Source organism: Cupriavidus gilardii (genome assembly GCF_017598945.1).
Taxonomy (GTDB): domain Bacteria; phylum Pseudomonadota; class Gammaproteobacteria; order Burkholderiales; family Burkholderiaceae; genus Cupriavidus; species Cupriavidus gilardii_E.
Window position 1 is genome coordinate 1 of the sequence record NZ_JAGFTW010000050.1, and the last position, 55,315, is coordinate 55,315.

Below are 55,315 nucleotides of genomic sequence, written 5' to 3' on the forward strand. Positions count from 1 at the left end.
AAATTCTTCCCTCTGCTGCTTCACGGTGGTTTGGCTCCAGGGCAACTTCTTCCTCCCGCTGACTAGGCGGGAAAAGTGTTACCCATGTCCTGGCACACCTGTTACCCATGTCCCCGGTCCATACAGCTTGCGGGAGAGGGGAAAAAAACTGGCTCCGGCAACGTCCTCCGCGCAGCCACCGCGCAGCCACCAACCTTTACACATTGCCTCTTTCGAATCGCGCGGGCATGTCGCTATAATTGCGAATGAGTCGCATTTGCGTTAGCATGTCCGTCGGTTTCTTCTGGGAGGGGGCACGAAATGACCGAGCAACCGATCAACGAGGTCCGGACGCCTGTCGAGGCGCACCAGCCGCGCCATATGAATCAGGAACTGTTCGGTACCTTTCTCAGCTATCGCCGGGCCCTGATCGATGCCGCGGCGCGCATCCTGGGTTGTCGTGCCGGCGCCGAAGACGTCGTGCAGGACACCTTCCTGAAGCTGATGGACCAGGAGAGCGCCATCGTGGTCCGGCAACCCGTCGGCTACCTGTTCCAGACGGTGCGCAATCTCGCCATCGACCGGCACCGGCGCGCGGCGCTCGAACAACGGCACGCCGCCTGCGAGGAAGATGGGCTGCTGGTCGCCAGCGATGCCTTGTCGCCGGAATCCATCACGCTGGGCCGCGAAGCGCTCGGCACGGTCGCCGGTGCGCTCGCCGAACTCCCGGAGCGTACCCAGAAAGCCTTTGAGATGTATCGGATTCGCGGGATGACGCAGAAGGAGATCGCGGTCATCCTCGGCGTCTCTCCGACCCTGGTCAATTTCATGATCCGCGATGCCATGACCCATTGCCGCGACGCGCTGTTCGGCGCCGCGTAGTCGCGACCATCGCATCGCTGCAACGACAGCGGCAAGCCTTCGATCGCCCATCTTCCCGGAATGCAATTTGCGTCCTGCCGTGACATTGCGGTCCGGCGGGTCGGACCGCGTCAACCCAGTCTTGCGGAGTTGCGCGATGAAAGCTGTCGTATTCCACGGAGTCGGCGATATACGCCTGGACGATGTGTCCGATCCGGTGCTGCAGGCGCCGACCGACGCATTGATCGAACTGACCGCCAGCGCCATATGCGGCACCGACCTGCATATGGTTCGCGGCACCATGCCCGGCATGCGGCCGGGCACCATTCTCGGCCACGAGGGCGTCGGCGTGGTCACCGAGGTCGGACAGGACGTCAACAATCTGCGGCCGGGCGACCGCGTCGTGATTCCTTCGACGATCGCCTGCGGCTACTGCAGCTACTGCCGCAGCGGCTATCACGCGCAGTGCGATAACGCCAATCCCAATGGCATGCGCGCGGGCACGGCGTTCTTCGGCGGACCGCAGAGTACCGGTCCTTTCCATGGCCTGCAGGCCGAGTACGCACGCATTCCCTTTGCCAATATCGGCGCGATCAAGCTGCCCGACGAAATCAGCGACGATCAGGCCATTCTGATGTCCGACATTTTTCCGACCGGCTATTTCGGCGCGCAGCTCGCGGAGATCCGGCGCGGCGATACGGTCGTCGTGTTCGGCTGCGGACCGGTCGGACAGTTCGCGATCGTGTCGGCGCATCTGCTCGGCGCATCCCGCATTCTCGCGGTCGACCATGTGCCGTCGCGGCTCGAGGCGGCGCAGGCGCAGGGCGCCGAGGCGATCGACTTCAATCGCGAGGACCCGGTGCAGGCGATCCTGCGCCTGACCGGCGGCATCGGCGCCGATCGCGCGATCGATGCGGTCGGCATCGACGCGCAACGCCGGCATGCGGATGGTGATGGGTCTACCGGCCAGCCTTCGTTGTGGCAACCGGGCGATGGTCCGTCGGAGGTACTGATGTGGTCGGTCGAGGCACTCGCCAAGGCCGGCACGCTGTCCATCATCGGCGTCTATCCGGAGACGCACGAGACCTTTCCGATCGGCAAGGCGATGAACAAGAACCTGACGCTGAAGATGGGCAACTGCAACCACCGCGCGATCCTGCCGGAGCTGGTGGACCTGGTGCGTGCCGGCGTGATCGATCCCGCCGAAGTGTTGACCCAGACCGAGCCGCTGACCGGAGCGCTGCAGGCTTACGAGGCGTTCGATCAGCGCCAGCCCGGCTGGATGAAGGTCAAGCTGGAGCCGTAACCAGGGGCAGGGATGCTCCCAGAAAAACCAGCGCAAAAAAAGCCGGCACGCAATGTCCTTGCGTGCCGACCTGCCGGGACATGCGCTCGGTGAGCGCCGGTCTTACTGCTTCGTCGCGGGGCTGGGGGAATCGCCCTTCGGCGCCGACGGCGAGTCCGGCGTTACCGCGTCGGGCATGCCCTGCTGGCGCGGCTTCTTGCTGCGATGCGTGGTCCCGCTCTTCTTCTTGTCGCGGGTCTCGCCGCCGGTCATGGCCGAGCCGGTCGAGCTGGTGGACCCGCCTTGCATCGTGGTGTCGCTGCTGCCGCTCATGCTGCCGCCGGTCGCCGACGGCGTCGTGCTGCGGCTCGCGGGCGGATTGCCTTCGGTCGGCGGCGCGCTGGGGTTCGGCGCGTTATTGCTTGGGGGCGCCTGCTGGGCGACCGCTGGCAGGCTCAGCGCCGCGCAGAGCGCAAGCGCGGTAGTGGTGACGATTCGCTTCATCGTTGGCTCCATCCATTGAACGTGAGAACGGGCAGGCCCGTCCGGACAGACACCGGTTGGTGGCACACGATGCCCGTTACCTAACGATACGTGCGGCGCCATGCCCGCTCACGAAGGCGAGGCCTGAATCGCCTGTAGGAATTGGACGACGCCTGCCGGCGCGGTACTGCAATCCTTACGAGCCGATGTAGAAATTCCGGGCCGGCAACGGAAGGCATGCGCCATCCGGCCATCCGCATGCCTCGCGGCGTACACCGCGGCGGCCCCGGCATGCTCGGCACGGAAGTTGCGCAACGGCCCTTGTCACTGATCTGGCTGACGGAGGCCCATCTTGAAACCCATGCAATGGATTCGTCCCGCGCTGTTCGTCGCCGCCGCGGCTTCGATGAACCTGGCGTTTGCCGAGGTCGGCAAGACCGACACCAACTTCATGAAGAAGGCCGCCGAGAGCGGCATGCTGGAAATCGAGGCCAGCACGCTGGCCGAAAGCAAGGCATCGAGCGACACGGTGAAGTCGTTTGCTTCGCAGATGCTGAAGGACCACAAGGCCGCGGACAGCGAGCTGAAGGCGCTGGCTTCGAACAAGGGCGTCGAACTGCCGACCGAACTGCCCTCGGCCGACAAGAAGCGCCTCGAGGCGCTCGGTGCGCTCGAAGGGCCGACCTTCGACCGCGAGTATGCAAAGGAGGTCGGCGTCAAGGCGCACAACAAGGCCGTGGCCCTGTTCCGCGACGCCTCCACCAAGTCGCGCGATCCGGACGTCAAGGCATTCGCCGGCAAGACGCTGCCGACGCTGCAACATCATCTCGAGATGGCCAACAAGATGGCCAACGAGGTGGGAAAGTCCCCGGCCAAGTCGGCGCGCCGTTAGATGAGCTGGATCGGCTCGATCGCCCGGATCGCGCCGATCGCCCCGATCTCATCGATCGCGATGCGCGGTCCGCACCCGCGCCTGCGACAACACAGGAGACAGAGATGAAACGTTTCGCAACCTTTGCCATGCTGGCGCTGATGTCGGGCGCCGTGATGTCGCAACCGACGGCGACGCCCGCCACCGGAACGCCGCCCGGCGCCGACAAGGCGCCCGGCACGGCCGCCTCGGATGTCTCGCCCACTCGGCCGGTGCAGGGGCCCAGCGGCGGCTCGACGACGGACCATGGCGCGCACGGCGGCTCCCGTCAGCACGACGCCACCAAGGGCACCGGCACCAGCAAGCGCGGCGAGGCCAGCAAATCGAATCGCGGCAACGGCCGCAGCGCCTCGGCGGCGGAGAGCTACGGTTATCCCGCTTCGCCGGCGCAGGCGCGGTAAGCGGTAACGGGCCGCTGCCCGACGACATCGTCCGATCGTCCCTTTCCTTGTCAGTTGACGGCGCCCCATGCGGGCGCCGCGTTTTTTGCTGCGTCCGCAATTAGCCGCATGGAGGGAAATGTTGGCTCGCGCACATAGGCAAACAATTTTTTATTTGCGAGCGCAGCAAACGCTAGCTAGATTGCCTTCGTGGGTTTGTCAACGCTGACATGCTGGCCGTCTTTGCATGTCGCCGCCGCGACAACTCCACCGTGGCGGTACACCGGCATGCCAAGGCAATCGCGTCTGAGCCGTGGGGGAGGGCGGACGCGAGGCAACGCCAGTCCACGGGGTCTGGGGCTGGCCCGCCGAAGCATGATGGCGGCCGGTCACGTCGATGTCATATCCAGGAGGTCAGGCAAACCGTCCGGCACGCACCGGGCGGGTCCGGCCTGCCGATACGCAGCGCTTTGGAACGGAACGGCATCGCGCCGGTGACGGCGTGCGGCTGGTCGGCCCTTTGCGTCTTTCGCCTGGTGTCGGCCGTGGTCGCGGCCGCGCCGGCGCTTCTACCCCGGGATCCAACATGAACGACGCCCTGCTCTCCGACCCATGCATACCCACGCGCGCCGAGCCACCCGATCCACCGGTCCAGCGGCGCGATAGCGAACGACCCGATGGCACCCCGGCCACGCAGACTCAGGACTGTCGAGAGGGCAGCTATCTGGAGCGATTGCAGCCATATCTGAAGCCCGGGGCCGTGGTTCGCGGCGGGGCCTTTCCCGAGGCACGCATCGATGCCTTCACCACCGGCATGCGCGCCAACGCGCATTACTTCAGCCATCCGAAATGGATGGACGACTGGCTGGCCTGTGTGCATCGCTATCCGGAGTTGCGAGAGCGGTGGCTCGCGGTGGTCGGGTCGCTCGACGGCAAGGTGCTGGTCGATGTCGGCTGCGGTCCGGGCAATCTGCTGGCCGCGCTCGGTGGCAAGCCGCGCGTGGCGATCGGCGTCGACATCGCGCCGGGCAGCCTGGAGAGAGCGGCCGGCGTGGGCTATCTGCCGTTGCGTGCCGATGCTCACGATATGCCGTTGCGCTCGGGCATCGCCGATCTGGTCGCCATCAATGGGTCGCTGCATCATCTGGACGATATGCGCCGCGCGCTGGTCGAGGCCTCGCGGCTGGTCCGTCCCGGTGGCCTGCTGATCCTCGACCATGACCCGCAGCGCTCGGCCTGGAATTTCCGCGGCGTGGCCTTGCTGCTCTGGCGCATGCGCTTGCCGATCTATCGCTGGCTTCGACGCGGCGGCCATACCGCGGCCGACGACGAACAGATCTGGGCACTGGCCACCGAACTCCATCACCGGCCCGGCGATGGGCTCACCCGCGAGCTGGTCCACACGACGCTGCGGCCGCTGGGCTTCGACATCGCGATCTATCCGCACAGTCACTATGTCGGCAAGGACGTGCTGGATGGCGCGATGGGCCGGCCGCCGTTGAAGATCCGGTTGGCGCAGCGGCTGTCCGGCATCGATCCGAGGTCGGCGGAAGCTGCGCTGAGCCTGTTCGTCGTCGCGCGCCGACGCACGTTGTAGTTCACCTTCCACCTTTAGCGATCTCCCCGATCGCCTAGCGCCGCCGCCGTGCAGGTGGCGGCGTCGTTGCCGCTCCCGCGTTCGATCCCTTCCCTTTAGTCCTTCGATCCCGCTCTTTGCCGGTTGGCCGAACGCGTGGCCATGTCCGCGCGGGAACGCTATTTGCGTGATTGACGATACGGCTCGCCCCGGCCTGCCCATGTGCGCCAGCCGCGCGGCAGGCATGACTGTGGCGCCTGAGGGCGCCGCGGTCCCGCGCGTCCCGCAGCCCGATCCAGACCAGAAAACGGCATGAGAAAGGGCGCCTCTCCACCGGGGACGGGAGAGGCGCCAAGCGCGGGCGAGCGGTCAGTCTATCCCGCGTTGCGACAGGCTATCCGCCGCCACCTGGCGCGAAAGTCGCCTAGCACACACAGCCTTCGGCGACGGAATGGAAATTGCGTCACCGACGTATCACCACCGATACCAGCCGGGCCGGCCACGTGGTTCGCGCCGGTCCGTCGCCACCGCATTTGCAACTCTTACCAACGGAGGCAGAGATGAACGAACGCAGCACCAGCCGCCGCGTATGGGATTACCGCCAGCCGTATAGCGCCGAAGACCGGCTCGACCAGCGCGGCTCGCGCCAGGGCGGCCGTCATGCCGAATACGCCGAGGACGAAATCCGTCAGGGACGGGGCGTCGGGCGGCCCGGCATGCCGAGATACGGTGGCGGCCGCGACGATCCCTTCGCGGAGCCGCGCCATGCCGACCAGGGCTATGGCGCAGGCCGCTTCGGCGAGGGGCGATACGGCCGCGGCTACGAAGAGCCCGTTGGCGACAATCCGTACGGCACCTATCCGTCGACCGGCGAGGTGATGCGCGGCGACCGCGGGCTGTCTGGCCGCGGGGAGCGGCGCCGCGGCGATCTGACCGATGACCGGCTCTCGCGCGGGCAGCGCGGCGGCCCATGGCCCGACGAATCGCGCACGCCCTGGCGCGACCGCTACGAGCCCGACGACCCGCGGACTCGCGCCAATCTTGCCCAGGCCTATGGCATCTCGGATGCGGACCGGCTCGATGCGCCGTCGTGGCCCGACGAGGGCGGCGGCAATGCGGGCCGGCGGCAGGCCAGCGCGCGCTGGATGGACGAAGGCGGGCGCTTCCCGGAAAGCGAGCGCCCGGGACGCGGCGGCCGCCCCTCGGGCTGGCCCGGCGACGACTGGAGCGCGGGCGGCCAACGGCAATCGCACGGCCGCGACGAAGCCTACGAGCGTTTCAGCGGCGCGCCGCAGCGCGTGAATTGGGGGCAGGGCTCGGGCAGTGGCAGCGGTCCCGGACGCCGGGTCTCGCCCAAGGGCTATCAGCGCAGCGACGAACGGATTCGCGAGGATCTGTGCGAGCGCCTCGCACACGATGACCGGCTCGAAGTGCAGGACGTCGAGGTGCAGGTCAGCGAAGGCGTGGTCACGCTGACCGGCGCAGTGCGCGACCGCCGCCAGAAATACTGCATCGAGGACATCGCCGACGACATCTTCGGCGTGCGCGAGGTCCACAACCAGATTCGCGTGCAGCGCGAAGGCGGCCAGGTCGAACAGCGTTCCGGCGGCTCCGGCTCGGAGGACCGGCGTGTCAGCGGCATCAGCGCATCGGGCACCGCCACCGGCAGCACCGCAAGCAGCTATCTCGGCGGCATGGAAGTCGGCGCCGGCGAAGTGCCCAAAGGCACCGATCCGTACGGCGGCACCACGACGCCGGGCAAGCACGCGACTTGACAGGAGAGGACGATGAACCGGAACACCGATGGCAAGCGCGGCGACCAGGATCTCGATCGCGACAAGCTGCGCGCCCGCGACGATGGCGGCAACGACAACGCAACGTCGAGCGCCGAAGCGCAGCGCGAACAGGAGGTCAGGGAAGAAGCGCGCGCGATTCCAAGCTCGCTCGATCCCGATACGGACATCGAGCCGATCGACTCGGATATGAACCTGGAGGGCCTGCCCGAACAGGAACAGGACTATCCGCACGACAATCGGACCGAGGCGTTGTTGCCCGAGGAGCAGATCGGCGAGCGCATCGAGGATGCCGCAGAGGGCATTGCCCCGGATACGCCGGCCGATCGCGCCGACCAGACCGACCGGCGGGAAGAGCGCCCGCCGCGGCGCGACACCGAGTAGGGCGTAGTCTCACCGCCGTCGTCCCCGCGCACGCGGGGACGACGAACGTCCAGACCTTCAATCGAACTGATACGACCAGCTCGCGTTGATGCGCGGCGAGCGGCGATCCGCATTGATCGGCTTGTCGCCGACCGGTTGGGCCAGCGACAGGTCCAGCGTGTAATAGCGCCGATCCGAGAAGCGCACGCCGAGCGCCACCGACGACAGCGAGCGGTGCGTCAGCGAGTAGCTGTTCGAATAGACCCGCGCGACGTCCGCCATCACATACGGCTGCAGCGTCTTCAGATAGGTCATGTCCATGCCGAACAGCCGGCTGATCTCGGCCGATGCGGCCCAGCCCTTGTCGCCCGCCACTTCACCGGCGGGATAACCCAGCCCGAAGAAGCGCCCGCCAAAACTGATCTGCTCGCTCGAGGCCAGCCGGTCGCTGCTGTATTGGCCCGCCGCGGACACCGCCATGCCGAAGCCGAACGGCAGGTCGGCGGCCTGTGACAGCAGCAGCCGCGTGCGCAGGAAGCTCAGATCGTTGGCATTGTTCTCGCGGCGTGCGCCGAGCGCGTCCACACCCTTGTACAGGCCAAGCGTGGCGCTGCGCGAGACGCCTTCCTTGCGCTGGACATAGGCCAGCTCCGCATTGACGACCCGCACATTGGTGCCGATCGCTACCGAGCGATCGGTGCCGGCCTGCGTATAGCGCTCGAACTGGTCGGTACCGTAGAGGCCGCCGCTCAGGGTCAGCGAGTGCCGTGCGCTGAGCAACAGCGGATAGCTCAGGCTCGCGCCGAGCCGCTTGCTGTCGTTGACGTAGCGGCGGTTGAAGCCGATCTGCTCGAGCGTGGCGTTCTGCGGCACGCCGCGATAGTGCGATGCGTTGACGCGGGCGATCAGCCCTTCGGTGCCGATCGGCTGCGCGTAGCCGAGCGCGTAGTATTCCTCGTCGTCGCGTCCCTTCGGGAACAGCGCCGAGACGGTCAGCTGCTCGCCCAGCGGTGTCAGGCCGCTGGCAGTTGCCGTTGCAATCGCCCGCACGCCTGGCGACATGTAGTCGACGCCGGTGCCGAAGGCGATCGGCTTGCGCTTGACGTCGAGCACCATTTCGCTGGCACCGTCGGTGGTGGTCGGCGGCTGCACCGTCGCGCCGACCTGCACGCCGGGCTGCAATCCCAGCACGCTGGAATAGCGGTCGAAGCTGGCGCGCGTCAGCGGCCGTTCTTCCTTCAGCCGTTCGGCGATCGCGCGCAGCCGGTTCTCCAGCGGTCCCGGATTGCCGCGAATGGTCACGCGGGCGACATAGCCTTCGACCACGGTGATCAGCACATTGCCGTTCTCGAAGGACTGCGCGGGCACGAAGGCGAACGACAGCGGATAGCCGTGCTGCTGGTACATCTCGGTGACCGCGTTGGCGGCCTGCAGCAGTTCGGCGACGGTGATTTCCTTGCCGGCCAGCGGCTTGAACTTGCCGGCGATCTGGTCGAAGGGCAGCGTCTTGACGCCCTCGATCTGGAAGCGCGTCGGCGTCAGCTTCGCCGACAGCAGGTTCTGCATGGCCGGGTCCGGACGTTCGACCTGGACCTTGACTTCCCCGGTGGGCTTGGGCGGCGCAATCTTGGGTAGCGTTTGCGTCGGGTCTCCCTGGACCGGGCTGCGCGGATCGGCGGCCAGAACTGGATGCATGCCGCCATGCCAGGCACCGAGGCCGAGCAGCAGCATGGCGACGCGAGTGTGCGTGCGCGACATGGTCAATCCCCTTTCACAATCAAACTAAGTGCGGCTGTGGAAGCCGGATCTCCACCGGCGCGCAGGCTGCCGCTGCCTGCGCGCTTGTCGAATGCCGAAGTGGAGACCAGCTGTACTGCGCGGCTGTACTGCGAAGTGGAACTACGCGATGCGCGACAGCTGCCGCGATCGTGGGAAGCGGTGTGTCAACGGCGACCGCCGAGCAGACCGCCGACCGTGCCCAGCACACCGCCGACGATGCCGCCGACCGCGCCGGTCACCGGGCCGGTGGTCGCGCCGCCGCCCGTGCCGCCCGGAGCAGGCGCCGGAGCCGGGGCAGGGGCCGGTGCCGGTGCCGTGCCGCCACCGGTCAATCCACCGGTAACACCCGCGACCACACCGCCGACCAGATTGGTCACCGGTGCCAGCGGACCGCTGCCGGTGCCGCCGTTGTTGCCGCCGGTCAGGCCACCAGTGAGGCCGCCAACCAGATTGGTCACAGGAGCGAGCGGACCGCTGCCGGTACCGCCGTTGTTGCCGCCGGTGAGTCCACCGGTGAGGCCCCCGACCAGATTGGTCACCGGGGCCAGCGGGCCGCCGCCGTTGCCGCCGTTATTGCCGCCTGCCAGACCGCCGGTCAGGCCGCTGACCAGGTTGGTCACCGGCGCGAGCGGACCCGTGCCGCCGTTGCCGCCGTTGCCGCCGCCGGCGAGGCCACCGGTCAGACCGCTGACCAGATTGCCGACCGGCGCCAGCGGACCGCTCGGCGCCGCGCCCGGCGCATGGACCGCGCCGCCCAGCGCTGCGACGGTGTTGCCGGCACCGGTCACCACGCCACCGACCCCGCTGACGACCGGCGTATTGGTCTGTTGCAGCTTGCCGCCGAGTTGCGCCACCGTGCCGCCAACCACGGTCAGCAGGTTGTTCACGGGCTGGCCCAGACCGGTGGCCGCGCCCAGCGATTGCGTGGTGCTGGTCAGTTGCGAGGTCAGCGGCACGATCGCGCGGCTGACGCCGCTGGTCAGCTGCTCGACGGGGCCGGTCGACAGCACCGTGCCCACCGTGCCGCCAAGCGTCTGCACGCCGGTGCCGACCTTGTCGACCAGCGCGCCGACCGGCGAGGTCACCGCGCCGAGCGGCGACAGCGGGCCGGTACCCACGCCGCTGATCGCGCTGCCGACCTGGCTGACCGCGGTGCCGACATGGGTCACGACGTTGCCGGTGCTGGCCACGGTGGTGCCGATCGGATTGACGGCGTTCGGGATATTGCCCAGGCCATCCTTCAGTCCGGTGCCCAGCGAGTCCACCGCGTTGCCGACCGACACGATCGCGCCGCCGACACCGTTCTGCGTCTGGTCGGAGACCACCGGCAGGTTGATACCGCTCTGAAGTTGTTCGCCGATGCCGCCGATGAGGTCGCCCGTCTTGCTGACCAGGTCGCCGGTCTTGTTGACGATCTCTCCGGTCGGGGTGCGTACCGGCGTGCTGCCACCGCCGCCACCACCATCGCCACCCCCGCCGTTGTTGCCACCACCGCCGCCACCATCGCCACCACCGCCGGTACCACCGCCGCCGTCGCCACCACCACCAGTACCGCCGCCAGTACCGCCGCCCCCGGTACCGCCGCCGCCGGTGCCACCACCGCCGCCACCGTCAGTACCACCGCCACCGCTTCCGCCACCACCGGTTCCACCTCCGTTCGGGCTGCCGGTGCCGCCATTGGTGTCACCGACCGTGCCGCCTCCCTTGCTGCCCGTGCCCATCGAGGTCGAGCCGCTGCCGCTCGCGCAGCCGCCGAGCAGCAGCAATGCGCTGATCAGCGCCGTGGCAGTCAAGGTTGTCTTGGTCTTTTTCATCATGGATCCCCTGGTCAACAAGTGTTCTCGTGTTTGACGTTCCCGAGTTGAAAGGCACTGGACGCGTTGCGCCGCCGTGCTGGTGTCTTAAGCGCAAGCGGTGTGCCACTGGTGGCTGGGCCCTGCGCAACGCGCATGAGGAAGTTCGTTGGCTTGCCGCAAAGCCTTGCGTGGCAAGGGTTTCCGGGCCATGGGGAATGCTGTCGGAAGAGCGCGCAAGGCCATGCGCGGCGCGTGTGGCGGCGTTACGCGTTACGTAACGCGCTACGGCATCGGCGGAACATCGACGGGCGCGTACCAAGGGCTTGGACGCGCGCCGACGCGATGTCCGCCGGGGGCGGCGTGTGGCGATGGGTCCCGTAACACGTTACGTAGCACGTAACGCCGCGAAGCCCGGCAAAGCCTGCTCGCATCGTCTCGCATCGATGCGCCGGTCTCGGTCGTAAGTCTGCGCCACGCAAGGCTTTGCAGGCGATGCGCGGGACGGCGCAGTCGGCGTGATCGGCATCGTTTCTCCTCATGGCACGCGCTTTGCGGACCAAGGCGTCGAGTCCCCGCTGCACGGGGACCGCCGGTACCACGGGACAGGTCAGCGTCCCGCACCGGTCCGATCCACAAGGAGAAACACAATGAAGCGGACGAATTCGACGCGACGCGCGCCGGTGATGATGGCGCTGGCGTGCGCATGCGTACTGGGGATGATGGCGGGCTGCTCGTCGAGCGGCTCGGGTAGCGGCACGCGGCCGCCTGCGACGACGCCTCCCCCGGGTGGTGGCGGTGGCGGCGGCGGCGGTGGCGACGATGGCGGTGGCGGTACGCCGCCGCCGACCACGTCGAAGCCGACTACGCCGACGGGTCAGGTCGCCGAAGGCGCCGGCAATACGGTGACGGCGGCCGGCAATGCCATCTCGAACATCGGCAAGCAGATCCAGGATGCCAACCTGCCGATCGTCAGCGACGCGACGGGCAATGCCACCGGCCAGGTCGTGGTCGATGCCGGCAACGCGGTCGCCGCCCTGGGCGCCGGTGTGCGCGATGGTCTGGGCAAGATGGGCGCGGTCGACAACCCGGTCGGCGTGACCGTCGCCAGCACCGGCAATGTCGTTACGCAAGCCGGCCATACGTTGTCGAGCACGGGCGATCTGGTGAACTCGCTGGGCAAGGATCAACTGAAGGTGCTGTCGCCTGTCACCACGCCGGTGGGCGCGGTGGTCAATCACGTTGCCGGCGGCGTGCAGCAATTGGGCGAGAAGCTGGGCGACAAGCTGTCGACCGGCCCGGTAGCCCAGCTGACCGGCCACACCAGCAAGGTGATCGTGCCGTTGACCAGCAAGCTGACCGATACCACGCAGGCGCTCGGCGCCACGACACGCCTGGGCGCGCCGGTCGACAACCTGTTGACCAAGGTCGGCGGTGTGGTCGCGCATACCGGCACGCATCTGAGCGCCACCAAGGCGCCGGTGATTGGTCCGGTGGGCGGTGTCGTGACGGAAGTGGGCAAGACCGTGGCTGCGGCCGGTGGGCTGGTCCACGGTGAAGGGAATGCGGGCAACGGTGCGGGCAATCCGCTCGGCGGCCTGCTTGGCGGTCTGCCTCTCACCCAATCGGGTGGTCAGGCAGGCGGCGGTTCTGACAAGGGTGCCGGCAGCGGCAAGACCGGCGGTGTATTGGCACCGGTCGGTGGGCTACTGGCACCCGTGACCGGCCTGGTCGGCTCGCTGGGAGCGCTTGGGCGCTAAGGCGATGCGGACCGCTGCCATGGCACCAGTCCGGGGGCCATGCCAGGCAGCTTGACGGTGCGCAGCCGGACGATCCCCGCGGCTGCGCATCCTTTTTTATTCCGGGGGTACGCCGACTGCTCGATATCGGTAGTAATCCTGATGGACGATCGGACAATAAGGGCTATGTCAATCGGGCAACTTAAAACTTTTGTCAAGACTGCAAACGGATGTAGCTGAAATTAAAAAATTCCTTTATAAAAAGAACACGGATGCTGCTGCACGAGGTCAGCCAAGCCATTAGAGCCAGGCGATCGCGCGGATCGACGCGGTATCCAGAGTGTTGGGATAACGAGCAATAAAAGTAGGAGCGGTCATCATGAAACAGGGGTTCTCGCGTTTCATTCGGGACGAACGGGGGGCGACGGCCATTGAATATGGCTTGATCGCAGGACTCATCGCGCTGGGGATCTTCGTAGGGGCGCAGTCGCTGGGCAACAATCTCAGCAGCACCTTCCAGGCAATCGGCTCCAGGGTACTGGCCCTGGTCACCCCAGCGGGCGGCTGACGACAAGTACAGCGACACGCCGCTATCGACCGCCATCCATGGTTTTGATCGTCGCGCTGCTCTGCGCGACGACCCTTTGGACTGATCTTCATTACCGCAAAGTACCGAACCTCGCATTGGCGCTTGCGCTGATTGCGGGGGCTCTCGTGTCGGCGCTCGGCTACGACGATGCTTCGTTGCCGCTGGCTGCGCGCGTGCTCGGATTCGCGTTGGGCTTTGCCATCATGCTGCCGGCTTATCTGTTCGGCCGCATGGCGGCGGGCGACGTGAAGTTCTTCGCCGTGGTGGGGCTGTTCATCGGGCCGTCGGGCCTGCTGCCGGTCTGGCTGACCGGGACGCTGCTGGCATTCGTTCATGCCTGTCTCGTTCTTGCCTTTCGCCATGCCGAGGCACGTGGCGGCGTCATCGCCGCGGTGGGCCAATGGCCACGGCGCATGCGCTGGTTTGCTGCCATGACCGACCAGTCGCGCGGCATTCCTTATGCCGCTTATCTCGCCGTGGGTGTGCTGCTATGGATATCGGTCGGTCAGGGCCATTCCTGAAGAGCGGAATGCGCCACCGGTTGGCGCAAAGATAAAGCAACCGGATTTGTCTATGAAACTGGGGCGAAGGGGGATCGTTCACCGGCATGGCCGCGAGCGGGGAATGGCTGCGCTCGAGTTTGCGGTGGTATTGCCGGTGCTGCTCGCTCTGCTGCTTGGGATCGTCTATTACGGCATGATCCTGGCGCTCGAGCAGATGCTGACGCTTGCCGCGGCCGAAGGCGCGCGGGCGGCGTTGCGCTATCCCAGCGGCGCGCCCGATGGCAGCCTTGCCGCGACCCGGGACCTGCGCGTCGCAGCGGCGGCCAATACCGCGCTGGCCACGTTGCCTGCGACCATCCAGTCGAAGCTCGCCTCCCGTGGCGACATCGCGTCCGCCACCGACTGTGCCGCGCCGGCCAACGCCGTCTGCGTCAGCGTGACGCTGCGCCTGCCTGCCACCAATATCCTGCCGCGCGTGCCGTTCGTGCCGATGCCCGACACGCTGATGGGCACCGCCGTCGCGCAGCTGGCGCCGGACATCTGAGCCGCGCCATGCCCCGGCCCCTGCCTCTGCCTCTGCCTCTGATATCGACCGCCACGGACGCGCCGCGCAACAGGACTGCATGATGACCAGCAAACAAATCCGAATCGTCGCCATCGTGCTGCTGGCCCTGGCCGCGCTGCTGGCGCTGCTGGCCTGGCAGGTCGGCCGCAGGACCGCCAGGCCGCCGGCGCAGCCGTCCTCGTCCCCTGCCGCGATGCACGCGGTCGTGGTCACGACCAAGGCGGTCGAAGCCGGCAAGCCCCTGAGCGCCGATGCGCTGAAGGTCGAGATGCTGCCGATCGATCCGGCGGGCGGCTATGACACCGTCGACGCGGTGGTGGGCCAGATTCCGCAGGTCGCGCTGGGGGCCAACGTGCCCGTGCTGGAGAGCCAGCTGGCCGGCGGCCTTGCCTCGCAGGTGCCCGAAGGCGAGCGGGCGGTCGCGATCGCCGTCGACGAAGTGATCGGCGTGGGCCATCGCGTACGCCCCGGCGATCTGGTCGATGTCTTCCTCGTGCTTCGGCGCGACAACCAGGAGATCGACGGCAGCCAGGCGCGTCTGCTGCTGTCCAGGCTGCGCGTATTGGCCTATGGCGCGCAGGCGGTCAACGACACGCGTGCGGCCGCCCCCGATCAGATGATGAACCGGCGCGAGGGCGCCAAGACCGCGGTGCTGACGGTGCCGCTGGCGCAGGTCAGCAAGCTGACGATGGCGCAGCAGGCGGGCCGTCTGGTGCTGGCGCTGCGCAATCCGCACGATGGCGGCATGCCGAGCGAGACGCTGTTCACGGAACCTGCGCCTGCCGTGGCCACGCGGGGCGGCGGCCTGGCCAGCGCCGATGCGCTCGAGCCGGCCGACCGCGCCGCGGCCGGCGTTGCGCTGGCAGGACTGGCCGGCGGCGCCGCCAGGCCGCGCGCGCCCGCCGCCCGCCCGGAGCCGCAACCGCAGATGGCGCAGGCCAGGCCCGCTGCGGTCGCTGCGCCTGCCGGCGTCGAAGTGATCCGCGCCGGCAAGCGCGTCATCGAATAGGGACACGACGATGACCTTCCTGCTGCCGACGGCGCGTCGATCCCGATTCCTCGCCACTCCCGATCTGCCTGCTCACATGAAGTCTTTTCACCGGCTGCGCCAGCCGCGCGCGCTGACCGCGCTGCTGCTGACGACTAGCCTGCTCTGCGCCGCGCCGCTGGCCGCGCAGCCGTCGGTATCGCGGGACCAGACCCGCGAGCAGGCCGAGCCGCTGGCACAACGACCGGCGCAACGCGTGACGCTCGCCGTCGGTGCGCAGCGCGAAATCCGTATCGGCCGCCAGCTGGAACGCATCGCCATCGGCAACCCCGACGTCGCCGACGCGCTGCTGCTCAAATCGCGCGGCGCCAGCACCGCCGTGCTGCTGGTCGCGCGCAAGCCCGGCAACACCGATCTGATGGTGTGGCCGTCCGGCGAAGCGCCGATCCGCTACACGGTGCAGGTCGACGCGATGGCCTCCGACGGCGACGGCGCGCGGATCGACGTCGCAGGGCAGGGCGCCATCATCCGCGGCCAGTCCGCCGATGCGGCGGCTGCAGCCGGCGCGCAGCAGGCGGCGCGCGCGGCGGTGGGCAACGGGCCGGTGCTCGACCGTTCCACCGTACCGGTCACCGGCACCGTGCAGGTCGACGTGCGCGTGGTCGAGATCAGCAAGAACGTGCTGAAGCAGGCGGGCTTCAATTTCTATCGGAACCGTTCGGGCTTCGCGTTCGGCAGCTTCTCGCCCTCGACGCTGACCCGGGCCACCTTCACGCCGCGCCCCGGCGGCAGCAACACCGGCGGCGGTCTTGCCACCGAATCGACCGCGCCGATCAGCAGCGCCTTCAACCTGGTCGCGGCATCGATGAGCCACGGCATCTTCGCCAACCTGAGCCTGCTGGAAGGCAACGGCATGGCGCGCATCCTGGCCGAGCCGAGCCTGGTGGCGCTGTCCGGGCAGAGCGCCAGCTTCCTCGCCGGCGGCGAGATTCCGATTCCGGTACCGCAGGCGCTGGGCACCACCACGATCCACTACAAGCAGTTCGGTATCGGGCTGACCGTCACGCCCACCGTGCTGTCGCCCGACCGCATCGCGCTGAAGGTCGCGCCCGAAGCCAGCGATCTCGACCCTTCGCGCGGCATCGTGATGAACGGCGCGACGATCCCGGCCATCGTCACGCGCCGCGCCGATACCACGGTCGAACTGGGCGATGGCGAGAGCTTCGTGATCGGCGGCCTGGTCAGCCGCAATACGGTCAGCAATATCGACAAGGTGCCCGTGCTCGGCGACCTGCCGCTGATCGGCGCCTTCTTCAAGAATCTGAACTTCCACCAGGAAGACCGCGAGCTGGTGATCATCGTCACGCCGCATCTGGTGCGGCCGCTGGCGAAGGGATCCAGTGCGGCGGCAGGGGTGGGGGCCGATGGCCGCACCTCCGCCAATCCGCCGGTCTGGGGCAAGTTCCTCGGCGGCCAGTTCGTCGATCCGGCCCTGCCGGGCTTTTCGAGGTAGAGGAAGGCATGGACATGACGTTGCCCCCCATCGATGCGGCCCCCGTGGCCAGCAATGCGACCTTCCTGTTGAACACCACGGGCGAGGCGCCCCGGCGCTGGCTCGAACGCGCGCTGGCGCCGCTCGGCCAGGTGCATGCGGTCGACGGCATCGATCCGTCGCGCGACGGCATCGTCGAGCGAATCGGCACCGCCAACCCGGGCATCGTGTTCCTGCATTTCAGCGCGGAGCATGCCCAGGCGTCGACCCGCCTCGGCCAGCAATTGGCCCGGCTGTTTCCCAACCTGCCGCTGGTGGGCCTTGGCGAAGCGCAGGAGCCCGAGCTGATGCTGGCGGCGTTGCGTGCGGGCGTGAAGGATTTCGTCGACATGCGCTCGCCCGCTGCCAATGCGATCGCCACGGTGCAGCGCCTGCTTGCCACGCGCGAGGTGGTGCAGCCGGCGCGCCGCGGCAAGGTGCTCGCGGTGCTGGGCGCGCGGCCCGGCGTCGGGGCCACCACGCTGGCGACCAATCTCGCGGTGGCGGCGCGGCGCCGGCAGAACGGCGAGGTGCTGCTGCTCGACCTGGGCCTGCCGGCGCGCGATGGCGCGCTGTACACCAATGTCGCGCCGGGCTTTCACTTTGTCGAGGCGGTGCGCAATCTGCGCCGGTTCGATCAGGTGTTCGTGCAGACCGCGCTGACCCGGCATGCCGGTGGCGTTGCGGTGTTGCCGCTGCCGCAGACGCTGGCCGAGCTGCGCGACATCTCGTTCTCCGAAGCGCTGACGCTGCTCGGCACGCTGCGCAGCCACTTCGATCTGCAGGTGATCGACCTGGGCGGATTCAGCAATCTCGACTTCATGGCGCAGCTGGTCAAGGTCGCCGACGAGGTACTGGTGGTGGCCGAGCAGAGCGTCGCGGCGATCGTATCCGCGGCCGAGCTGCTGGAAGAACTGGGCCGCCGGGAAGCGGGGCGCGAGTCGATGCGGCTGGTGGTATCGCGCTATCAGGCGCGGCTCGGCCTGGAAGCGGAGCAGATCGCGCAGCGGCTGGACCTGCCGCTGGCCGGCACGCTGCCCGATTGCCGCGAGACGCTGCTTGCCGCGATGAACAGCGGCGCGGTGCTGGCAGACCGGCAGCCTGCCGTCCCCTATGTCCGTGCGCTGGCACCGCTGCTGGAGCGCCTCGGCTATCGCTGCGAAACGCGTTCGGCCGGTGCGGGATGGCTCGAACCGATCGCGCAGGTCATGCACCGGCTGCGCGCGGGCCACGCAGCGGACAAGAACAAGGCAGACCATTGAGATGACGCAACCGATCGAATTCTCCGACAACGCCGCCGCGCCGTTTCCGACCTCGCAGGAATTCCACACGATCAAGGAGGCGGCGCACGAGCACCTGTTGACGCGCATCGAGGAGCTCGGTGCCGAGTTCGGGCGCTGGTCGCGCACGGCCATCCAGCGCTTCGTCGATCTCGAACTGGAGAGCTTCACGCGGCTGCGCCGGATTCCGATCAACGAGGCCGAGCTGCACCAGATCGCCGAGGCGCTGACCAAGGAGCTGGCCGGCTTCGGTCCGATCGAGGATCTGCTGAACGATCCCGCGGTCGAGGACATCCTGGTCAATGGCCATCTGGACGTCTACGTGTCGCGCCACGGCATGCTGGAACGCATTCCGGTGCGTTTTGCCGACGCCGGACATCTGCTGCGCATCGTGCGCCGGATTCTGGCGCCGATCGGCCGGCGGCTCGACGAATCGAATCCGATGGTCGATGCGCGGCTGCCCGACGGCGGCCGCATCAACGTCGTGATCCCGCCGCTGGCGCTGCAGGGCCCGGTGGTGTCGATCCGCAAGTTCCGCAAGGACCCGCTGACGCCGGAGGCGCTGCTGGGCCTCGGCACCATGAACCAGGAGATCGCCGATCTGCTGGAGGCCGCGGTCAAGGCACGCTGCAATATCCTGGTCAGCGGCGGCACCAGCTCGGGCAAGACTTCGTTGCTCAATGCACTGGCGATCTTCGTGCCGGACAGCGAGCGCGTGATCACCATCGAGGACACCGCCGAACTGGCGCTGAACCACCCGCACGTGGTGCGTCTGGAAAGCCGGCCCGGCGGATTCGAGGGAACCGGCGTGGTGTCGATCCGCGATCTGCTGCGCAACAGCCTGCGGATGCGGCCGGACCGGATCATCGTCGGCGAAGTGCGCGGCGGCGAGGTGCTGGAGATGCTGCAGGCGATGAGCACGGGCCACGACGGCTCGATGGGCACGATCCACGCGAGCAGCCCGCGCGAATGCCTGTACCGGCTGGAAATGCTGGCGGGTTTCGCCGGCTTTCAGGGCAGCGAGGTCAGCCTGCGCCGGCAGATCGCCAATGCGATCGACTTCATCGTGCAGATCGGCCGGCTGTCGAACGGCAAGCGCCGCATTCTGTCGATCACCGAAGTGACCGGCATGGGCGACAACATCGTGACCACGCAGGAGCTGTATCGCCACGATCCGTATATCGGGCCGGACGGTGTCGAGGTCGATCGCTGGCAATCGCTCGGCATCCTGCCGCATTCGCCGAAGCTGGCGCGCCTGCGTCAGGCCAGCTTCGGCATCGACGATTCCCTGGGCCGCTTCGATGTCTAGCGCCGGCCTGGTCCTCGCCGCCATCGCCTTGCTGCTGCTCGGCGCCGGTCTGCTGCTGCTGGCGCAGGCCGCGACGCGCGCCGAGCGCGAGGCGGCGCGGGCCTTCGTGCAGGCGCAGACCGAACAGGTGCGATCGCGCTATGCGAGCGCGTCGGAACTGCCGCCCGTCACCGGCGCCCGCGACCTGAAGCGGCGCTGGGCCGATCTGCTGCGCCGCGCGGACCTCGAGCCGACGCGCCGAACCTATCTGCTGTGGGGCGTGCCACCGCTGCTGCTGTGCGTGGCGGCGTTGATCGGCGGCGGCGCCGTCGCGGCCGGCGCAATGGCCGTGGTCTGCCTGGCGATCGGCGCCTGCCTGCTGTGGCGTCGGACGACGCGCTTTCATCGGCGCATGTGCGAGCAGTTGCCGGGATTTCTCGATGGCGTGGTGCGGCTGATGACGATCGGCAGCGCAGTGCCGGCGGCGTTCCAGCATGCGATCGGCAATACCGAACTGCCGCTGCGCCAGTGCCTGGTGCAGGCGGTGCATCTGCAGCGCGCCGGCAAGGAACTGGACCAGGCGGTGATGCAGGTCGCGCGCAGCTATCGCTTCGATGAGCTGATCCTGCTCGCTTCGGTGCTCCGGCTTGCCACGCGTTACGGCGGCCGTGCCGACATCGTGATGGAGCGCACCGCCGCCTATATGCGCGATCGCGAGCAGGCGCAGCGCGAACTGTCGGCGTTGTCGGCGGAAACGCGGATGTCCGCGTGGATCCTGGGTTTGCTGCCGGTGGTCGTGGCGGGCTTGATGTTCGTTTTCAACGCCAGCTATCTGCTGATGATGTGGAACGATCCGTCGGGCCGCCTGATGCTGCTGGCGGCGTTCGGACTGGAGATCGCCGGGGCGCTGCTGCTGTATCGGCTGGCGCGTTCGGTATAGGGGCGATGCGATGAACCGTGACAGCTTGATCGCCCTCAGCCTGTTGATCGCCGCGCTCGGTGTGGCGGCGCTGGCCTTGCCGTTGCTGCAACAGTGGTGGCTGCGCTGGCGCACGGCCCGCACGCTGGATGCGGCGCTGGCGCGGCAGGGGGCGAAGGGCGGCGCGGCCGAGTCCGTCTCCGGCGCGTCGGCAGGCGTGGCTCCCGTTGCCGGACGACAGGGCGCCATGCCGGCTGGCGCGAATGCTTCGGCGGCCGCGACCGGGGCCGTCACCGCGAGTTCCGGGCCGGCCGCTGCGGCGGCAGCCGGCCCGAGCGGCGCGCGCGCGCGCGTGGCTGCCCAACTCGGCGGCCGTTTCGACGAGCGCTGGCTCGCCAGTCCGCTGGGCAAGGCAATCGTTGGTCCCGAAGAGATCCGTCTGCTGGAACAGTGCGGCTGGTATGGCCCGAAGGCCCGCGCCATCTTCGGTGGGCTGCGTCTTTGTGTGCCGCTGCTGCTCGCCGTGGTGCTGATGCTGTGGCGGCTGCCGGAATCGCTGCAGGGCGCGGTGTTCACCGCGTTCGGCGGCTTCGCGGTGTCCTTCCTCGCGTTCAAGTCGGCGCTGCGGCGACGCGCCGACAGCCGCATGCGCCAGCTCGACGACGAACTGCCGGTGCTGGTCGACATGCTGCGGCTGCTGCAAGGGGTCGGCATGTCGATCGACCAGAGCCTGCAACTGATCGTCACCGAGTTCGGCACGATGCTGCCCGTGCTGGGCCCCGAGCTGAAGCGCGCCAACGATCAATTTGCGTCGGGCCGCTCGCGCGAGCAGACGCTGCAACGCATCGGCAAGCTGTTCGAGAGCGAGGACCTGCGCAATCTGATCATGCTGCTGAACCAGGTCGACCGCTTCGGCGGCGCGGTGCAGGAGCCGCTGAAGCTGTTCGGCCTGCGTCTGCAGGAGGCGCGCAAGATGCGCCTGAAGGAAAAGGTCGGCCGCCTGACCGTCAAGATGACCGGCGTGATGGTGGTCAGCCTGCTGCCGGTGCTGCTGATCGTGACCGCCGGGCCGGGATTTCTTGGCGTGATCCGGATGCTGGCGCGGTTTGCTGGAGATGTGCAATGAATTCGTTGTGGAAACGCCTATCGGCTCGCATGTCCCCGGTGTCGGCGCGGCGGTCGACGCGGATGGGTGGCGCGATTGGTTTTCTCCCCTCTCCCGCGGGCGGGAGAGGGGCCGGGGGAGAGGGGGGCGTTCTGCGAGCGGCAGGAGCCGTTCGTGCGCGAGCGCTATCGCTTGCCGCCCATTGGCGTCAGGCATTCACCACGATAGCGGTGGCCGGCGCCGCCTGCCTCGCCGCCGGATGCGCCGCCAACGACCCGGCCTCGCTGATGAGCAAGCAGGCCGACGCCCAGATCGCGTTGTCGAAGCTGCAGGACAAGCAGGCACAGGAGCAGTACGACGATCGCGCGGTGTACCGCGGCCTGATCGAGCGGATGCAGCAGCAGGGGCTGTACTACGCCTCGCTTGCGCATCTGGATGCTTATCAGCAACGCTTTGGCGACAGCGCCGACGTGGCGATGCTGCGTGCCGATGCGCTGCGCGAAACCGAGCAGGACGAAGCCGCCGCCGTCGCCTACCGGAACCTGCTGGGCACCAGCTACGCCGCGCGCGCGTATCACGGCCTCGGCCTGCTGGCCGGCCGCAGCGGCGACTTCGGCGAAGCGGTGACGCAGCTCGAAGCGTCGTTGTCGCGCGATCCCACCAATGCCCTGGTGGCAAGCGACCTGGGCTATGCGCTGATGCGGGCGGGGCAGTTGCAGCAGGCGCGCGTGCCGGTGATGCAGGCACTGCAGCTCGATGGCGCCAATCCGCGCATCGTCAGCAATGCCGCGGTGTGGATGCTGGCGAACCGTCAGCGCGACCAGGCGACGGCGTTGATGGAGCGCGCCTCGATGTCGGCGGCGACCCGCAAGGCGATCGCCCAGGAGGCGGACCGCATCGCGCGCGAGTCGGCGCGCCAGGAACGCGCGGCTTCACGTCCGGGCGGTACGCGGCCCAAGCCGCAGCGCATTGCCTTGACCACGACCGCCCAGCAAAGCGAAACCGCGGCACAGAATCCGGCGAGCGCGCCATGAGCAGGGCGGGCCGATCCGCGATCGACAGCAACAGGAGAAGGGCAATGCGTTTAATCGGACCGTCACGCGTGGCCAGCAGCGCCGCAATCGCCTTGTGTGCCGCCTGCTGGATGCCCGCGGCTGGAGCGCAGACCAGCGCGCCGGCCGGCACGGAGGCAGGCACGGGAGCCGGCACGGAGGCGAGCAGAACCGCGCAGGCACGCCGGCCCGCTGTCAGGGTGATCGGCACCGACACACGCAGCCTGCTCGCGATCCAGCGCGAGGGCAGCCAGGCCGGCGCCACGCTCCACACGCCGGGCGAACAGGCCGCGCTGGCGCATGCGCGCTATCTGAAGAGCTTCGAGCATCCGATTCCCGAGCGTTTCGTCGGCCAATCGAGTGGCGGCAGTGGCATCGGCCTGGTCGGATTGACGCCCTCGCGGTAATGATGACGGTCCGGCGTACCAGGACGCGCGCGCACTCGCGCGGTGCGGTCAGCATCCTGATGGTGGTGCTGCTCGCCACCATCGGCATGGCCGCGCTGGTGTCCATCGACGTCGGGCACGTGTTCTATCGGCAGCGGCAGCTGCAATCGGTCGCCGATATGGCGGCACTGGCCGCTGCCCAGCAGCTGCGTCGCGCCGATACCAATGCGGCAATGATCGAGCGGGCCGTCGTGGCCGCGCAGGCGTCCGCCACGCAGAACGGTTTTACCGGTCCGACGCGCGAAGACTGCGGCGCGAGCACCGGCGGTGAAGACGGCATGGTGGTATGCGCCGGCATCTGGGACCCGAACGATACGGCGGCGGCCTCCGATGGCCGTCATTTCCGCGCCGGCTACGATCCCACGCGCTTGTCTCCGAATGCCGCGCGCGTGGTCGTTTCGCAAACGGTGCCGATCTTGTTCGGGCTGCCCGGTGGCGAGGGACGGCGGCTGCGCGCCGAGGCGATCGGCAACGCCAGTCCGCCGGTGGCGGCGTTCTCGGTCGGGAGCGGGTTGCTGAACTTCGAGTCTTCGAGAAGTGCCTTGGCGCTGCTGCTGGGCAATTCCATCAGCCTGTCGGCGGTGGACTGGCAGGGACTGGTCGATACGCGCGTGACGCTCGACCAATTGCGGCTGGAGGCTGGCGTCGGCACGGTCGACGAATTGCTGGACGCGGGTTTGTCGCTGTCGCAGTTCTATGCGCTGGTGCTCCGTGCCGCCAACAAGGAGTCGCTGCTCAATGCGATGTTGGGCGGGATGCCGGCGATCATCGATGCGCGGGCGTTGGCTGCGGGGCTGACCGTTGGACGAGTGCTGGACCTTGGGGTGCTGGCGCCGGCAATGTCATCGGCGGCCGACGTGGGGTTGAATGTTGCGGAGCTGTTGATGCTGGCGGCGCAGGCCGCCAATCGCGGGGCCGCGATTGACCTTGCCGGTGCGGTGCCTTTGGCGCCCGGTACGCAGCTGAAGCTGAGCATTGTCGAGCCGCCCCGTATGGCCGTTGGACCGGTAAAGCGCTCCGCGGCCGACCCGATGGGATGGCAGACGACCGCACGCACGTCGCAGGTCAATCTCGGCCTCAAGCTTCAGCTTGGGGCGGAGACGGAGGGTGAGTCTGGCCTGTTGAACTTGCCGCTTCGCGTGGAGCTGGCGACAGCGCAGACGGCGCTGACCGGCCTGCGCTGTTCGGCGGCGCGATCTGATCGCCAGGCTACGCTGGATACCGTTACCACCGCGGCGAAGGTCTGTTTGGCGCGCGGCGATTTGACCCAGTGCGCCGATTCCGATGTCGTGTTGGTAGACGCGCTGTTGTTGAAGGTCATCGCCAGTCCGAAACAGCAGACCCTTTCCGGTGCAAGCATGACCTCGACGCTGGCTCCCGGAGAGCAGACCTCGACCGCATCTCGCGGGCAATTGGCAGCGTTGGTCGAAGGCCTCGCTCGCAATCTCGATGTAAAGGTCAGCGTGAGTCTGATCCTCACTACCCTCAACCTGGACCTAAAGCTCGGCGATATCGTCAGCGCGTTGAGCTCCGTGGTCTTCGGCCTGCTCGGCCCGACACTCGACGGCCTGCTCGCCGCCCTCGGCATCCAATTAAGCAACGCCGACCTCTGGGTGCACGACGTCGATTGCGACAACACCAGACTCGTCTATTGACCCGCGAGAACCGCGACATGAATTCGACCAGCCGCCGTGCGGCCATTGCAGCATCGCCATGAAAACAGACCGCTGGGCCTACGAAAATCTCGAAGTCTACGTATGGGAAGGCAAATACGAATTTGCCGACCGGGTAGCCCGCTTTCTCGCGCCGCTCGGCGCGGAAGTCATCCGCGCCGGCGGGCTCGAGGGCTTGCCGACCGAGCCGCGTCTGAAGCTGTCGGTGGCGATCATCAGCGTGTCGGTGATCGGCGCCGCCAAATTCACCGCACTCGATTGGGAGGCGGTGCACGGCATGCCCGTGATCTGGGTGGCCGCACCCACGCGCGAGAATGACCCGGGGCGGTTTCCTCCGGAGTACGCGCATATCCTGTCCGACGATTTCACCGGCGCCGACCTGCGCGCCCAGCTCGGCAAGCTGCTGCCACAACTGCTGGCGGCCAGCGAGGTGCAACCCGAGATCGCCGAGCTGGTGGCGGGATCGCCCGCGATGCAGCAGCTGATGTCGCACGTCGATACCTATGCGGACTTCGACAGCAACGTGATGCTGTATGGGGAGACCGGCGCCGGCAAGGAGCGCATCGCCCGGCTGTTCCACGAGCGCCACAGCCTCTACGGCAAGGGACCATTCGTTGCCGTCAACTGCGGGGCGATCCCCGACGGGCTGTTCGAATCGCAGTTCTTCGGCCACGCCAAGGGGGCGTTCACGGGCGCGATGTATGCGCATCGCGGCTATTTCGAACAGGCTAATGGGGGCACGCTGTTCCTCGACGAAATTGCCGATCTGCCGCTGTTCCAGCAGGTCAAGCTGCTGCGCGTGCTGGAGGAGAGCGTCGTGACGCGGCTGGGTTCGACGCTGCCGATCAAGCTCAACTTCCGGCTGGTCGCGGCAACCAACAAGGATCTGCGCGAGTTGGTGGGGCAAGGCAAGTTCCGCGCCGATCTGTATTTCCGGCTGGCGGTGATCGAACTGCGGATTCCGAGCCTGGAAGAGCGCGGCGCCGCGGACAAGGTCGGGCTGCTCGAGGCCTTCTTGCGGCAGATTCTCGGGCGGTCCGGCTACGAGGCGCTGCCGCCGATGCCGGACTGGCTCAAGGGCGCGGTCGGTACCGCCTATTTCGCCGGCAACGTGCGCGAGCTGCGCAATCTGGCCGAGCGTGTCGCGATCGTGGTCCAGCACGATGGGCTGTGGGACCAGGATCGCATCCGCCCGCTGTTCCGCGCGCTGCGACCGGGTGCGTTCGAGGGCAACGACCGCGGCGTCGACTGGCGCACCGAGGTTGAAGAACGCCGGCGCATCATCGCCGCACTCGATGCCAATGGCTGGCGCCGTCAGGACACCGCAGCCAGCCTCGGCATCAGTCGCAAGGTGCTGTGGGAGAAGATGCGCAAGTTCCAGATTGCCGACAACGAGGCGGAACCGGCCTGAGCCGACCTCAGCGGTTCCGCCTCGCGGCCTCGTGCTCCAGCAATTGCCGCAGCTGCGCGCGGATCGTCCGCAGCAGCACGATCCGCTCCTCCGGCGTCGGGTCGCGCAGAAAGGTGTACGCGTGCAGCGTCAGCGGATGCAACCCGAGCACGCTGGCGAGTTGCGCCACCTTGTCCAGCGTCGGACTCTTCTGCCCACGCTCGAGGCTGCTGACATAGGTGCGGCTCGATACCGTGTCGAACGCCTCCTGCGATAAACCCTTGGCCACGCGTGCGGCCCGCAGCGCCCCGCCGAAATGCGACCGCAGGTCGAGTTTTTTCAGGTTCAGGAGGATGTCGGAATCTGGGCCTTGCTGCATCTTCGGTAACTCGTCATGACGTTCATCGCGCGCCCGCCGTCGGCTCGCGCACCGTTAGCCCGCCGCCAAAAGCAAATCCCTGGCCGAAGGGCAGCGCCGGTTGCGCCGGTGCGTGCCGCGGGCGGGAGGCTGCGGTGGAAGCGCGCTGGCCCTCTGCAGAAGACGAGGAACCGGAAAGAATCTGGCGAATCCGCGCCAGATATCGCTCGCCGACGGCCCGGTTGGCCCGCGCCACTTCCGTACGGAAGGCGCTGCGTGCCGGCGGACGGATATCCAGCGCACGGCAGACTTCGGACAGATAGGGCTTGGATTTGCCGTTCAGGCGCGTGGCAGCCAGCCGCACCGCGTCGTCACCGACCTGTTGGCGCAGCCAACGAAGGACGAGACGGTCGTATTCGTTCTGAATCCGGATCAGGTCTTCCATGGGCACTCCCGCTAGCTGTATGTTTGTACAGGTACTGTAAGGATATACAGTATTGGCCGGGATGCAAGAAAAAATGATGTGAACGTTCCTCGAAGCGGTTCAACGACGCTTTACGTGACTTGTGTTGTATGGCGGCTTTACTTGGAAAGACGAGTATTCTTGAAATACAACGAATTTCGAGTAAGATGGGGATACATAGAATAGATGTAAATCGTGCAAACCATGAGGATCGTATGAGCGACTTCCCCGTCCGGACCTCCGACCAGCTGCCGCAGCTGCTTCAGGCCTTTCGAAAGGAGGCGGGTTTGACGCAAGCGGAGGCCGCCTTGCGCATGGGTGTCAGCCAACAGACCTTGTCCGCGCTGGAGCGCAACCCGACGCGCGTCAGCGTGGACAAGCTGATGCGCCTGCTCAGCGTCCTCGGCGTCGAACTCGTGCTTCACAAGCCTCACCAGACTCATAAGACTCACGAGACTCCACCGCAGCCGGGTAGCGCCACCTCGTCCACCCCGCGGGTTTGGTGACATGGGACGCCGATCTCACACCCGGACCTTGAGTCTGTGGATGAACGGCGCGTTCGTCGGCACCTGGCAATTCAACCCTCGTGCCGGCGATGTGCTGCAGTACGCGCCCGAATGGGTGGCCTCCGCGGTCGGGCGGCCCTTGTCCCTATCGCTGCCCTTCACCCCCGGCAACGCGCCCCACCGCGGCGACAAGGTGCGGGCCTACTTCGACAATCTTCTGCCCGATACCCGGGAAATACGCGAGCGCATCGCGCGGCGGTATCGCACCGGCTCCACTGATGCCTTCGATCTGCTCGCCGAAATCGGCCGCGATTGCGTCGGTGCGCTGCAACTGCTGCCGGACGGCACGGTGCCCGCCGGTGTGCAGCCGATCGAGGCGGAGCCCCTGACCGAGTCGCAGATCGCACAAGTGCTGCGCGGCACGCTGGCGTCCGCGCCGCCAAGCTTCGTCGATGAGGAAGAGGAGTTCCGCATCTCCATCGCCGGCGCCCAGGAAAAGACCGCGCTGCTGCACTACAACGGCGCCTGGTGCCTGCCACACGGCCAAACGCCGACCACGCACATCCTGAAGCTGCCGCTTGGCCTGGTTGGCGGGCTGAAGCTGAACATGACCGAATCGGTGGAGAACGAGTGGCTGTGCTCGCTGATCCTGCGGGAATTCGGCTTGCCGACTGCGCACTGCGAACCCGTGCAATTCGAGGACGTGAAGGCGCTCAGCGTGCAAAGGTTCGATCGCATGTGGTGGCAAAGCGAGGCAGGCGACAGTCGTCTGATCCGGCTGCCGCAAGAGGACATGTGCCAGGCGAAGGGCGTGCCGCCGGCCGCGAAGTACGAAGCCGACGGCGGACCGGGCATCGACAGCATCATGGACACGCTGGCCGGCTCCACGACGCGCGACGACGACCGCCGGACCTTCTTCCAGGCACAGGTCCTCTTCTGGATGCTGCGGGCCACCGATGGACATGCGAAGAACTTCAGCCTGTTCCTGCGTCCGGAAGGGCGGTATCAGCTGACGCCGCTTTACGATGTGCTGTCGGCCTACCCGATCATCGGCGAGGCCCCGGGCAAGCTCTCGCCGTTCAGCGTCAAGATGGCCATGGCGGTTCGGTCGCGGAACGCGCATTACAAGATGCGGGAAATCCAGCGCCGGCATTGGGTTGCCGTCGGCGAGCGGCATGGCGTGATCACCGCCGACGGACGTTCCGCGCAGTACGTGGTCGACGACCTGGCCGAACGCGCGTCACGGGTCGTTCAGGCGGTGCGGGAACGACTGCCGGCGAACTTCCCTGAACAACTGGCGAACTGTGTGCTCGACGGGGTGTTGTCCGAGGCGGAAAAGCTTCTCGGGTAGTGCTGGACCGCGGGCCTCGTCGCCCGGACCGATCCCATGCCGGTCGATCCCATGCCGATCTCCGCCGCTACCGAGCCTTACGGCGTCCCGAACCCGTCCTTCAGCGCCTCGCGCAGATAGTCGACCAGCAACCGTACCGCCCGTGGCAGCAGGGGGCTGTAGGGCCGGATCGCATAGATCGCATCGCCAAAGGCCCCGGATGGCCGCCAGGCCGGCAACACCTGCACCAGCTTGCCGGCCTGCAGATCGGCCTGCGCGGTGAAATCCGGCACCAGCGCGATGCCCAGACCGCCCAGCGCGGCATCGCGCAGCGCCTCGCTGTTGTCCGCCGCGAAATTCCCGCGGATGCCCACGCTCTGCCGTGCCGCGCCGCCTTTTACCGGCTCGAAACTCCACGTGGGCTGCTCGCCCCGGCGAAAGTAATGCAGGCAGTTGTGCGCGGTCAGGTCCGAGGGCGATGCCGGCGTGCCGTGACGCCGCAGATAGGCGCGCGTCGCGACCAACACGGTACCGGTACGGCACAGCGTCCAGGCGATATGGGTGTCCGGTGCCCGCGAGGCGTGGCGTACCGCCAGGTCGAAGCCCTCGCGCGCCAGCGAGGCAAAGCTGTCCGACAGCTCAAGCTCGACGCGGATCTGGGGATACATCGCCAGAAACGCCGGCAGCCGCGGCACGATCTGCTGGCGGCCCAGCGCCACCGGTGCCGTCATCCGCACGAGCCCGCGCGGCTCGCCGCCCATGTCCTTGACGTCGCCGAAGCTGCGCTCGATCGACGCGAACGGTATCCGGGTCGCGTCCACCAGCCGCTGGCCGGCCTCGGTCAACCGCACGCTCCGTGTGGTGCGCTGGACCAGCGGGATGCCGGCCGCCCGTTCCAGCTCGGCGATGCGCTGGCTCATCGCGCCCTTGCTGATGCCAAGCTGCGTGGCCGCGGCCGTATAGCTGCCGACGTCGCCGAGCACCACGAGGGAGTGCAAATGCACCCACAGCGATTCGATCTTTTGCTTGTCCATCGGCGAATTGTTTAGTTCATTGAACAGTGAGTCAAGCGTGACGCTATTGAATGGGGCCCGGAGCGACGCCTACACTGGCCCCATTCCATCGGTTCTCGCCGATTTCACAGAGCCCACCGATACCACCGATACCCACCGATACCAGAACTGCAAGGAGCCTGAGATGACCCAAGCGCATGCCTTTACCGATCGCGCCGACGTCGGCCACTACATCGGCGGCCAGCGAACCGGCGGCAGCAGCCAGCGCCGGCAGGACGTGTTCAATCCCGCCACCGGGGAGGCCGCGCGCCAGGTCGTGCTTGGTGACGTCGCCGACGTCGATGCCGCCGTCGCCGCGGCCGCCGCTGCGTTCCCCGCCTGGGCCGACACGCCGCCGATCCGCCGCGCCCGCGTGATGCAGCGCTTCCTGCAGCTGATGAACCAGCATCGCGACACGCTGGCCGCGATCATCACGGCCGAGCACGGCAAGGTCTTCTCCGACGCGCAGGGCGAAGTCATGCGCGGTATCGACGTGATCGAATTCGCCTGCGGCATTCCGCAGCTGCTGAAGGGCGACTACACCGACCAGGTCAGCACCGGCATCGACAACTGGACCATGCGCCAGCCGCTGGGCGTGGTGACCGGCATCACGCCGTTCAACTTCCCCTGCATGGTGCCGTGCTGGATGTTCCCGGTGGCGATCGCCGCGGGCAATACCTTCGTGCTGAAGCCCAGCGAGCGCGATCCGAGCGCCAGCCTGTTCATGGCCGATCTGCTGGCCGAAGCGGGACTGCCGGCCGGCGTGTTCAACGTCGTGCAGGGCGACAAGACGGTGGTCGATGCGCTGATCGCCCATCCGCAAGTGAAGGCCGTCAGCTTCGTCGGCTCGACGCCGATCGCCCAGGCGATCAGCCAGCGCGCCGCCGAATTCGGCAAGCGCGTACAGGCCCTGGGCGGCGCCAAGAACCATCTGGTGGTGATGCCCGATGCCGATCCCGAGATGGCCATCGATGCGCTGATCGGCGCGGCCTACGGCTCGGCCGGCGAGCGCTGCATGGCGGTGTCGGTCGCGGTGCTGGTCGGCGATACCGCAGATCGCCTGATCCCGAAGCTGGCCGAACGCGCCCGCGCGCTGAAGATCGGCAACGGCATGAACCCCGAGGCCGAGATGGGCCCGGTGGTTACGCGGCAGGCGCTGGAACGCATCGAGGGCTATATCGGCCTGGGCGTGGAAGAGGGCGCGACCCTGGTGCTCGATGGCCGTGGCCATCGCGTGGAAGGGCATGAACAAGGCTTCTTCACCGGCGCCACGCTGTTCGACAACGTCAAGCCCGAGATGCGCATCTACCGCGAGGAAATCTTCGGCCCGGTGCTAGCCTGCGTCCGCGTCAAGGACTTCGCCGAGGCGGTCGAACTGATCAACGCGCACGAATTCGGCAACGGCGTCGCGTGCTACACCAGCGATGGCGGCATCGCGCGCGAATTCGCCCGCCGCATCGAAGTCGGCATGGTCGGCATCAACGTGCCGATTCCGGTGCCGATGGCCTGGCATGGCTTCGGTGGCTGGAAGCGCAGCCTGTTCGGCGATACCCATGCCTACGGCGAAGAGGGCGTGCGCTTCTATACCAAGCAGAAGTCCGTGATGCAGCGCTGGCCGCAGAGCATCGGCAAGGGGGCGGAGTTCGCGATGCCGACGGCGAAGTAAGGTCGACGGATTGTCCCGCGGTGCGGCTGGTGGCCGCTCGCCGGGATCCATTCAAACGAGCGGCGCGTGAGATGGATTACGCGGCGCTCGTTTCGCTTTTGACTTCGTTCAATAGCCATTGCAGGAAGCGCGCAACAGCGGGCTTTTCTTCCGCCTTCGGCAAGGTGACGGCGTAATACGCGAACGCCGTCGGCCACGGCCGATCCAGCGCAATCGCCAGCCTGCCTGCAGCAATTTCGTCCCGCGCATAGATGTCGCGCACCAGCGCGATCCCCTGACCCGCTTCGGCCGCGCGGATCAGCAGGAAATCGTCATCGAAAGCGGGGCCCCGCTCGATGCGGGGATCGTCTTCCACGCCCATCGCCTTCAGCCATAGGCGCCAATCCGATCTGTCCGAATCCTGCAGCAAGGGATAGTCGAGGCAGTCGATCGCTTTATGGATCGGCGGCCCCTCGGCCAGCAGCTTCGGACAGGCGACCGGAATCAAGACCGGTGCCATCAGATAGTGCGCTTCCAGCCCGGAGTAATGGCCCAGACCATGGCGAATGGCGATGTCGACGCGGTCGCGGCGCAGGTCTGCCATAGCGGACGACGCTTCGACACGCACCTCGATCTCCGGGTGCTGATCGGTGAATGTGCCCAGCCGCGGCACGAGCCACGATGCGGCGAAGGTCGGCACCGTGCTGACCGTCAACGTCTGCCGCGCATGGATGGCGTCCAGCATGGCGAGGCTTGCCTCGATCTGATCGAACGCCCGCAACAGGGCCGGATGCACCTGCGCCCCGGCCGGCGTCAGTTCGACGCCGTAGCGTGTGCGGCTGAACAGGGTGACCCCGGTACGTTCCTGCAACAGCTTCAGTTGCTGGCTGACCGCGCCGGGGGTCACGCCCATCGCATCGGCCGCCCCCTTCAGGCTGCCGTGCCGACCGGCTTCGACGAAGGCACGCAATGCCAATAGCGGTAGTACGGAGCCCATGCGGTTGGATTTTCTATTGTCGGTGTTCAGGGGAAATCGATGATGGTGAATTAATCGCCCGGGCAATCGATGTACGGCATTTGTGTATTTAGTCTATCTACTTTTCCTGGAATGGCAAGCGACCGCCTTCCCTGCAGCATAGCGCGCCATCTCCTGGGCGGTGCAGGCTCATTTCAGCCGCCCTGAGAATTTAGCTGCGCTACACATCGTCGCCAGATTAAATCGTTTCTTGTTGCCGTTGTTTCGCAATAGAGTTGGCTCTGTTACGCCAATAAGGAAACAGCCGATGACAATCAACGCTTTCACCGACGAGGATTTGCGCACGACCGACATGCCCGGTGCCTCCGCACCGGCGTTCGCCATGCATGCGGGCTATCGCCGCATGTTCAGCCCGGATGCGCTCACGCTCGGCATCTTCCTGCCCTTGCGGTTCTATCAAGGGGACATGAGCGTCCTTTCCGGCCAGGCGGATCTGGTGACAAAGATCGATCGCTACGGTTTCGCGGCTGTCTGGGTGCGCGATGTCCCGTTGTTCGACCCGAACTTTGGCGATGCCGGACAGCTGTTCGATCCCTTTACCTATCTGTCCTTTCTGGCGGCGGGTAGCCGGAAAATCGCGCTCGCGACAGGCAGCGCCATCTTTCCCCTCCGCCATCCGATCGATCTGGCCAAAGCCGCGACGACGATCGATCAGCTTTCCGGTGGGCGGCTGGTGCTGGGCATTGCGTCGGGAGACCGGCCGGTAGAGTTTCCCGCTTACGGCATCGATCACGAGGGGCGGGGCGAACGATTTGCCGAGACGGTTGCCTACTTCCGACAGCTGATGCACGACGGAAGGCTCGACATACGCTCGTCCTTGGGATCCATGCGGAACGTCGAACTTCTCCCCAAGCCAGTGTCAGGCTCGATCCCTTTGATTGTCACGGGATCGTCCCGCCAGTCGCTCGAATGGGTGGGGAAATATGCGGACGGATGGTTGTCGTATCCGGGCCCGACACATGATCGCGTCGGTCCGCAGCGCCTTGCCGAAAAGATCCGCGCGTGGCGCGCCTTGATTCCAGATGGCGGTTTCCGGCCTCATATGACCAACGAATGGCTGGATCTGGTGGACAACCCCGACTATCCGCGCACACCGATGAATGGCGGATTCACCCTGAAGACCGGCCGCAAAGGCCTGATCCAACTGCTTGAAGATTGGAAAGCGGCAGGCGTCAATCATGCCGCGCTGGGCATTCAGTTTTCGTCGCGTCCCCCGGCGGAGATCCTGCAGGAGTTGGCCGAGGAGGTGCTGCCGTTGTTCCCTTCGCATGAAGGGGCCGAGCCGGCGAACGCCGATTGGTAGAGGAACCCGGGCGCCGGCATCCATAACAACGTCTTTGACAGGGTTAATGCCCGCCGGCGCCGATGCTGGCAAAATCCGCACCGCGGCCCGTTGGGGCAAGCCTTGAACCTGCCGAATCGCTGAATTGCATCGAGCAGGTTTTTTACTTCTTAATTCCGTACCGATCGATATAAAACTAATGACAAGCGTGTCCACCACACCTTCCTCGACTCGCGCGGCGGCGGCCATGCCGTTCGCCGTCTATATCCTCGGACTGACCGTTTTCTGCCTGACCACCTCGGAATTCATGGTGGCCGGCATGATGCCGTCGCTCGCCGCGGCGTTCGGCGTGCCGGTCGAACGCATCGGCTATCTGGTGTCAATCTATGCGGCCGGCATGGTGCTCGGTGGACCGGTGCTGACCGTGGCGCTCGCACGCGTACCGCTGCGTCCGGCGCTGCTCGGCTTGCTTGCGACCTATATGGTCGGGCAGATCGGTTGCGCGATGGCCGATGACTATCTCGTGATGGCGATCGGCCGAGCCGTGACGGGGATCGCCGCCTCGGCATGCTTCGGCATCGTGCTGTCGATGTGCGCGGAGATGGTGGCGGCAGAAGTCCGTGGCCGTGCTGCGGCGATCGTGATCGGCGGCCTGATGATCGCCACCGTCGCGGGTTTGCCGCTGGCGACGCTGGTCGATTTGCATCTGGGTTGGCGGGCCAGCTTTTGGCTGCTGGTGGTATTGACGGGCCTCTGCGTGCTGGCGGTGCGGTGGAAGATCCCCGCGACGTTGGCGACCAGCACCAACGGCATGCGCAGCGAGCTCGCCTCGCTGGCCAATCGCGAACTGTGGGCCGCCTATACGACCAGCGCGCTGATCATCGGCGCGACGTTTGCCGGCTTCAGCTATTTCGCTCTGGTACTGACCAAGGTGTCGGGCTTCTCGCCGTCGTCGATCCCCGCGCTGCTGGGCCTGTATGGCCTGGCGACCGTGATCGGCAATGCGGTGATCGGCCGCTTTGCCGACCGGCATACGATGCGCATTCTGCTGTGGGGATTGGTCGTGCTGGCGGGCGCGTTGGCATTGTTTGCCGTCTACGCCGATCAGCCGGTGGTCGCGGTCGTTGCGATGTTGCTGGTTGGGCTGACGGGCGTATCGCTGAATCCCGCGATGGTGGTGCGCGTGATGCGGGCCGCGCCGCCGGGGCCGCTGGTCAACACGATGCATACCGCGGTGATCAATATCGGCCTGATGTCGGGGTCGTGGCTTGGTGGGGTTGGAATCAGCCAAGGTTGGGGACTGCGCTCGCCGTTGTGGGTTGGCACAGTGCTGGCGGTGGTTGGCGTGTTGGCGGTGCTGCCGTATGCTGTGCGGCGATCGCGGGCTTCGGGTGCCGGCTTTGAGGCGGAGTGTGCGAAGGGATAGACCTGCTCCGCGTCGAGCCAACCTTGATCACGCCTACTTCACAGCAAACCAAGCGCGCGCAGCTTTGCATCCGGGGCCGAGTATGGGCGCTCGCAGATGATCTTGTCCGAGTCGGGAGCGAACTCGAACGTGGCAGCAATCCGGATGCGGAAGCTGCGGCCGGTCGGCTCATAGGTCTTTCCGTTGGCCTTCAGGGGGCCAAGGTGCGTGCCCTGGAGCCAGAATTCCACCAGCACGGTGTCGCCATCTGCCGCAATGGCGATGATCTCGTTCTTGAGATCGGGAAAGGGCACCCGCGACGAATCGAAATACCCGCGGACTTCGGCTTCACCATCGAATACCGTCCCGCTGCCGTGCATCTCGTATCGTGGATGCGCGAAGGTGTCGATCACGGCGTCCCAATCGTGGACGCACTCCAGCGCCATGTGGTCGCGTACGGTTTGGATCCGTGCTTCATTCAGTGTGGAAGGCATAGAAGTTCGTGTGGTGGCGTAATGGAGAAGGGCGCTGCCGTGCGTGTGCGGCAATGCGTCAGTCAAGCGCCATGTGCGCCTGTTTGGCGATGGATTTCCACATCGGGATATCACGCGCATTGATGGCTTGCTGCTCGGCACCCGAAACGTACTTGGCCGTAATGCCGAGCGACAGCAATTTGCTGACGACTTCGGGTTCGTTCAGCGTCTGCTCGAGCACGGCAGACAGCTTGTCGACGATCGGCTTCGGGGTCTTGGCGGGCACATACATCGCCCATGTCAATTCCCGATCGAAGTCGACGCCTTGCTCCTGATAGCTGGCCACGTTCGGCAGGCTCGGCGAGCGTTTCGTACAGACCGCCAGTGCCTTGACCTTGCCTTCCTTGACGAACGGCGTCGCGGTAACCATGTCGACGAACGCCACGGAGATATGGTTGCCGAGCAGGTCGGTGATGATTTGCGAGGTGCCCTTGTAGGGAACGTGCTGCAGCGGGATGTTTGCCTTCTGGCTCAGGACCTCGCCGCAGAAATGTCCGGTCGATCCCGAGCCCCAGCTGGCGTATTGAATCGGCGCCTGCTGTTTCCGCGCCAATGCCATCAAGTCCTTCAAGTTGTTTGCGGGGTATGAATTGGACGCCACCATGACGATGGACGAGTTGCCGATAGTCCCCAGGCTCTGAAAATCGCGCACCGGGTCATAGGGCAACTTCGCGTAGGTCGCCGCCGCCAACGGATGGGTCGACATGCCGCCGATCATGATCGTGTAGCCGTCCGGCGTCGCCGTTGCAACCGAGTGAGTTCCGATCGTGCCCGCCGCACCGGGCTTGTTCTCCACCACGACCGGTTGCTTCAAGTGCGCGGCGAAGCGCTCGGCCAGAAAGCGGCCCAGGGTGTCACCGCCACCGCCGGCGGAGAAGGGCAGCAGCATGCGGATGGGGCGATCGGGATAGGCTCCCGGGTCCGCCGCCTGGGCTACCGTGGCTGCTACGGCCAGCAGCGCGGTGGTGAAGAGCTTCTTCATGTCTGTCTCCATGGAGTCCGCCCGTTCTGCGATGCGGGCTTTGCGGGTGACGTTTCTTCGAAAGTGGAAACGTTTCCATTTCAGTGTGGTGGGCCTTCGCATAGGCGGCAATCATGGTTAACGCTATGACGCACATAGGTTCTCTGCCACTACTGTATCGATATGGAAACGTTTCCAAATGCAACGACATGGAGGCAACGATGAGCCTGCTGTTCGGCGGCGTATGCCAGATCGGCTACGTCGTACGCGATATCGAGAAGGCGATGCGGCACTGGAGCGAGGTGCTCGGTGTCGGGCCGTGGTTCTACAAGAAGGAAGTCGGCGCGACCGAATTTCGCTACTACGGGGAGCCGTCGGCCTTGCCCGGTTTGTCTATCGCGCTTGCCAATTCCGGAGGCGTGCAAATCGAGCTGATCCAGCAGCGTAATGCCGCGCCTTCGCTATATCTCGATTCGTTGAAGAGCTTCGGCGAAGGCATGCAGCACATCGCGTACTGGACCGACGACCGCTTTGACGAGTTCGCCGAACGATTGCGAACGAGCGGCTATGTCGAGGGCCACGGTGGACGCATGGGCATGCGGGGGAGATTCGCCTATTACGTGCATGCGGATCTGCCGGGCAATGTCGTCGAGATTTCGGAAATGACCGGCGGCAAGGGTGAATACTTTGCGGCAATTGCCGAGGCGGCGAAAGGCTGGGACGGCGCCGATCCGATCCGGAGGATTGGAGCGCCACAATGAACGCAACCGAGGGAAGGGAGTCGGGCCGCGGGGTCGCGGTGGTGACTGGTGCCGCGCGTGGCATCGGACTCGCGATCGGCAGTCGGCTCGCGGCGGACGGATATGCAGTGGCGCTCTGGGATCGGGACGAGTCGCTACTCGATGTTGCCGCTCGATCATTGCGCGGCAATGGCGCCCAGGTACTGGCTGTGCCCGTCGACATTACGGAACGCGGGCTGGTAGATCGGGCCTTCGCGCAAACCGTCGACATGCTGGGTACCCCCACGGTGTTGGTGAACAATGCCGCCATCCTCGGACGCAGAGGACCGACTATCGAGGCATCGATCGATGAGTGGAGACTTGTCTTCGACGTCAATGTCTTCGGCGCATTGCAATGCGTGCAGGCAGTCGTGCCTGCGATGGTCAAAAACGGCTGGGGCCGCGTCGTCAACGTGGCGTCGATCGCCGGCAAGGAGGGCAATCCGTTTGCCGGCGCTTATGCGGCCTCAAAGGCCGCATTGATCTCGATGACGAAGAGCCTGGGCAAGGAGCTCGTCGAGACCGGCGTCCTCGTCAACTGCATCACGCCCAGCGCCGCAGATACCGACATCTTCGGCGAGCACGACGACGGCCAGCGGGCGCAATTGCAGGCACGCCTGCTCGAACGTGTGCCGATGAAGCGTTTTGTGCGGGTGGAAGAAGTCGCGGAAATGGCTGCATGGCTGTGTTCCGAGCGCTGCAGTTTCAGTACGGGCGCCGTGTTCGATATCAGCGGCGGCCGCGCGATGTACTGATGCGCGGCGGATAGGGCGGGGCCATCGGATCGACGATAATAGCGGCCCCAGGGCCCGCTACGATTACCGCAAGCTCAGACCTTCAAGCCGGATCATCGATGACCAGCCGAACGCGCACCCCCAGCTCCGACACGCCAGCCCGCGTCACGATCCGCGACGTGGCGCGCGCCGCCGGCGTCTCGGTGGGCACGGCATCGCGCGCACTGAACCGCAGCGGCCCGGTGAGCGAGGCCGCGCTCCAGGCCGTGGAGCGCGCCGCGAAGGCCCTGGCCTATGCGCCCGATCCGATCGCGCAAAGCATGCGCACGGGTACCTCCGGCGTCGTGGGCTTGCTGGTTTCCGATCTGGCCAATCCGCTATACGCCCGCATCATCACGGCAGTCGAAACCCGGCTGCAGCGCGAAGGTTATGCAATGGTGGTCGGCAACACGCATAACGACAAGGCGCAGGAAGAACTGATGGTGGACCTGTTCCGTCGCCGCCGCGTCGACGGGCTCATTCTTGGTCCGTGCGAAACCGAGCGCCCCGACTACCTTGCCCAAATCTCCCGGGATCTCCCCGTCGTCGCCATGGACCGTGACTTCCACGCCCCGGGTTCTGGCGTACATGTCGATCACGCTCGGGGTTCATACGAAGCGACCCGATACCTGCTTGACCTCGGGCACACGCGCATCGCGCTGATGACATCCGACGGCGCATTACGCCCGGGCCGTGAGCGCATCAGCGGCCATCGCAAAGCGATGGAAGAACGCGGTCTTACCGTGGACAGCGCCCTCGTGCGCTCCAGACGCTCGGCGATGGATCTGTCGTTCAGCGATGCCCTGGCGCTGCTATCCGCAAAGGATCGGCCCACGGCGTTCATCTGCCTCGGTACACGGATTCTTTCTGGCGTCCTGCAGGCGATGAAGCAGACAGGGCACCGCATGCCGGAGGATGTCAGCCTGATCTGCGTGGGGGATAGCGATCTCGCGCAGCTTTATACGCCGGCGATTACGGCGATCGATTGGGATCTGGAGGCGGTGGGGACGGCGGTGGCGGAGATGTTGTTGCGGTCTATCGGCTTTGGGAAGACCGTAGAGGGCGAGGAGATTCGGCTGACGACGCGTGTTGCCACGCGGGAATCTTGTGCGCCCCCCGCGGTGGGAAAGACCTGATTGATCGGCATATGCTTCCCACTGCTACGCCAATCGCAGATCCCGCAACATATCCAGTACGTGTTGCGTCGGCCGCTCAACGTGTCCCGCACGATGCGCAATACCGAGCCGGCGCCACAACGCCGGGCGCAGCGGACGCATGACAATGCGCTTGTCGGGTAATGGCGCAGTCGCCTCGTGGGGTAACAGCGCAGCGCCGTAACCTGCCGCTACCAGACTCTTGATCGCGTCGTTGTAGTTGAGCTGAATGCGAGGCACAGGATGAAACCCCGCAGTCGCGAACCACTCCGCAGTCAGGCGAGAAAGACGCGTGGTGGCGTCATTGAGAATCAGAGGTTGGTCAGCGAGCCATTCGGGCGTGACGCGCGCTGGGCACTTCCAATGCGCCGGCACAAAGGCCATCACGGGGTCGCGTCTCCAAGGCTTGATCAAGAGTCCAGCCACCGGCGGCTGTGGCAGTGCGACCAGCCCCACATCCAGCGTCCCATCCACCAGTCGGGACAGTGTTTCCTGTGAAGTGAGCACTGCGACCTGAATGTCGATAGCGGGGTGGCGCTGGCGCAGACCCTCGAGCGCTTGGGGCAACAGATGCGCGAGCGCGCCAGTCGATGCAGCGAGCCGCACGCGTCCTTCCAGCCCCTGTACCTGGCGTTGAATATCGTCTAACGCCTGCTCCGCATCGGCAAGCAGTCGGCGCGCACGTTCCACGAGCACCTCTCCTATCGCCGACGGCCTGACATGTCCGCGCTTGCGCGACAGAAGTGGTGCCCCGATGCGGTCTTCAAGGTCGGCGATATGGAGGCTGACCGTTGGTGGCGCCAGGTGCAATGCGCGGGCCGCATCGGCAAATGAGCCGAGGTCTGCAATGGTGACCAGAGTGCGCAAGCGGTCCAGGCTGATTTCTCGCATGTCGGCGTCCGGATTCAGGAGAACTGAATGTCAGCGTTATGAAATTCAACTTTCTCTATTGTAGCGGTCCACTGAACATAGGGCTCGTTCGTCGTTTTACTGCTTACATCTCAAAGTCAGCGGAGTATTTCACGTATGAGCTCTCCCGTTGTTTTCATCGACGGCGACCAAGGCACCACCGGGTTGCTGATCCACGAACGCCTGCGCAACCGGACGGACATCAGGCTGATGACGCTTGCTGCTGCCGAACGCAAGGATCTTCGGCGTCGCGCAGAAGCCCTCAATGCCTGCGACATCGCCATCCTCTGTTTGCCGGATGCCGCCGCACGCGAGGCCGTGGCCGCCATTGTCAATCCGGCGGTTCGCGTCATCGACGCAAGTTCCGCTCACCGTACACAGCCGGATTGGACTTACGGATTTCCCGAGATGGCGCCGGGGCAGGCGGAGCGAATTGCAAACGCCCGCCGGGTTACCAATCCCGGGTGCTATCCGACTGGTGCGATTGGCCTGCTGCGGCCGTTGGTGCAGGCGGGGCTCATACCGGGCGATTACCCCATCAGCATTCATGCGGTATCCGGCTACTCGGGGCGAGGGCGCGCCGGCGTGGAGGAATATGAGGGGCCGGGCGCCGCTGGCGCGCCGTCATTCCAGATCTATGGGCTGGAACTCGCGCACAAGCACACCCCGGAGATCCAGCAGCACGCCGGCCTCGCGCAGCCGCCTATCTTCGTGCCTGCATACGGATCGTTCCGCCAGGGCATCGTGCTGACGGTGCCGTTGGCGTTGCGGCTGCTGGCACCTGGAGTGGATGGCGACACGTTGCACGCCTGCCTCGCGCGCCACTATGCCGGCGCGGAGCACGTACATGTCTTGCCGCTGCAAGAATCGCGCGTCGCGAAGCAACTGGATCCGCAAGCGCTGAACGGTACGAATGACATGCGCTTGGGCGTATTTTCTGGCACGAAGCACGGGCATGTCCTTCTGTCCGCGGTCTTTGACAATCTCGGAAAGGGCGCATCGGGTGCGGCGATTCAGAACCTGGACCTGATGCTGGCGTAGCAATCGTTGGGGAGAACTCTTTACCAATCGCGCCCTTACGCAATGCAGAGGCCTGGCAACTCCGGGATGCGGGCCAGCGTTCGCCCTGCTATAGGCGCCACGCGCCAGGGGCAACCATGCTTTCGAGGGGTCAAGTTTTTGCGAGTGCTGCCGTCACTGAATGGATGTTGAACGAGGGGTGCCTCAGGAGGTCCGGTTACATTGGTGATAGACACCCCTCGTCAAGATCAGCCCACTAAGGCTTAACGGGAAAAGCATCGAAGCAGATTCCACATGAAGATCATCAGCGCGGTCACGATTGGCGCCCTTACGTTGGGGTTCAGTATTGCAACGGCAAGGGCGGATACCGCAACAGCGGCGGGGAACATTGAACTTGGCGATTTAGTGCCAGAGGAAGTAAAGACTGAAGTCGCACCCATCGCGAACTTGGCTGCACCGAACAACTTGTCCGTCGAGTTGAAGATTGACGAGTTAACCGGGGAAGGTGCGCACGCTAATTCCCAAGTGTGGAGCTATAGGCGTCTCGACAACGGTCTCACCAACCTCGTCAAGCAAGGTATCGGCAGTAAGAATTCGGACAATGTCCTTACCGTTTGTGGTCTGATTGACATCATTACAGTCAGACAAACAAGAATGTCTAGAGTGGTTGCGTTTCCGGTTCCGATTATCGAATCATCAAATACGGATTCGATCAGGAAATATGGCAGCCTCAAGGCTGATATCGCCGCGATCTGCGCACCTCGTGCAGACTCCAGTTTCTCTATCGAAGGTACCGTTCTGCTTGACATGAACTTCAGCGGAACGGGCGGCGAGCGTACGATCAATCAACGGCTGGATGAGAAGACCAGTTGTCATGTTGGTGCTACGCCATCGCCTGCGTCGACCCTTGTTCCTGGACTGACGGGGGACTATCTACGGGTGTCGTGCGAGACTTCGTGGTCCAAGTTGCCTGCAGTGCGTTCGGAGTTTGTATTTTTGAAGGACCTCGGACTTTATTTCCCGTTATCTCGGGATATCTCGCCAACGATTCGCTCGTCATTCAAAATAAAGCATGTTGATCTGATGAGAAAATAGTGCGTGTACCAATGAAGGCTTGTCGACCATCGCCTCGGGCTCCGACCCTCTTTTCCTCCTGGCGTTCACGGTTGCCCGCTCTAGCCACTATGAGCGCGCTGGCTGCAAGTTGTGCTTCCGATTTCCCTCGTCCAGCGGACTGGGCGCCGCCCATGGCTCCAAGCGATGCCAGTTGCCCCGCGTTCGACGGGATCTACTGGAACCAAGGCGAGTCGTCATATCGGTACGCCTCGGCCGCTGAGCGGACGTTGTCCGTACGCCTGCTGAGCTTCACGCCTCGAGACAAGGCTGGGCGCGTACATCTGCGATTGGCCGGCGGCTCCCGGTTGGAGGTGACCGTGCTGGGCTCCACGAACACCGTCCTGTATAGCGCGGTGCTCCGGGGTGGGCGGGACAACGGGGAAGAGCAGTTTACGTGCTCGGACGGCGTGTTGTGGTTGGCTGCGTCGGTCCAGGTGATGAAGGACGGCACTGGCGTGGTACGCAGTCGTAAGCAATTCGGTTTGGCGTTGGCAACGGACGGTGCGCTGACAGGAGTCGAGCGCAATACAGGGGCCGCCCTCATCGCCTGGGTAGTACCGCTCGTTCAGTCGCAGGACATCTGGTTTCGCTGGCCGTACGCCACTTCATCCGGCCAGCGATGATCTGGAGGCGGCTTGACCGTCAGCATGGCGTGCGCCGGTGATGAAGGCCCCATACCGGTACACGACTTCGTAGCCCGGCACGCCGGCCTCGGCGATGGTCGGGATGTTCTCCCGGTGGCCGCGCATGACACGCGCGCAAAAAAAGCCCTGCTGAACCATCGTCCAGCAGGGCTCTTAGTTGGTGATATTGCGATCTGGCCGATCAGCGCTTCGCCGATTGATCGCCCTTCGCATACACCCGCTCACCCCCCACCCAAGTCTCCAGCACCTGAATCTTCCAGATGTCCGCCGGTGCGACCTTGAACAGATCACGGTCCACCAGAATGAAGTCGGCCCACTTGCCACGCTCCAGCGACCCCAGCGTCTTTTCCTGATGCTGCGCGTAGGCGGCATCGAGCGTGAACGCGCGGAATGCCTGCGGCAGCGTCATCGCTTCCTCCGGGTGCCAGCCGTTGATCGGGCGGCCTTCATGGTCGGTGCGCGTGACCGCGGCGTGCAGACCGTAGAACGGATTGGCCGATTCCACCGGGAAATCCGAGCCGCCCGCGATCACGGTGCCTTGCTTCAGGAAGGTCTGCCAGGCGTAGGCGCCCTTGATGCGCTCCTTGCCGATGCGGTCTTCCGCCATGTTCATGTCGCTGGTGGCGTGCGTCGGCTGCATCGACGCAATCAGGTTCAGCTTCTTGAAGCGCGGGATATCGGGCAGTGAAACGACTTGCGCGTGCTCGATCCGATTGCGCAGCTCGCGGCCGCCCACGTCCTTGTAGGCGACTTCCATGGCGTCGAGCACTTGATGATTGGTCTTGTCGCCGATCGCATGCACATTGACCTGGTAGCCGGCCTTCAGCGCGCTCTTCACGTTGGCCTGCATCGCGGCATCGCTCATGAATAGCAGGCCGCTATGCGCGTGATCGTCGGTGTAGGGCTCCATCAGCGCGGCGCCGCGGCTGCCAAGCGCGCCGTCGCCGTAGACCTTCACGGCGCGCAGATCGTACCGGTCGTTGCCGTAGCCGATCAGCGGACCCTTGGCGGACAGCGTCTTGAAGTCGTCGCCGGTGTCGCGAATCATCCCGTAGATGCGCGTGGTCAGCTTGCCCTGGTCCGCGAACTCGCGATAGATGCGGTCGTCGGCCACGGTCACGCCGGCATCGCCGACAGAGGTCAGGCCCAGCGCGTTCAGATGCGCGACGGCGGCGGCCAGCGCGGCACGGCGATCGTCGTCGGAGTAGGGCGGGATCACGTTGTTGACCAGCGCCATGGCCTTGTCGATCAGCACGCCGGTCGGATTGCCGTTGGCATCGCGTTCGATACGGCCACCGGCCGGATCCTTGGTGTCACGCGTGATACCGGCCGCCTGCAGCGCCTTGGTGTTCAACCACGCGGCGTGGCCATCGACGCGCACCAGCCGCACCGGACGGTCGGATACCGCCGCATCGAGCTCGGCCGCAGTCGGGAAGCGGCCCAGCTTCCAGTTCACCTGATTCCAGCCATAACCGAGCAGCCACTGGCGCTGCGGGTTCTTCTGGCCGTACTCGCGAATCAGGCCTTGCGCTTCCTGCAGGCTTTTCGTCCCCGACAGCGAAATCTCGGTCGTCTTGAAGCCCAGCCGGAACACGTGGCCGTGGGCATCGATCAGGCCCGGCAGCAGCGTCTTGCCCTGGCCGTCGATGCGCTTCGCATCGGGATATTTCGCGCACAGCGCGGCGGCATCGCCGGTTTCCAGCACCTTGCCCTGGTCGAACACCAGACCGCTGAAGCTGGCGATCTTGTCGTTCTGCAGCGTGTAGCCCTGTACGGACTCCACCAGCGTGGGAGCGGCATGTGCATGAACGGCTGCCATGGCGGCCAGCGCCAGCAGGCTTGTGCGAATGGACTTCTTCAAGATGACTCCTTGTTGTTGTGCTGTGTTTTCTTATGGTGTGTCGATGACGCCCGGGACGGCGCCGATCCACGGCGTGCGCCGCGAGTCAATGACCGAGCAGCGGCCTTCCTCCTGCCCGCCATATGACGGGCGGCATCATAAGAGAAAACAGGGGTGGGGGAAAGACCGAGGGAATGCCCGACCAGCAAAACGCAGTACCATCGCGTTATCTCGTGCCAAGGAGTGCCAAGGAGCAGGGCATGCAGTTTCTCTGGCCACAAATGCTCTGGCTGCTACTGGCGCTTCCGCTGCTGGTAGCCGCCTATGTGTACCTGATTGCGCGGCGCAAAAAAGCCGCCTTGCTGTATGCCAGCCTTGCGCTGCCGCGCGCCGCGCTGGGCCGCAGGCAACGATTGCGGCGTCACATGCCGCCGCTCCTCGTGTTGCTCGCGCTGGGCGTGGCCCTGTTGGCTTTCGCCCGTCCGACCGCGACCGTCACGTTGCCTTCCGACACCGTCACGGTCGTGCTCGCCATGGACACCTCCCGCAGCATGGCGGCCACCGACGTGGCACCAAGCCGGATCGGCGCCGCCCAACAGGCCGCCCGGGATTTCATCGTCGGTTTGCCTGCCAGCGTGCGTCTGGGCATCGTTTCCTTTGCCGCCACGGCGACCGTGGTGCTTTCTCCCACCGACAGCCGGCAGGACATGCTCGACGCGATCGAGCGCTTTCAACTGCAGCACGGCACGGCGACTGGCAGCGGACTGATCCAGGCCCTAGCGGTTCTGTTGCCCAACGATGGCATCGACCTGGAGGCGATTATTTTTGGCGGCGAGTCTCTGGCGCCCGGGCCCGGCGGCAGATCGCTGTCGGAAGCCGCCGCGGCGGACGCCGTTCGCAAGCGCGAACAGGAGCAGCCCTCGGCGCGGCCCGGCTCCTATCGGCACGGCGCAATCATCCTGCTGAGCGATGGCCGCCGCACCACTGGCCCGGACCCGCTGGATGCCGCACGCATGGCCGCCCAGCGTGGCGTCCGGGTCTACACCGTGGGCTTCGGTACGCCGCCCGAGGAGGGGGCGGCGGCGCCGGGTCTTTCTTCGCCCGTGCAGCTGGATGAGAGCACCTTGCGTCAGGTCGCGATGCTGACGGATGGAGAGTACTTTCAGGCCAGTTCGGCTGCTGATTTGACGCAGGTTTATCGGCGGCTGAGCAGCCGGTTGGCGTTGGAGCGGAAGGAGGTCGAGGTCAGTGCGTTGCTGGCGGCGGGGGCGGTGGTGTTGCTGGTTCTGGCGTGCGGGTTGTCGGTGGTTTGGTTTCGGCGGTGAGGGGAGGCGTTATGATGGAGCTTGGATTTGACGATGAGCTGAACAAGAAATAAAGCTGCTGAAGCAGCGTCTTGGGGTAGTGCTCCTTACGATAAATAGTGGCAAAGCATAGCCAGGAAGTACTCAAAATGATGGATTGGTTCCCTGTAGTCTTTATCGTGTTCAAGGTTCTCGTGCTCGGCACGGGCATGTTCTTCGCCATCAAGTGGCATTACGATAAAGGTAGAAAGAAATGACGAAGCCGGCCGAGCCTATATTTACAGTGGCTCGAGCAGGCTGAGGGCAAGAGCCTGAAGCTGTCACCTGTGCGGTTGCTTTCAGGGACTGCTTCTGGCCTGATTCTGACGTTGCGAAGAATCAGCAGAAATTTCGGCTACGCGTATCAAGTCTCCGGACATCGTGGACACGTCGTGTAGGAGCGAGGTCATCCAGGCGCATGGGAAGGGCGTATGCAGATAGAACGTGTCGACCGAATCGCGCCAGAGGCGTTGGCCGCGGAAGACTTCTCCTTTGACATAGAGTACGAGGCGGTCGCCCCATTTGATGGGCCGGGGATGCCGAACGTGATCCCAGTCGCGCCACGGACAAAGGCCTACGGTTTTGATGAATCGTTATCCGAACCGGACTCCGATTCAGGCCGCTTGCTGCTCGTGGCGAAGGATGAATTGCATGTTGCGGGCTATTTGCTGGCAACCCCAGGGTGGAATGGCTGCGCGAGCATTGATGACATTGCCATATCACGCCGTTACCGTCGCTTGGGCATAGGCAGACGGTTCATGGACGAGGCCGTGGCGTGGGCGGCGGCCTTGAACCTCAGGGCCATCCGACTTGAAACGCAATCGTCCAACGTGTCAGCTTGCCGCTTCTATGCACGATACGGCTTTGTGCTGGGCGGGTATGACCGCCATCTGTACAGCCAGCTAGACGAGGATGTCAGGGCGGACGTCGCGCTGTACTGGTACCTGTTCCTGTAGCCCGCGAACTTGGCGTATCGCCAACACGAATGCCCAGTCCTGGCCGACGGCCGACGGCCGACGGCACGGACCCGCTCTTCATCGTCCGCTACTGCCGAAATGGTCAACTATCGCGGGTCGAAACTCAGTTCCAGTCGCGTTCCGCCCGGCTCCATCACCATGGCGTGCCACTTGGGACCGTTGCCGGACGGCTCCGGTGCAAATTCGACCTGAACACCGGGATAAGCGCGGACCCGTTCGAACAGGCTATCGAGTGAAGAACTATCCGGAACCTTCAATGCAAGGTGATGAAGGCCGACGGTGTTCTTGCGATCGAAGGCCGCAAACGCGGTTGTATCCGCGACTTGCCACAGCGTGATCTTCGCCGTCCCATCTGTTACGTAGGCGGCAGGGTAAGCCGGGTTGCTGCCGAATACGCGCCACCCCAGGCATTCCGTAAAGAAGTGCGTCGAGGCTTCGAGGTTGGCAACGGTAAGGCCAATATGGTCGATGCCCAGAGTCGCGGCAGTCATCGCTTGTGCTCCCTTTCCTTATGTTGGCTGATGAGATTGTGGCACGGCCGGATAAGCACCGAACGGGCGAAACCACTTGCATCGTCAACAGCATCCCGCATATGATCCATATACGTTTCATATATGGTATCGAAATGGGCATAGTGAATATCGACGACGAGTTGCACGGTCAAATCCGCAAGGCAAGCGCGGTGTCGTGCCGGTCGATCAACGCGCAAGCCGCGTTCTGGATCAAGATCGGCATGCTGTGCGAAATGAATCCGACGCAGAGCTTCAATGAGATCGTGGCGGGGGAATTGCGCGCGGCTGGTGTGGCGCCGCAAGGCATCAAGATCGCCTCGACATGACAAAGCGGCCAGAAGAAATTGCCATCATGGCGGAGTCGGGCAGATTGCTGGCGCAGGTGTTTGGCTATCTGGATCGGTTGAACCTGATCGGCATGTCGACCATGCAGGTCAACGACTTGGTCGACAGCTATATCGTCAATGAGCTGCAAGCGCGCCCGGCAAGCAAAGGGCAGTACGGGTATGCCTACGCGCTGAACTCATCCCGCAACAACGTGGTTTGCCACGGCGTTCCCTCTACGTCGGACATCTTGCAGAACGGCGATATCGTGAACTTCGATATCACGTTGGAGAAGAACGGCTATATCGCGGATTCCAGCAAGACCTACCTTGTTGGCGGGGTGTCATCACTGGCAAAGCGCCTCGTGCAGGTTACCTACGAAGCCATGTGGAAGGGAATTCAGACCGTTCGCCCTGGCGCCAGGCTGGGCGATGTCGGCCACGCGATCGAGCGGCACGCGCGAAGGCATGGCTATTCGGTCGTAAGGGAATATTGCGGGCATGGGATCGGCCGTGAAATGCACGAGCCTCCCGAAGTCCTGCACTGGGGAAAGCCACGTACAGGGCTGCCACTGCGTGAAGGCATGGTGTTCACCATCGAGCCGATGATCAACCAAGGAGGCCACGCCGTTCGCACCGAAGACGATGGCTGGACGGTCGTCACGCGCGATGGACAACTGTCCGCACAATTCGAGCACACAGTAGCGGTGACAGGAAACGGCGTGCGAGTCTTGACGTTGCGTCCTGATGAAAGGGTGCCGAATTTCGCCTGATGATGGCGTGGTAGAGTCGATCGTTGTCTTGCATTGATCGCCGATAGGCCCAATATGACCACGCAGATTCCGGCAATCGATCCCGCAAAAACGGCTCTGCTGGTCATGCACTATCAGACCGACATCCTGGGGTTGTTCCCCGCGGTTGCGCCCACATTGCTGGCCAATACGCGCATGCTATGCGACGCTGCCCGTGCCCAAGGCGTCGGAGTCTATTTCGCTAAATTCCACTTCAGCCCTGGCTATCCGGAAGTCAGCCCGCTGAACAAGAACGGGCAAGGCGTCAAGCGACTCGGCCTTTTCGTCGAAGATCAGATCTCGCCGGAACTTGGCCGGCAGGCCAATGAACCGATCATCATCGCGCATCGTGCCAGCGTGTTCTTCGGTACCGATCTGCAGGTACGGCTATCCGCGCAAGGCATCGATACGCTGATCATGGTCGGCATTGCGTCGACCGGCGTGATGCTGTCTTCAGTCGCATACGCCAGCGATGCGGATTTCCGATTGTTCACGGTCAAGGACTGCTGCTACGACCCGGATCAGGTCGTGCACGAACATCTTTTCTCGACCGCGTTCGAGTCCCGTACGACGGTGCTTTCGCTGGCTGATGCCTTGGGATTGCTTGCCTGACACTACCGCAGTTCGGCAGTAAGGAGCGACACACGTCAGGTAGCCGCCCTTGGCGGGGCGTTGCGTGCCAGGAACCGATCCAATTGACCGGCAAACGCCTTGCTATCCTGCGCCGAATACGGTGAAGGCCCGCCTGTATCGATGCCCGACGCACGGAGTTGGTCCATCACCTCACGCATCGTCAAGCGCTCCTGAATGTTCTCGCGGGTGAACCAGCTCCCTCTTGGATCGAGCACATGCGCACCCTTGTCCAGGGCAGCGGAGGCGAGAGGTATGTCCGCCGTAATCACAAGATCGCCCGCATTGACCAGTTCGACGATACGGTCATCGGCGGCATCGAAGCCCGCCGGTACCTGCACCGATTTGATGAAGCGCGAAGGCGGCGTGCGCATGTACTGATTGGCGACCAGCGTGACGCACACTTCGAGGCGTTGGGCCGCTCGGTACAGCATTTCTTTGACGACGACAGGGCAGGCGTCTGCGTCAACCAGGACTTGCATCGCGGTAATCCGATAGAGGTGGGGACGGTCATGATACTGCCAGGTTGGACGGGCACTCCCTCAAGTGCTGGCACAATTGCGCCTTTCCCATGAAGCATCAAAGGATTCCCATGAAGTCTTCCCGCCGCTACAACCATCGCCAACGCAAGAAGCTCCATATCGGTGAGTACCAGGAACTGGCATTCGAAGTGATGGCGGACCTCTCTGAGCCGGCTCGCCAGGGCGACACCGAGGCGCTGCTTGACCGGTTCCTGCAAGAGGCAATCGAGGCCAACGGGCTGCTGATGGCCGGCGCGATCGACGATGGCCAGCTGTCCGCCTACATCCTGCTGAACGCCGCGCGCGGCTCGGTCACCGCCGAGCAGCGTGAAGCGGTCGAGAAGTGGTTGCAGGCATCGGGCGACTTCGAGAACGTCCGCGTCGGGCCGCTGCGCGATGCTTGGTATGGGGCGGACCAGGAATAATCGGCGAAGCGCAAAAGAAACAAGGCCCGGCATTGCCGGGCTTTGTTCCATCAATGTTTCGGGCGATTCCCGAAAAGTACAATTGGTGGAGCTGGCATCAACAGGAAAGCGTTGGAGTGTCATGAGATTGCCGCTATCCCGCAAGTGCCCTATTACTGGTTACCTGCCAAGCTGTTTAGCAGGGCAGCTTCGGCGAGGCAGCAGCAGCGTGGGGATGCGGTAGGGCTTAAAATAGCCCGCAGAAGGAACGGGCCTTTGCTAGGCGTGTTCCAGCAGCTTATCAGCGCCGGCTTGCGCTGACGTTACGGCGAAGAACCGCATTTGATATGTGTCAGCCTCCTGCTCAATCTCTCTGAGATTGCGACGCATTGCGTCAATCTGGCGACTCGATAAGGTTGGATCGTCATCGCTCGGAACGCCAAAGATCAATCCCGCGAAGGGGATGCCCGAATATTCCTGAGCTCGTCGCAGCTCCCACAGCCGAGCTCTTGCGTCCCGCAATCCGGCGGGCTGCCGCACTGGAGATAGTACGCCGAAATGAATTATGGATCGAGGGCTAACGTACCCGAACTTGGTTTGCTCGCCTCCTTCGATTAGGACGGCAGATCGCCCGAAGTACTGGCTCAGCTCTGGTCGATTTGTGATAACTCGCTCTTTCACATCCGTCGTAAATCGGCGGTTACCTTCCTCCTGGCTTGGGGCATCGATCTCTTCCATTTGGTCGAGTTTGTCGATGTTCGAAAGACTAGAGTAGAGAAGGGCAGCCGTGCGCAATGCATCAACGACATTGTTTGCATGGGTGTGCCGAAGCGGACCCGGCTCCAAGCCTAACAAGGACGGCATCTCGTTCTGCAATGCTCCTTGGGCACCGACCGCACATAGGGCCTCTAGGCCAGTGTCGAGCAGAGTCTTTACCCCGGAGGACGCTTTACCATACAAACAGTCCAGCACATCAGATCGAACGAGTCGATGCCATGAAATATGGCCATCCCATTCGACCAGCGCTCCCACCATTAGTCGTTCTCCGGTCCCGGTGACCGGCTCCCAGAACACCGGTCGCCAGTAGACGTTTGGTAGTAAGGTTTCACTGGTCATTCTGAAGTCCAGATAGGAGATCCGCTGGCTTGGGGAATCGCAACAGCACCAGATTAGCCAGTACACCTAATTGTCGCTCGACGTGCGCCACAAAGGTAGAGAAATCAAGGCCGTCTCCGACTACCCTTGTGGGCGCGCCGCGGTCCAATGTGAGAGCCGCAGCAATACCGGCGCGTTCGATGTGATCCTGCTTTTGGGCGATGATGGCAAGCTGGGCGATCTTGTTATCAAGATGTGGAAAGAGCCCTAGTGTACGCTCATGATCAATGTAGGCATGATCGGTGCCGTCCCACAGAAAATTGCCCAGGTTTCGATCAGCGTTGGAAATTGCCTCATCGGCCGCAAGTGCCCGTGGAAGATCGGACCAGTTGCACACTATGCGCGCACAAATGCCTATTAGAACTTGCTTTTGTGATTCCGGCAGACTGTCGCTCCAGTTAAGACGCTTCTTTAAGTTGGGATAACCGGCGTCCATGCTAGCGAAAAGCACCTGCCCATTGTCAAATATTAAAACCGGCTCTGGCGTAGGCAACTCCCACAGGCGGAGCAGGATCCCACAGAAACACTCAGCTAATACGGCGGGGAAGGGGATACGCTTAATGACCGCCCCGTGCGAAATTCCATCAATGCGAATAACGGCCCTCGTTGCACCGTTCAAGCCCTCACCCACCGGAGTTTCGGTGTTGGGAACAAGCGTGCCTACTCGAAGCTTCATTGTCAGTCGTGCTCTTGTTATACGTCCTGTGGCAGCGCTAAATACGAGCGCTTCTGCGTTGGTGCGGCCGACTCCATGCTTTCGGCAGCGTTCAATCTAAGGTGCTGGAGCGCCCCTTACGCCAGCGTCGCAAGCCCGGCGGAATATGTCTTGGTACAGGAGGGGGTTGGGGACATGAAAATCGTAGGCACCAGCATTTTTGTCCTCGGTGGCCGATCCCTCCCAAAATTGTCTTTCGAACCGGAGCGACCCATTCCAGGCCACCGCATTCTCAGAGCACCGTAGAAGGAACCAATCGATTTTTGAGGTATAGCTGAAGTCGCCCAGCAATTCTTTCGCCGCTAGCCGGCTATTGCAGGTCTGGAATACCCGCATGCCGAGGATCCCATTCTTCCAAGGCGCCGGCGTTCCGTAGAAGAACTGGCAACCGCTAAGATCGTGCGAAAAAGTAAGTCGAGGCATCAAGGCGTAACGTTCAGCATGCACGGACTTGCATGCTAGCGCTATGCCAATGACCGCGATGGCCCGCATGACTTCTCCCGTTTTTTTCTTCATGCCCGGCTCGGCTCACCGGCTCATTTTGCCAATCTGTGGTGCCCGTGGCGGTGCACTGAGGTACAGCGTTCCGTGCCAAGAAATGCGGCTGACTAGGAGAGCGACTATCTATGTTTTGCTGCGATGCATCCAACCCCACTTTGGGGGGGTATTTCGCCATTCGTTCAGCGGCTCCTGGGGTCGCTAGCACAGTCGCAACTCACCTCAATGCGTCGACGACACCATAGGTCAGCACGTACGCCCGCCACCTCTTGGAGACCCCATGTTCGACCACCTAAAATTCGGCGTCACCGACTATGCCGCGAGTAAGGCCTTCTTCCTCAAAGCATTAGAACCGCTCGGCGTAACGGTAGCCTCGGAGGGCGCTCCATCGTACGGCATCGAAATCTGCCCCCCAGGCAAGCCCTCCCTCTGCCTCTTCCAAACCAACGAAAAACCCGCCCACCTCCACCTAGCCTTCAAAGCCGAAACCCGCCAGCAGGTAGACGCCTTCTACCGCGCAGCGCTCCAGGCCGGCGCCAAAGACAACGGCGCCCCCGGTCTACGCCCGCACTACCACCCCAACTACTACGCCGCCTTCGTCATCGGCCCCGACGGCCACAACATTGAAGTCGTCTGCCACAAGCCCGAAGCCGAAGCTGACCCTACCGCTGCACCAAATCCCTAACCCCCTGCCGGCAAAGGCTGACGAAATGCTGCGCCGCCGATGACTGGCCCCGCCCGGGATGAAACGCCAGAATCGCCCGAAATCGAACTACTCCCGCGAACGGAACACTCCGGAGCCCCAGCGCCAAATACATTCGGGCCACCAACGGATTGGTAATCGCAAGCCCCGCACCCGCCAACACCAGCGCGCATTGCGTATGGCTATACGGCGTCGTCGCTACGAATCGTGGCGCGATATGGTGTTCGGCGAACGCGGCTTCCAGTTGCCGTTGAGCCGGATCCGCGGCGTCTAGGCCGATCAGCGGGGCGTCGGCCAGGTCGGTGACGCTGACGCGGGCTCGCGCCGCGAATGGGTGCGTCGCCGGCACGATGCAGACGGCGGGTACGGCGTAGAACTCGGAGGCCGTCAGGCCGCTGGTGTCGACCTCATCGCCCATGAACGCCAGGTCTAGCTCGCGCTGAAGGAGACGTTCGCGTAGTGCCCGCGAGCTGTCGACCTCGAGTCTGCAATGGCTGCGCGGGTAGTTGTGCGAGAAGCTGGCGACCGCCATCGGCATCACGCTGGCGGCCATTGCGTGCAGTGCGCCGACGCGCAAGACCGTGTCCTCGTGCTGGCGAAGCAGGTCGATCTTGCGCTGGACGGCGTCGAGGCCGATATAGACGCGCTCGACTTCGTCCATCAACGCGGTCGCCTCGGCGGTCGGGACCATGCGGCCCTTGCTGCGGTCGAACAGTCGCAGCTGTGCGATCTTTTCCAGTTGCAGGACGATCTGGGTCACCGCCGGTTGACTGATGTGCAGCGCCTCGGCGGCGCGGCGTGCGGAGCCGAGGCGCATGACCATGCGGAAGACCTCGATCTGTCGTGCGCTGATGGAGGGTTCGGCTACCTCTCTCACTGCCTCTTTCATGATGACCCTATAAGTTCGTCTTATTAAAGACGCACGATGGCTGTCGTCGCAAACGCATGCCGGGCCTTAGACTTCGTCTCATGCAATCGCTGTCTATCCCCATGCCTCTCGACCATTCATCGAAGCCGGTTCAGAGCCGCAAACCGACCCTCAATCCGTCACTACACGCCCTGCAATGCATTACCTGCGAGGCGATCTATCCCGTTTCCGACCTGCCGGAGGGCTGCCCCGCCTGTCACAGTCGAGGTCAGCCCAGCAGTATCGAAGCCGTCTACGACGCGCGAGCGTTCGATTTTGCACCAAAAAGCACAGGTTATCGCTGGGGGCACTGTCTGCCGTATCTGGACGGCGTGACGCTGGGCGAGGGCGATACACCTTGTCTGCCGGTGCCAGCGCTTGCGGAGGCGGCGGGCGTCTCCTCGCTATGGATCAAGAACGAAGGGGCGAACCCGACCGGTTCGCACAAGGACCGCATGTCGGCGCAGGCCGTGAGCCGAGCGCTGGCGATCGGCGCGAGCGAGGTGGTGCTCGCCTCCAGCGGCAACGCGGCGGTCTCCGCCGCGGCCTATTGCGCGGCGGCGGGTCTGGCGTGCGAAGTGGCGACTTACCGGGATCTGCCGGCGATATTCGATGCGGCGCTGCGCTACTACGGGGCGCACCGCATCATCTCCGAAACCGGGCATGCGCGATGGGAGCATGTGCGCCGCCGCGTGCAGCACGACGGTGCCTTTGCCTTGACGAACTACAGCATTCCGGC

57 protein-coding genes (1 of these 57 cut by a window edge) are annotated in these 55,315 nt (G+C 64.8%); 41 read left to right on the forward strand and 16 right to left on the reverse strand.

Going from position 1 to position 55,315, the window contains the following annotated elements:
- Positions 1-300 precede the first annotated feature (300 nt).
- The 8 genes from J5T34_RS18315 (at position 301) to J5T34_RS18350 (ending at position 7,672) form a co-directional block, all read left to right on the forward strand.
- Positions 301-861, forward strand: a complete 561-nt coding sequence (locus J5T34_RS18315) for an RNA polymerase factor sigma-70 (protein ID WP_149319882.1) — start codon at positions 301-303, stop codon at positions 859-861.
- A 136-nt stretch (positions 862-997) separates the two neighbouring features.
- Complete coding sequence (locus tag J5T34_RS18320) at positions 998-2,146, forward strand: zinc-dependent alcohol dehydrogenase (RefSeq protein ID WP_208581538.1); 1,149 nt, start codon at positions 998-1,000, stop codon at positions 2,144-2,146.
- Between the two features lie 58 nt (positions 2,147-2,204).
- Positions 2,205-2,648: a hypothetical protein gene (locus J5T34_RS18325; protein ID WP_208581539.1), complete on the forward strand. Its 444-nt coding sequence runs from the start codon at positions 2,205-2,207 to the stop codon at positions 2,646-2,648.
- A 321-nt stretch (positions 2,649-2,969) separates the two neighbouring features.
- Positions 2,970-3,500, forward strand: coding sequence for a DUF4142 domain-containing protein (locus J5T34_RS18330; protein ID WP_208581541.1), 531 nt, complete (start codon positions 2,970-2,972; stop codon positions 3,498-3,500).
- A gap of 104 nt (positions 3,501-3,604) precedes the next feature.
- Positions 3,605-3,940, forward strand: coding sequence for a hypothetical protein (locus tag J5T34_RS18335; RefSeq protein ID WP_208581543.1), 336 nt, complete (start codon positions 3,605-3,607; stop codon positions 3,938-3,940).
- 565 nt (positions 3,941-4,505) lie between these two features.
- Positions 4,506-5,516 carry a class I SAM-dependent methyltransferase gene (locus J5T34_RS18340; protein WP_244259047.1) on the forward strand — a complete coding sequence of 337 codons (1,011 nt, stop codon included), beginning with the start codon at positions 4,506-4,508 and terminating at the stop codon, positions 5,514-5,516.
- A 539-nt stretch (positions 5,517-6,055) separates the two neighbouring features.
- Complete coding sequence (locus J5T34_RS18345) at positions 6,056-7,270, forward strand: BON domain-containing protein (RefSeq protein WP_244259048.1); 1,215 nt, start codon at positions 6,056-6,058, stop codon at positions 7,268-7,270.
- A 12-nt stretch (positions 7,271-7,282) separates the two neighbouring features.
- A complete protein-coding gene (locus tag J5T34_RS18350; protein ID WP_208581545.1) occupies positions 7,283-7,672 on the forward strand; it encodes a hypothetical protein in 390 nt (129 codons plus the stop codon).
- A gap of 57 nt (positions 7,673-7,729) precedes the next feature.
- On the opposite strand, the gene J5T34_RS18355 is transcribed toward J5T34_RS18350, so the two are convergent.
- Positions 7,730-9,409 carry a ShlB/FhaC/HecB family hemolysin secretion/activation protein gene (locus tag J5T34_RS18355; protein WP_208581547.1) on the reverse strand — a complete coding sequence of 560 codons (1,680 nt, stop codon included), beginning with the start codon at positions 9,407-9,409 and terminating at the stop codon, positions 7,730-7,732.
- Positions 9,410-9,594: 185 nt separating this feature from the next.
- Positions 9,595-11,247 (reverse strand): collagen-like triple helix repeat-containing protein, encoded by a 1,653-nt coding sequence (locus tag J5T34_RS18360; protein ID WP_432207683.1) that lies wholly within the window; start codon positions 11,245-11,247, stop codon positions 9,595-9,597.
- A gap of 626 nt (positions 11,248-11,873) precedes the next feature.
- On the opposite strand from J5T34_RS18360, the gene J5T34_RS18365 reads away from it, so the two are divergent.
- The 14 genes from J5T34_RS18365 (at position 11,874) to J5T34_RS18430 (ending at position 26,312) form a co-directional block, all read left to right on the forward strand.
- On the forward strand, positions 11,874-12,983 hold the full coding sequence (locus J5T34_RS18365; RefSeq protein ID WP_208581549.1) for a collagen-like triple helix repeat-containing protein: 1,110 nt from the start codon (positions 11,874-11,876) through the stop codon (positions 12,981-12,983).
- Between the two features lie 358 nt (positions 12,984-13,341).
- Positions 13,342-13,530, forward strand: a complete 189-nt coding sequence (locus tag J5T34_RS18370) for a Flp family type IVb pilin (RefSeq protein ID WP_174105007.1) — start codon at positions 13,342-13,344, stop codon at positions 13,528-13,530.
- A gap of 38 nt (positions 13,531-13,568) precedes the next feature.
- Positions 13,569-14,072: an A24 family peptidase gene (locus tag J5T34_RS18375; protein WP_347880669.1), complete on the forward strand. Its 504-nt coding sequence runs from the start codon at positions 13,569-13,571 to the stop codon at positions 14,070-14,072.
- Between the two features lie 103 nt (positions 14,073-14,175).
- On the forward strand, positions 14,176-14,598 hold the full coding sequence (locus J5T34_RS18380) for a TadE/TadG family type IV pilus assembly protein (protein ID WP_208581551.1): 423 nt from the start codon (positions 14,176-14,178) through the stop codon (positions 14,596-14,598).
- 82 nt (positions 14,599-14,680) lie between these two features.
- Positions 14,681-15,628 carry a Flp pilus assembly protein CpaB gene (cpaB, locus tag J5T34_RS18385; RefSeq protein WP_208581553.1) on the forward strand — a complete coding sequence of 316 codons (948 nt, stop codon included), beginning with the start codon at positions 14,681-14,683 and terminating at the stop codon, positions 15,626-15,628.
- A 76-nt stretch (positions 15,629-15,704) separates the two neighbouring features.
- Positions 15,705-17,120: a type II and III secretion system protein family protein gene (locus J5T34_RS18390; protein ID WP_208581555.1), complete on the forward strand. Its 1,416-nt coding sequence runs from the start codon at positions 15,705-15,707 to the stop codon at positions 17,118-17,120.
- A 14-nt stretch (positions 17,121-17,134) separates the two neighbouring features.
- Complete coding sequence (locus J5T34_RS18395) at positions 17,135-18,400, forward strand: AAA family ATPase (RefSeq protein ID WP_208581557.1); 1,266 nt, start codon at positions 17,135-17,137, stop codon at positions 18,398-18,400.
- A gap of 1 nt (position 18,401) precedes the next feature.
- Positions 18,402-19,727, forward strand: coding sequence for a CpaF family protein (locus tag J5T34_RS18400; RefSeq protein ID WP_208581559.1), 1,326 nt, complete (start codon positions 18,402-18,404; stop codon positions 19,725-19,727).
- On the forward strand, positions 19,720-20,646 hold the full coding sequence (locus J5T34_RS18405) for a type II secretion system F family protein (protein WP_208581561.1): 927 nt from the start codon (positions 19,720-19,722) through the stop codon (positions 20,644-20,646). The genes J5T34_RS18400 and J5T34_RS18405 overlap by 8 nt, the downstream gene beginning before the upstream one ends.
- 10 nt (positions 20,647-20,656) lie before the next feature.
- Positions 20,657-21,751, forward strand: a complete 1,095-nt coding sequence (locus J5T34_RS18410; RefSeq protein ID WP_208581564.1) for a type II secretion system F family protein — start codon at positions 20,657-20,659, stop codon at positions 21,749-21,751.
- Positions 21,752-21,960: 209 nt separating this feature from the next.
- Complete coding sequence (locus J5T34_RS18415) at positions 21,961-22,764, forward strand: tetratricopeptide repeat protein (RefSeq protein WP_208581566.1); 804 nt, start codon at positions 21,961-21,963, stop codon at positions 22,762-22,764.
- Positions 22,765-22,808: 44 nt separating this feature from the next.
- Positions 22,809-23,189, forward strand: coding sequence for a DUF3613 domain-containing protein (locus J5T34_RS18420; protein WP_244259049.1), 381 nt, complete (start codon positions 22,809-22,811; stop codon positions 23,187-23,189).
- Positions 23,190-23,191: 2 nt separating this feature from the next.
- Positions 23,192-24,883, forward strand: coding sequence for a TadG family pilus assembly protein (locus J5T34_RS18425; protein WP_279633796.1), 1,692 nt, complete (start codon positions 23,192-23,194; stop codon positions 24,881-24,883).
- A gap of 58 nt (positions 24,884-24,941) precedes the next feature.
- Positions 24,942-26,312, forward strand: a complete 1,371-nt coding sequence (locus J5T34_RS18430) for a sigma 54-interacting transcriptional regulator (RefSeq protein WP_208581569.1) — start codon at positions 24,942-24,944, stop codon at positions 26,310-26,312.
- A 7-nt stretch (positions 26,313-26,319) separates the two neighbouring features.
- Here the strand turns inward: J5T34_RS18430 and J5T34_RS18435 are convergent, their stop codons facing one another.
- Both J5T34_RS18435 and J5T34_RS23970 read right to left on the reverse strand, forming a co-directional pair.
- Positions 26,320-26,670 carry a helix-turn-helix domain-containing protein gene (locus J5T34_RS18435; RefSeq protein ID WP_208581571.1) on the reverse strand — a complete coding sequence of 117 codons (351 nt, stop codon included), beginning with the start codon at positions 26,668-26,670 and terminating at the stop codon, positions 26,320-26,322.
- A 22-nt stretch (positions 26,671-26,692) separates the two neighbouring features.
- A complete protein-coding gene (locus J5T34_RS23970) occupies positions 26,693-27,094 on the reverse strand; it encodes a hypothetical protein (RefSeq protein WP_244259050.1) in 402 nt (133 codons plus the stop codon).
- Positions 27,095-27,327: 233 nt separating this feature from the next.
- Here J5T34_RS23970 and J5T34_RS18445 point away from each other — a divergent pair, with 233 nt between their 5' ends.
- Positions 27,328-27,618 carry a helix-turn-helix domain-containing protein gene (locus J5T34_RS18445; protein ID WP_244259051.1) on the forward strand — a complete coding sequence of 97 codons (291 nt, stop codon included), beginning with the start codon at positions 27,328-27,330 and terminating at the stop codon, positions 27,616-27,618.
- A 1-nt stretch (position 27,619) separates the two neighbouring features.
- Entirely contained in the window at positions 27,620-28,969 is a 1,350-nt protein-coding gene (locus J5T34_RS18450) for a type II toxin-antitoxin system HipA family toxin (protein WP_432207684.1), read from the forward strand.
- A gap of 77 nt (positions 28,970-29,046) precedes the next feature.
- Here J5T34_RS18450 and J5T34_RS18455 read toward each other — a convergent pair whose 3' ends face one another.
- The gene (locus J5T34_RS18455; protein WP_208581575.1) at positions 29,047-29,982 is read right to left on the reverse strand and encodes a LysR family transcriptional regulator; all 936 of its coding nucleotides are present in this window, start codon (positions 29,980-29,982) and stop codon (positions 29,047-29,049) included.
- Between the two features lie 163 nt (positions 29,983-30,145).
- Between J5T34_RS18455 and J5T34_RS18460 the strand changes: the two genes are divergently transcribed.
- Positions 30,146-31,666, forward strand: a complete 1,521-nt coding sequence (locus tag J5T34_RS18460; protein WP_208581593.1) for a CoA-acylating methylmalonate-semialdehyde dehydrogenase — start codon at positions 30,146-30,148, stop codon at positions 31,664-31,666.
- A gap of 76 nt (positions 31,667-31,742) precedes the next feature.
- On the opposite strand, the gene J5T34_RS18465 is transcribed toward J5T34_RS18460, so the two are convergent.
- A complete protein-coding gene (locus J5T34_RS18465; RefSeq protein ID WP_208581755.1) occupies positions 31,743-32,642 on the reverse strand; it encodes a LysR substrate-binding domain-containing protein in 900 nt (299 codons plus the stop codon).
- 361 nt (positions 32,643-33,003) lie between these two features.
- On the opposite strand from J5T34_RS18465, the gene J5T34_RS18470 reads away from it, so the two are divergent.
- Entirely contained in the window at positions 33,004-33,984 is a 981-nt protein-coding gene (locus J5T34_RS18470) for an LLM class oxidoreductase (protein WP_208581757.1), read from the forward strand.
- Between the two features lie 178 nt (positions 33,985-34,162).
- Positions 34,163-35,389 carry an MFS transporter gene (locus tag J5T34_RS18475; protein WP_347880670.1) on the forward strand — a complete coding sequence of 409 codons (1,227 nt, stop codon included), beginning with the start codon at positions 34,163-34,165 and terminating at the stop codon, positions 35,387-35,389.
- A 38-nt stretch (positions 35,390-35,427) separates the two neighbouring features.
- Here J5T34_RS18475 and J5T34_RS18480 read toward each other — a convergent pair whose 3' ends face one another.
- Positions 35,428-35,862: an ester cyclase gene (locus J5T34_RS18480; protein ID WP_208581595.1), complete on the reverse strand. Its 435-nt coding sequence runs from the start codon at positions 35,860-35,862 to the stop codon at positions 35,428-35,430.
- 58 nt (positions 35,863-35,920) lie between these two features.
- Positions 35,921-36,883, reverse strand: coding sequence for a Bug family tripartite tricarboxylate transporter substrate binding protein (locus J5T34_RS18485; protein WP_208581597.1), 963 nt, complete (start codon positions 36,881-36,883; stop codon positions 35,921-35,923).
- A 200-nt stretch (positions 36,884-37,083) separates the two neighbouring features.
- Between J5T34_RS18485 and J5T34_RS18490 the strand changes: the two genes are divergently transcribed.
- The 3 genes from J5T34_RS18490 to J5T34_RS18500 all read left to right on the forward strand — a co-directional run bounded on the left by J5T34_RS18490 (position 37,084) and on the right by J5T34_RS18500 (position 39,550).
- Entirely contained in the window at positions 37,084-37,623 is a 540-nt protein-coding gene (locus tag J5T34_RS18490) for a VOC family protein (RefSeq protein ID WP_208581599.1), read from the forward strand.
- Positions 37,620-38,396, forward strand: coding sequence for an SDR family NAD(P)-dependent oxidoreductase (locus J5T34_RS18495; protein WP_208581602.1), 777 nt, complete (start codon positions 37,620-37,622; stop codon positions 38,394-38,396). The genes J5T34_RS18490 and J5T34_RS18495 overlap by 4 nt, the downstream gene beginning before the upstream one ends.
- A gap of 98 nt (positions 38,397-38,494) precedes the next feature.
- Positions 38,495-39,550, forward strand: coding sequence for a LacI family DNA-binding transcriptional regulator (locus tag J5T34_RS18500; RefSeq protein WP_208581604.1), 1,056 nt, complete (start codon positions 38,495-38,497; stop codon positions 39,548-39,550).
- A 24-nt stretch (positions 39,551-39,574) separates the two neighbouring features.
- On the opposite strand, the gene J5T34_RS18505 is transcribed toward J5T34_RS18500, so the two are convergent.
- Positions 39,575-40,459 carry a LysR family transcriptional regulator gene (locus J5T34_RS18505; protein WP_208581606.1) on the reverse strand — a complete coding sequence of 295 codons (885 nt, stop codon included), beginning with the start codon at positions 40,457-40,459 and terminating at the stop codon, positions 39,575-39,577.
- 135 nt (positions 40,460-40,594) lie between these two features.
- Here J5T34_RS18505 and argC point away from each other — a divergent pair, with 135 nt between their 5' ends.
- The 3 genes from argC (at position 40,595) to J5T34_RS18520 (ending at position 43,236) form a co-directional block, all read left to right on the forward strand.
- Entirely contained in the window at positions 40,595-41,518 is a 924-nt protein-coding gene (gene argC / locus J5T34_RS18510) for an N-acetyl-gamma-glutamyl-phosphate reductase (protein ID WP_208581608.1), read from the forward strand.
- 273 nt (positions 41,519-41,791) lie between these two features.
- Positions 41,792-42,592 carry a hypothetical protein gene (locus J5T34_RS18515; RefSeq protein WP_208581609.1) on the forward strand — a complete coding sequence of 267 codons (801 nt, stop codon included), beginning with the start codon at positions 41,792-41,794 and terminating at the stop codon, positions 42,590-42,592.
- A 338-nt stretch (positions 42,593-42,930) separates the two neighbouring features.
- Positions 42,931-43,236, forward strand: a complete 306-nt coding sequence (locus tag J5T34_RS18520; RefSeq protein WP_208581611.1) for a hypothetical protein — start codon at positions 42,931-42,933, stop codon at positions 43,234-43,236.
- On the opposite strand, the gene J5T34_RS18525 is transcribed toward J5T34_RS18520, so the two are convergent.
- Positions 43,219-43,395, reverse strand: coding sequence for a hypothetical protein (locus J5T34_RS18525; protein ID WP_208581613.1), 177 nt, complete (start codon positions 43,393-43,395; stop codon positions 43,219-43,221). The two genes, J5T34_RS18520 and J5T34_RS18525, sit on opposite strands and share 18 nt — an antisense overlap.
- A gap of 43 nt (positions 43,396-43,438) precedes the next feature.
- A complete protein-coding gene (locus J5T34_RS18530; RefSeq protein ID WP_208581615.1) occupies positions 43,439-45,118 on the reverse strand; it encodes an amidohydrolase in 1,680 nt (559 codons plus the stop codon).
- Between the two features lie 239 nt (positions 45,119-45,357).
- On the opposite strand from J5T34_RS18530, the gene J5T34_RS18535 reads away from it, so the two are divergent.
- Both J5T34_RS18535 and J5T34_RS18540 read left to right on the forward strand, forming a co-directional pair.
- Entirely contained in the window at positions 45,358-46,422 is a 1,065-nt protein-coding gene (locus J5T34_RS18535) for a VWA domain-containing protein (protein WP_208581618.1), read from the forward strand.
- Positions 46,423-46,871: 449 nt separating this feature from the next.
- Entirely contained in the window at positions 46,872-47,396 is a 525-nt protein-coding gene (locus J5T34_RS18540; protein ID WP_208581620.1) for a GNAT family N-acetyltransferase, read from the forward strand.
- Between the two features lie 107 nt (positions 47,397-47,503).
- Here J5T34_RS18540 and J5T34_RS18545 read toward each other — a convergent pair whose 3' ends face one another.
- Positions 47,504-47,908 carry a VOC family protein gene (locus tag J5T34_RS18545; RefSeq protein ID WP_208581622.1) on the reverse strand — a complete coding sequence of 135 codons (405 nt, stop codon included), beginning with the start codon at positions 47,906-47,908 and terminating at the stop codon, positions 47,504-47,506.
- A gap of 134 nt (positions 47,909-48,042) precedes the next feature.
- Between J5T34_RS18545 and J5T34_RS18550 the strand changes: the two genes are divergently transcribed.
- From J5T34_RS18550 to J5T34_RS18560, 3 genes are read left to right on the forward strand one after another with little or no spacing between them, the layout of a single operon-like run.
- A complete protein-coding gene (locus tag J5T34_RS18550) occupies positions 48,043-48,255 on the forward strand; it encodes a ParD-like family protein (RefSeq protein WP_208581761.1) in 213 nt (70 codons plus the stop codon).
- A complete protein-coding gene (gene map / locus J5T34_RS18555; protein WP_208581624.1) occupies positions 48,252-49,025 on the forward strand; it encodes a type I methionyl aminopeptidase in 774 nt (257 codons plus the stop codon). Before J5T34_RS18550 ends, map begins: the two co-directional genes overlap by 4 nt.
- A 54-nt stretch (positions 49,026-49,079) precedes the next feature.
- Positions 49,080-49,655, forward strand: coding sequence for an isochorismatase family cysteine hydrolase (locus J5T34_RS18560; RefSeq protein WP_208581626.1), 576 nt, complete (start codon positions 49,080-49,082; stop codon positions 49,653-49,655).
- Positions 49,656-49,690: 35 nt separating this feature from the next.
- Here the strand turns inward: J5T34_RS18560 and J5T34_RS18565 are convergent, their stop codons facing one another.
- Positions 49,691-50,155: a YaiI/YqxD family protein gene (locus tag J5T34_RS18565; RefSeq protein ID WP_208581628.1), complete on the reverse strand. Its 465-nt coding sequence runs from the start codon at positions 50,153-50,155 to the stop codon at positions 49,691-49,693.
- 110 nt (positions 50,156-50,265) lie between these two features.
- On the opposite strand from J5T34_RS18565, the gene J5T34_RS18570 reads away from it, so the two are divergent.
- Entirely contained in the window at positions 50,266-50,619 is a 354-nt protein-coding gene (locus tag J5T34_RS18570; protein ID WP_208581630.1) for a YggL family protein, read from the forward strand.
- A gap of 258 nt (positions 50,620-50,877) precedes the next feature.
- Here the strand turns inward: J5T34_RS18570 and J5T34_RS18575 are convergent, their stop codons facing one another.
- Positions 50,878-51,714 (reverse strand): hypothetical protein, encoded by an 837-nt coding sequence (locus J5T34_RS18575; protein ID WP_208581632.1) that lies wholly within the window; start codon positions 51,712-51,714, stop codon positions 50,878-50,880.
- A complete protein-coding gene (locus J5T34_RS18580; protein WP_208581634.1) occupies positions 51,704-52,429 on the reverse strand; it encodes a hypothetical protein in 726 nt (241 codons plus the stop codon). The genes J5T34_RS18575 and J5T34_RS18580 overlap by 11 nt, the downstream gene beginning before the upstream one ends.
- An 817-nt stretch (positions 52,430-53,246) precedes the next feature.
- On the opposite strand from J5T34_RS18580, the gene J5T34_RS18585 reads away from it, so the two are divergent.
- On the forward strand, positions 53,247-53,651 hold the full coding sequence (locus tag J5T34_RS18585) for a VOC family protein (protein ID WP_208581636.1): 405 nt from the start codon (positions 53,247-53,249) through the stop codon (positions 53,649-53,651).
- On the opposite strand, the gene J5T34_RS18590 is transcribed toward J5T34_RS18585, so the two are convergent.
- Positions 53,629-54,558 carry a LysR family transcriptional regulator gene (locus J5T34_RS18590; RefSeq protein WP_208581638.1) on the reverse strand — a complete coding sequence of 310 codons (930 nt, stop codon included), beginning with the start codon at positions 54,556-54,558 and terminating at the stop codon, positions 53,629-53,631. The genes J5T34_RS18585 and J5T34_RS18590 overlap by 23 nt on opposite strands.
- A gap of 101 nt (positions 54,559-54,659) precedes the next feature.
- Here J5T34_RS18590 and J5T34_RS18595 point away from each other — a divergent pair, with 101 nt between their 5' ends.
- A protein-coding gene (locus J5T34_RS18595; protein ID WP_208581763.1) for a pyridoxal-phosphate dependent enzyme crosses the window boundary here: on the forward strand, positions 54,660-55,315 show its 5' portion. The gene runs 526 nt beyond the window's last position; only the first 656 of its 1,182 coding nucleotides appear in the window; it begins with the start codon at positions 54,660-54,662; the stop codon falls past the right edge of the window.

Bases quoted from the DNA above. Each gene is read 5' to 3' on its own strand.
- argC (WP_208581608.1), top strand. From the start codon at position 40,595: ATGAGCTCTCCCGTTGTTTTCATCGACGGCGACCAAGGCACCACCGGG.
- J5T34_RS18355 (WP_208581547.1), bottom strand. From the start codon at position 9,409: ATGTCGCGCACGCACACTCGCGTCGCCATGCTGCTGCTCGGCCTCGGT.
- J5T34_RS18430 (WP_208581569.1), top strand. From the start codon at position 24,942: ATGAAAACAGACCGCTGGGCCTACGAAAATCTCGAAGTCTACGTATGG.
- J5T34_RS18330 (WP_208581541.1), top strand. From the start codon at position 2,970: ATGCAATGGATTCGTCCCGCGCTGTTCGTCGCCGCCGCGGCTTCGATG.
- J5T34_RS18525 (WP_208581613.1), bottom strand. From the start codon at position 43,395: ATGGTTCAGCAGGGCTTTTTTTGCGCGCGTGTCATGCGCGGCCACCGG.
- J5T34_RS18580 (WP_208581634.1), bottom strand. From the start codon at position 52,429: ATGAAGCTTCGAGTAGGCACGCTTGTTCCCAACACCGAAACTCCGGTG.
- J5T34_RS18350 (WP_208581545.1), top strand. From the start codon at position 7,283: ATGAACCGGAACACCGATGGCAAGCGCGGCGACCAGGATCTCGATCGC.
- J5T34_RS18375 (WP_347880669.1), top strand. From the start codon at position 13,569: ATGGTTTTGATCGTCGCGCTGCTCTGCGCGACGACCCTTTGGACTGAT.
- J5T34_RS18450 (WP_432207684.1), top strand. From the start codon at position 27,620: ATGGGACGCCGATCTCACACCCGGACCTTGAGTCTGTGGATGAACGGC.
- J5T34_RS18550 (WP_208581761.1), top strand. From the start codon at position 48,043: ATGGGCATAGTGAATATCGACGACGAGTTGCACGGTCAAATCCGCAAG.
- J5T34_RS18395 (WP_208581557.1), top strand. From the start codon at position 17,135: ATGACGTTGCCCCCCATCGATGCGGCCCCCGTGGCCAGCAATGCGACC.
- J5T34_RS18535 (WP_208581618.1), top strand. From the start codon at position 45,358: ATGCAGTTTCTCTGGCCACAAATGCTCTGGCTGCTACTGGCGCTTCCG.
- J5T34_RS18365 (WP_208581549.1), top strand. From the start codon at position 11,874: ATGAAGCGGACGAATTCGACGCGACGCGCGCCGGTGATGATGGCGCTG.
- J5T34_RS18590 (WP_208581638.1), bottom strand. From the start codon at position 54,558: ATGAAAGAGGCAGTGAGAGAGGTAGCCGAACCCTCCATCAGCGCACGA.
- J5T34_RS18565 (WP_208581628.1), bottom strand. From the start codon at position 50,155: ATGCAAGTCCTGGTTGACGCAGACGCCTGCCCTGTCGTCGTCAAAGAA.
- J5T34_RS18460 (WP_208581593.1), top strand. From the start codon at position 30,146: ATGACCCAAGCGCATGCCTTTACCGATCGCGCCGACGTCGGCCACTAC.
- J5T34_RS18515 (WP_208581609.1), top strand. From the start codon at position 41,792: ATGAAGATCATCAGCGCGGTCACGATTGGCGCCCTTACGTTGGGGTTC.
- J5T34_RS18540 (WP_208581620.1), top strand. From the start codon at position 46,872: ATGCAGATAGAACGTGTCGACCGAATCGCGCCAGAGGCGTTGGCCGCG.
- J5T34_RS18380 (WP_208581551.1), top strand. From the start codon at position 14,176: ATGGCTGCGCTCGAGTTTGCGGTGGTATTGCCGGTGCTGCTCGCTCTG.
- J5T34_RS18480 (WP_208581595.1), bottom strand. From the start codon at position 35,862: ATGCCTTCCACACTGAATGAAGCACGGATCCAAACCGTACGCGACCAC.
- J5T34_RS18410 (WP_208581564.1), top strand. From the start codon at position 20,657: ATGAACCGTGACAGCTTGATCGCCCTCAGCCTGTTGATCGCCGCGCTC.
- J5T34_RS18320 (WP_208581538.1), top strand. From the start codon at position 998: ATGAAAGCTGTCGTATTCCACGGAGTCGGCGATATACGCCTGGACGAT.
- J5T34_RS18445 (WP_244259051.1), top strand. From the start codon at position 27,328: ATGAGCGACTTCCCCGTCCGGACCTCCGACCAGCTGCCGCAGCTGCTT.
- J5T34_RS18425 (WP_279633796.1), top strand. From the start codon at position 23,192: ATGACGGTCCGGCGTACCAGGACGCGCGCGCACTCGCGCGGTGCGGTC.
- J5T34_RS18315 (WP_149319882.1), top strand. From the start codon at position 301: ATGACCGAGCAACCGATCAACGAGGTCCGGACGCCTGTCGAGGCGCAC.
- map (WP_208581624.1), top strand. From the start codon at position 48,252: ATGACAAAGCGGCCAGAAGAAATTGCCATCATGGCGGAGTCGGGCAGA.
- J5T34_RS18340 (WP_244259047.1), top strand. From the start codon at position 4,506: ATGAACGACGCCCTGCTCTCCGACCCATGCATACCCACGCGCGCCGAG.
- J5T34_RS18345 (WP_244259048.1), top strand. From the start codon at position 6,056: ATGAACGAACGCAGCACCAGCCGCCGCGTATGGGATTACCGCCAGCCG.
- J5T34_RS18505 (WP_208581606.1), bottom strand. From the start codon at position 40,459: ATGCGAGAAATCAGCCTGGACCGCTTGCGCACTCTGGTCACCATTGCA.
- J5T34_RS18370 (WP_174105007.1), top strand. From the start codon at position 13,342: ATGAAACAGGGGTTCTCGCGTTTCATTCGGGACGAACGGGGGGCGACG.
- J5T34_RS18390 (WP_208581555.1), top strand. From the start codon at position 15,705: ATGAAGTCTTTTCACCGGCTGCGCCAGCCGCGCGCGCTGACCGCGCTG.
- J5T34_RS23970 (WP_244259050.1), bottom strand. From the start codon at position 27,094: ATGGAAGACCTGATCCGGATTCAGAACGAATACGACCGTCTCGTCCTT.
- J5T34_RS18420 (WP_244259049.1), top strand. From the start codon at position 22,809: ATGCGTTTAATCGGACCGTCACGCGTGGCCAGCAGCGCCGCAATCGCC.
- J5T34_RS18545 (WP_208581622.1), bottom strand. From the start codon at position 47,908: ATGACTGCCGCGACTCTGGGCATCGACCATATTGGCCTTACCGTTGCC.
- J5T34_RS18405 (WP_208581561.1), top strand. From the start codon at position 19,720: ATGTCTAGCGCCGGCCTGGTCCTCGCCGCCATCGCCTTGCTGCTGCTC.
- J5T34_RS18455 (WP_208581575.1), bottom strand. From the start codon at position 29,982: ATGGACAAGCAAAAGATCGAATCGCTGTGGGTGCATTTGCACTCCCTC.
- J5T34_RS18400 (WP_208581559.1), top strand. From the start codon at position 18,402: ATGACGCAACCGATCGAATTCTCCGACAACGCCGCCGCGCCGTTTCCG.
- J5T34_RS18500 (WP_208581604.1), top strand. From the start codon at position 38,495: ATGACCAGCCGAACGCGCACCCCCAGCTCCGACACGCCAGCCCGCGTC.
- cpaB (WP_208581553.1), top strand. From the start codon at position 14,681: ATGACCAGCAAACAAATCCGAATCGTCGCCATCGTGCTGCTGGCCCTG.
- J5T34_RS18360 (WP_432207683.1), bottom strand. From the start codon at position 11,247: ATGATGAAAAAGACCAAGACAACCTTGACTGCCACGGCGCTGATCAGC.
- J5T34_RS18570 (WP_208581630.1), top strand. From the start codon at position 50,266: ATGAAGTCTTCCCGCCGCTACAACCATCGCCAACGCAAGAAGCTCCAT.
- J5T34_RS18435 (WP_208581571.1), bottom strand. From the start codon at position 26,670: ATGCAGCAAGGCCCAGATTCCGACATCCTCCTGAACCTGAAAAAACTC.
- J5T34_RS18335 (WP_208581543.1), top strand. From the start codon at position 3,605: ATGAAACGTTTCGCAACCTTTGCCATGCTGGCGCTGATGTCGGGCGCC.
- J5T34_RS18490 (WP_208581599.1), top strand. From the start codon at position 37,084: ATGAGCCTGCTGTTCGGCGGCGTATGCCAGATCGGCTACGTCGTACGC.
- J5T34_RS18485 (WP_208581597.1), bottom strand. From the start codon at position 36,883: ATGAAGAAGCTCTTCACCACCGCGCTGCTGGCCGTAGCAGCCACGGTA.
- J5T34_RS18470 (WP_208581757.1), top strand. From the start codon at position 33,004: ATGCATGCGGGCTATCGCCGCATGTTCAGCCCGGATGCGCTCACGCTC.
- J5T34_RS18495 (WP_208581602.1), top strand. From the start codon at position 37,620: ATGAACGCAACCGAGGGAAGGGAGTCGGGCCGCGGGGTCGCGGTGGTG.
- J5T34_RS18560 (WP_208581626.1), top strand. From the start codon at position 49,080: ATGACCACGCAGATTCCGGCAATCGATCCCGCAAAAACGGCTCTGCTG.
- J5T34_RS18585 (WP_208581636.1), top strand. From the start codon at position 53,247: ATGTTCGACCACCTAAAATTCGGCGTCACCGACTATGCCGCGAGTAAG.
- J5T34_RS18475 (WP_347880670.1), top strand. From the start codon at position 34,163: ATGACAAGCGTGTCCACCACACCTTCCTCGACTCGCGCGGCGGCGGCC.
- J5T34_RS18465 (WP_208581755.1), bottom strand. From the start codon at position 32,642: ATGGGCTCCGTACTACCGCTATTGGCATTGCGTGCCTTCGTCGAAGCC.
- J5T34_RS18575 (WP_208581632.1), bottom strand. From the start codon at position 51,714: ATGACCAGTGAAACCTTACTACCAAACGTCTACTGGCGACCGGTGTTC.